39 protein-coding genes, 1 tRNA gene and 1 pseudogene are annotated in these 46,369 nt (G+C 70.9%); 22 read left to right on the top strand and 19 right to left on the bottom strand.

Annotated features, from left to right (window positions below):
• From XM48_RS05490 to XM48_RS05475, 4 genes and pseudogenes are all read right to left on the bottom strand, one after another.
• A pseudogene (locus XM48_RS05490) lies at nucleotides 1–199 on the bottom strand (iron ABC transporter permease); the annotation flags it as partial.
• Nucleotides 196–2,943, bottom strand: coding sequence for an ABC transporter ATP-binding protein/permease (locus XM48_RS05485; protein WP_231580811.1), 2,748 nt, complete (start codon nucleotides 2,941–2,943; stop codon nucleotides 196–198). The gene XM48_RS05485 and the pseudogene XM48_RS05490, both read right to left, overlap by 4 nt.
• Before the next feature lie 53 nt (nucleotides 2,944–2,996).
• Entirely contained in the window at nucleotides 2,997–4,109 is a 1,113-nt protein-coding gene (locus tag XM48_RS05480; protein WP_046454793.1) for an NAD(P)-binding domain-containing protein, read from the bottom strand.
• Nucleotides 4,106–5,032, bottom strand: a complete 927-nt coding sequence (locus XM48_RS05475) for an NADP-dependent oxidoreductase (RefSeq protein WP_046454792.1) — start codon at nucleotides 5,030–5,032, stop codon at nucleotides 4,106–4,108. Before XM48_RS05475 ends, XM48_RS05480 begins: the two co-directional genes overlap by 4 nt.
• Before the next feature lie 172 nt (nucleotides 5,033–5,204).
• Between XM48_RS05475 and XM48_RS05470 the strand changes: the two genes are divergently transcribed.
• The 4 genes from XM48_RS05470 to XM48_RS05455 are packed head-to-tail and all read left to right on the top strand — an operon-like array spanning nucleotide 5,205 to nucleotide 8,150.
• On the top strand, nucleotides 5,205–5,678 hold the full coding sequence (locus XM48_RS05470; protein ID WP_046454791.1) for a carboxymuconolactone decarboxylase family protein: 474 nt from the start codon (nucleotides 5,205–5,207) through the stop codon (nucleotides 5,676–5,678).
• Nucleotides 5,679–5,732: 54 nt separating this feature from the next.
• Entirely contained in the window at nucleotides 5,733–6,332 is a 600-nt protein-coding gene (locus XM48_RS05465; RefSeq protein ID WP_046454790.1) for a helix-turn-helix domain-containing protein, read from the top strand.
• Nucleotides 6,329–7,201, top strand: coding sequence for a DMT family transporter (locus XM48_RS05460; protein ID WP_046454789.1), 873 nt, complete (start codon nucleotides 6,329–6,331; stop codon nucleotides 7,199–7,201). The genes XM48_RS05465 and XM48_RS05460 overlap by 4 nt, the downstream gene beginning before the upstream one ends.
• Nucleotides 7,202–7,253: 52 nt before the next feature.
• A complete protein-coding gene (locus tag XM48_RS05455; protein ID WP_046454800.1) occupies nucleotides 7,254–8,150 on the top strand; it encodes a dihydrodipicolinate synthase family protein in 897 nt (298 codons plus the stop codon).
• 42 nt (nucleotides 8,151–8,192) lie between these two features.
• Here XM48_RS05455 and XM48_RS05450 read toward each other — a convergent pair whose 3' ends face one another.
• A complete protein-coding gene (locus tag XM48_RS05450) occupies nucleotides 8,193–9,344 on the bottom strand; it encodes a ferrochelatase (RefSeq protein WP_369699851.1) in 1,152 nt (383 codons plus the stop codon).
• 172 nt (nucleotides 9,345–9,516) lie between these two features.
• Here XM48_RS05450 and XM48_RS05445 point away from each other — a divergent pair, with 172 nt between their 5' ends.
• Nucleotides 9,517–10,086, top strand: coding sequence for a MarR family winged helix-turn-helix transcriptional regulator (locus tag XM48_RS05445; RefSeq protein ID WP_046454787.1), 570 nt, complete (start codon nucleotides 9,517–9,519; stop codon nucleotides 10,084–10,086).
• A gap of 77 nt (nucleotides 10,087–10,163) precedes the next feature.
• On the opposite strand, the gene XM48_RS05440 is transcribed toward XM48_RS05445, so the two are convergent.
• Nucleotides 10,164–10,235 (bottom strand) — tRNA-Gln (locus XM48_RS05440).
• 168 nt (nucleotides 10,236–10,403) lie between these two features.
• Between XM48_RS05440 and XM48_RS05435 the strand changes: the two genes are divergently transcribed.
• The gene (locus XM48_RS05435) at nucleotides 10,404–10,787 is read left to right on the top strand and encodes a VOC family protein (RefSeq protein WP_046454786.1); all 384 of its coding nucleotides are present in this window, start codon (nucleotides 10,404–10,406) and stop codon (nucleotides 10,785–10,787) included.
• A gap of 114 nt (nucleotides 10,788–10,901) precedes the next feature.
• On the opposite strand, the gene XM48_RS05430 is transcribed toward XM48_RS05435, so the two are convergent.
• Both XM48_RS05430 and XM48_RS05425 read right to left on the bottom strand, forming a co-directional pair.
• Nucleotides 10,902–11,351 (bottom strand): hypothetical protein, encoded by a 450-nt coding sequence (locus tag XM48_RS05430; RefSeq protein WP_046454785.1) that lies wholly within the window; start codon nucleotides 11,349–11,351, stop codon nucleotides 10,902–10,904.
• Between the two features lie 114 nt (nucleotides 11,352–11,465).
• Complete coding sequence (locus XM48_RS05425) at nucleotides 11,466–12,419, bottom strand: Ppx/GppA phosphatase family protein (RefSeq protein WP_046454784.1); 954 nt, start codon at nucleotides 12,417–12,419, stop codon at nucleotides 11,466–11,468.
• A 104-nt stretch (nucleotides 12,420–12,523) separates the two neighbouring features.
• Here XM48_RS05425 and XM48_RS05420 point away from each other — a divergent pair, with 104 nt between their 5' ends.
• Entirely contained in the window at nucleotides 12,524–12,889 is a 366-nt protein-coding gene (locus XM48_RS05420; protein ID WP_046454783.1) for a DoxX family protein, read from the top strand.
• Between the two features lie 46 nt (nucleotides 12,890–12,935).
• Here the strand turns inward: XM48_RS05420 and XM48_RS05415 are convergent, their stop codons facing one another.
• From XM48_RS05415 to XM48_RS05395, 5 genes are all read right to left on the bottom strand, one after another.
• Nucleotides 12,936–13,400, bottom strand: a complete 465-nt coding sequence (locus tag XM48_RS05415; RefSeq protein ID WP_046454782.1) for a hypothetical protein — start codon at nucleotides 13,398–13,400, stop codon at nucleotides 12,936–12,938.
• Between the two features lie 3 nt (nucleotides 13,401–13,403).
• Nucleotides 13,404–14,414, bottom strand: a complete 1,011-nt coding sequence (locus XM48_RS05410) for a glycosyltransferase (protein WP_046454781.1) — start codon at nucleotides 14,412–14,414, stop codon at nucleotides 13,404–13,406.
• Nucleotides 14,411–15,682, bottom strand: a complete 1,272-nt coding sequence (gene wecB / locus XM48_RS05405; protein ID WP_231580810.1) for a non-hydrolyzing UDP-N-acetylglucosamine 2-epimerase — start codon at nucleotides 15,680–15,682, stop codon at nucleotides 14,411–14,413. Before wecB ends, XM48_RS05410 begins: the two co-directional genes overlap by 4 nt.
• 190 nt (nucleotides 15,683–15,872) lie before the next feature.
• Nucleotides 15,873–18,497 carry an RNA helicase gene (locus XM48_RS05400; protein WP_046454780.1) on the bottom strand — a complete coding sequence of 875 codons (2,625 nt, stop codon included), beginning with the start codon at nucleotides 18,495–18,497 and terminating at the stop codon, nucleotides 15,873–15,875.
• Complete coding sequence (locus tag XM48_RS05395; protein ID WP_046454779.1) at nucleotides 18,494–19,816, bottom strand: DUF2130 domain-containing protein; 1,323 nt, start codon at nucleotides 19,814–19,816, stop codon at nucleotides 18,494–18,496. Before XM48_RS05395 ends, XM48_RS05400 begins: the two co-directional genes overlap by 4 nt.
• 100 nt (nucleotides 19,817–19,916) lie before the next feature.
• On the opposite strand from XM48_RS05395, the gene XM48_RS05390 reads away from it, so the two are divergent.
• The 4 genes from XM48_RS05390 (at nucleotide 19,917) to rraA (ending at nucleotide 24,672) form a co-directional block, all read left to right on the top strand.
• A complete protein-coding gene (locus XM48_RS05390; protein ID WP_046454778.1) occupies nucleotides 19,917–20,999 on the top strand; it encodes an NADH:flavin oxidoreductase/NADH oxidase in 1,083 nt (360 codons plus the stop codon).
• Nucleotides 21,000–21,041: 42 nt separating this feature from the next.
• Complete coding sequence (locus tag XM48_RS05385; RefSeq protein ID WP_046454777.1) at nucleotides 21,042–22,232, top strand: winged helix DNA-binding domain-containing protein; 1,191 nt, start codon at nucleotides 21,042–21,044, stop codon at nucleotides 22,230–22,232.
• A gap of 85 nt (nucleotides 22,233–22,317) precedes the next feature.
• Nucleotides 22,318–24,096, top strand: coding sequence for a sodium:proton antiporter (locus XM48_RS05380; protein WP_046454776.1), 1,779 nt, complete (start codon nucleotides 22,318–22,320; stop codon nucleotides 24,094–24,096).
• Nucleotides 24,097–24,195: 99 nt separating this feature from the next.
• Nucleotides 24,196–24,672, top strand: coding sequence for a ribonuclease E activity regulator RraA (gene rraA, locus XM48_RS05375; RefSeq protein WP_046454775.1), 477 nt, complete (start codon nucleotides 24,196–24,198; stop codon nucleotides 24,670–24,672).
• A 253-nt stretch (nucleotides 24,673–24,925) separates the two neighbouring features.
• Here rraA and XM48_RS05370 read toward each other — a convergent pair whose 3' ends face one another.
• Both XM48_RS05370 and XM48_RS05365 read right to left on the bottom strand, forming a co-directional pair.
• On the bottom strand, nucleotides 24,926–25,501 hold the full coding sequence (locus tag XM48_RS05370) for an isochorismatase family protein (protein ID WP_046454774.1): 576 nt from the start codon (nucleotides 25,499–25,501) through the stop codon (nucleotides 24,926–24,928).
• A gap of 71 nt (nucleotides 25,502–25,572) precedes the next feature.
• Nucleotides 25,573–26,061, bottom strand: coding sequence for an Lrp/AsnC family transcriptional regulator (locus XM48_RS05365; RefSeq protein ID WP_046454773.1), 489 nt, complete (start codon nucleotides 26,059–26,061; stop codon nucleotides 25,573–25,575).
• Between the two features lie 214 nt (nucleotides 26,062–26,275).
• On the opposite strand from XM48_RS05365, the gene ald reads away from it, so the two are divergent.
• The 7 genes from ald (at nucleotide 26,276) to XM48_RS05330 (ending at nucleotide 33,503) form a co-directional block, all read left to right on the top strand.
• A complete protein-coding gene (ald, locus tag XM48_RS05360; RefSeq protein WP_046454772.1) occupies nucleotides 26,276–27,397 on the top strand; it encodes an alanine dehydrogenase in 1,122 nt (373 codons plus the stop codon).
• A gap of 106 nt (nucleotides 27,398–27,503) precedes the next feature.
• Nucleotides 27,504–27,998: a hypothetical protein gene (locus tag XM48_RS05355; RefSeq protein WP_046454771.1), complete on the top strand. Its 495-nt coding sequence runs from the start codon at nucleotides 27,504–27,506 to the stop codon at nucleotides 27,996–27,998.
• A 30-nt stretch (nucleotides 27,999–28,028) separates the two neighbouring features.
• Nucleotides 28,029–29,615 (top strand): PucR family transcriptional regulator, encoded by a 1,587-nt coding sequence (locus XM48_RS05350; RefSeq protein ID WP_046454770.1) that lies wholly within the window; start codon nucleotides 28,029–28,031, stop codon nucleotides 29,613–29,615.
• A gap of 205 nt (nucleotides 29,616–29,820) precedes the next feature.
• Nucleotides 29,821–31,278 carry an APC family permease gene (locus XM48_RS05345; protein WP_046454798.1) on the top strand — a complete coding sequence of 486 codons (1,458 nt, stop codon included), beginning with the start codon at nucleotides 29,821–29,823 and terminating at the stop codon, nucleotides 31,276–31,278.
• On the top strand, nucleotides 31,275–31,898 hold the full coding sequence (locus XM48_RS05340) for a hypothetical protein (protein ID WP_046454769.1): 624 nt from the start codon (nucleotides 31,275–31,277) through the stop codon (nucleotides 31,896–31,898). The genes XM48_RS05345 and XM48_RS05340 overlap by 4 nt, the downstream gene beginning before the upstream one ends.
• Nucleotides 31,899–31,919: 21 nt before the next feature.
• On the top strand, nucleotides 31,920–33,035 hold the full coding sequence (locus XM48_RS05335) for a Zn-dependent alcohol dehydrogenase (protein WP_156174935.1): 1,116 nt from the start codon (nucleotides 31,920–31,922) through the stop codon (nucleotides 33,033–33,035).
• Between the two features lie 84 nt (nucleotides 33,036–33,119).
• Nucleotides 33,120–33,503, top strand: coding sequence for a hypothetical protein (locus tag XM48_RS05330; RefSeq protein ID WP_046454768.1), 384 nt, complete (start codon nucleotides 33,120–33,122; stop codon nucleotides 33,501–33,503).
• Between the two features lie 60 nt (nucleotides 33,504–33,563).
• On the opposite strand, the gene XM48_RS05325 is transcribed toward XM48_RS05330, so the two are convergent.
• From XM48_RS05325 to XM48_RS05310, 4 genes are all read right to left on the bottom strand, one after another.
• Nucleotides 33,564–34,844 (bottom strand): aminotransferase class I/II-fold pyridoxal phosphate-dependent enzyme, encoded by a 1,281-nt coding sequence (locus XM48_RS05325; protein WP_084821012.1) that lies wholly within the window; start codon nucleotides 34,842–34,844, stop codon nucleotides 33,564–33,566.
• Nucleotides 34,844–36,046 (bottom strand): hypothetical protein, encoded by a 1,203-nt coding sequence (locus XM48_RS05320; protein WP_046454767.1) that lies wholly within the window; start codon nucleotides 36,044–36,046, stop codon nucleotides 34,844–34,846. Before XM48_RS05320 ends, XM48_RS05325 begins: the two co-directional genes overlap by 1 nt.
• Before the next feature lie 76 nt (nucleotides 36,047–36,122).
• Complete coding sequence (locus tag XM48_RS05315) at nucleotides 36,123–39,812, bottom strand: bifunctional RecB family nuclease/DEAD/DEAH box helicase (protein WP_046454766.1); 3,690 nt, start codon at nucleotides 39,810–39,812, stop codon at nucleotides 36,123–36,125.
• A 90-nt stretch (nucleotides 39,813–39,902) separates the two neighbouring features.
• Entirely contained in the window at nucleotides 39,903–41,192 is a 1,290-nt protein-coding gene (locus XM48_RS05310) for an ATP-binding protein (protein WP_046454765.1), read from the bottom strand.
• Between the two features lie 185 nt (nucleotides 41,193–41,377).
• Between XM48_RS05310 and XM48_RS05305 the strand changes: the two genes are divergently transcribed.
• The 4 genes from XM48_RS05305 to XM48_RS05290 all read left to right on the top strand — a co-directional run.
• Nucleotides 41,378–43,201: a substrate-binding and VWA domain-containing protein gene (locus XM48_RS05305; protein WP_052961315.1), complete on the top strand. Its 1,824-nt coding sequence runs from the start codon at nucleotides 41,378–41,380 to the stop codon at nucleotides 43,199–43,201.
• 9 nt (nucleotides 43,202–43,210) lie between these two features.
• Nucleotides 43,211–44,200 (top strand): hypothetical protein, encoded by a 990-nt coding sequence (locus XM48_RS05300; protein WP_046454764.1) that lies wholly within the window; start codon nucleotides 43,211–43,213, stop codon nucleotides 44,198–44,200.
• A 9-nt stretch (nucleotides 44,201–44,209) separates the two neighbouring features.
• Nucleotides 44,210–45,595, top strand: a complete 1,386-nt coding sequence (locus XM48_RS05295) for a toxic anion resistance protein (RefSeq protein WP_046454763.1) — start codon at nucleotides 44,210–44,212, stop codon at nucleotides 45,593–45,595.
• A 270-nt stretch (nucleotides 45,596–45,865) separates the two neighbouring features.
• Nucleotides 45,866–46,369, top strand: a 504-nt coding sequence (locus XM48_RS05290) for a DEAD/DEAH box helicase (protein ID WP_046454762.1), incomplete at its 3' end; no start/stop codon positions are given.

Genomic DNA, 46,369 nt, shown 5'->3' with positions numbered 1-46,369 from the left:
CGAGCACGGTCGCGGCGGCGAGCGCTGCGAGCCACGGCCAGGCGTCCGCGGGGCTCGGCCCGAAGAGCGCCGAGACCAGGGGCACGAGCAGCACGGCGCCGACGGCGCGCAGCAGGATGCCGAGCACGGTGAGCCCGAGGTGGGCGATGACCGCGCGGCGGCGGTTCGCGGGGAGCAGGCAGAGCAGGGTGCGGATCATCGGGTCTGCTCCGTTCCGGCGGCGACGGGTTCGGGGGTGGGTTCGGTGGTGGACGAGACCCCGGACGAGACCCCGGACGCGGCGTCCCAGAGACTCCGATAGCGGCCGTCCCGAGCGAGGAGTTCGTCGTGCGTGCCGGATTCGGCGATGCGGCCGTGGTCGAGCACGACGATGCGGTCGGCCGAGGCGACGGTGTGCAGCCGGTGGGCGATCACGAGCACGGTGCGGCCCTCGGCCAGCCGGCTCAGCGCCCGCTGCACGAGGTATTCGGATTCGGGGTCGGCGAACGCGGTCGCCTCGTCGAGGATCAGCACGGGAGTGTCCGCCAGGATCGCGCGGGCGATCGTGAGGCGCTGCCGCTCGCCGCCCGACAGCGCGGCGTCGGGGCCGAGCACGGTGCCGTACCCCTCGGGCAGGCGCAGGATCCGATCGTGGATCTGCGCGGCCCGCGCCGCGGCCTCGACCTCGGCATCGCTCGCGTCGGGCTTCGCGAGGGCGAGGTTGTCGCGCACTGTGCCGTTCACGAGCTGGGTCTGCTGGAACACGAAGCCGACGCGGGCGTAGAGCTCGTCGGGGTCGAGCGCGCGGAGGTCGTCGCCGCCGACGCGGATGCGGCCGGACTCCGGGTCGTGGAAGCGCGCGAGCAGGGCGGCGAGGGTCGACTTGCCGGATCCGGACGGGCCGACGAGCGCGGTCACGGTGCCGGGCTCCAGCGACAGGGAGACGTCCTCCAGCACGGGAACGCCCGGCCGGTAGGCGAAGCCGACGCGGTCGAACTCGACGCGGCCGCGCGGTACCCGAGGCGCGCCCTCGGCGGGCTCGCCTGCTTCCTCGGTCTCGAGCTCGGGCTCGTCGAGGGCGACCTGGATCCGTCGCGCGGCGAGCAGGCCGGCCCGCAGGCCGCCGAGCCCGTAGCCGATCCCGAGCAGCCGGGAGCCGAACGTCGTGCCGAGCAGCAGGAACGGCAGCAGCGCGATCGGCTGCATGCTCCCGCCGGTGATCAGCACGGTGCCGAGCGCACAGATGAGCAGCAGGAACGTGGCCGGACGGGTGACGAGGTCGATGAACGCCTTCTGCCCGCTGAGGGGCCGCTGCCAGCGGTCGAGGAACCCGATGTACTCGCCCAGCCGGGCGCGGAAGCCGGTGGCCGCCGCTCCCCCGAACACGCGGATCACCGGCTGGCCCTCCAGGTAGGAGCCCGCCTCGCTGTTCATGCGTTCCGACCAGCGCAGCGCCTCGGCCGTGCGCGGCGCCGATTGCACGACCATGACCGCCATGGCGATCACGTAGACGAGCACCGGCAGGAGGAGCAGGAGCGCGATCCGCCAGTCGACCGCGAACAGGTAGACGAGGACCGCGACGGGCGCGACCACGGCGGCGACCGCGTCGGGCACGGCGTGGGTCACGAGGTAGTGCAGCGCGAGCGTGTCGTCCTGAACGAGCTGCTTGACCCGGCCGGACCCGCGTGCGTCGAACCAGCCGAGCGGCACGCGGGCGAGCTTGCGCAGCAGACGCTGCCGCAGCTCGCGCTCGAAGCGGGCGTCGACCGCGTGGGTCCAGACGAGCAGTGCGGTCGAGAGCACGACGCCCGCGGCCATCAGGCCGATGGCCCACCCTCCGAGGGCCCAGAGCCGCGACGCCTCGGCGCCGCCGAGCAGCAGTCGGGCGAGCTCGACGATCAGCACGAACGGAGCGAGCTGCAGGAGGGTGACGATCCCCTGGGCGACACCGGCGGCGACGAGCTTCGGACGCAGCGGGGCGAGCAGCCGCGATCCCGCGTTCGCCCGCCAGGATCCGCGCGGGGCCGCGGGTGCCGCGGCTGCCGCAGGTGCCTCGGCCGCCTCGGAAGCAGCCGCCTCGCCGGCCGCGGCCGGTGCGGGATCCCGCGCCGGATCCGGTGCGGGATCCGCCGCGATCGCCGCGGCCACCGCTTCGGTCCTCCCGACCGCATCGGCGGCCGACGCTTCCGTCGCGGGCTCCGTTTCGGGCGCGGCCTTGGATCGGTTCGCGCCGAACGCGCGACCGAAGTACCAGTAGGCCTGCGCGTGCGTCTCGCTCTTCGGGAATCCGAACTCGTCGCGCAGGCGACCGCGGAGGTGCTTGAGCGATCCCGACTCGGGCGCGGCCCACGCGTACCAGTCCGACCAGTCGCGCGACTCGATCGCGGCGGCGAGCGAGGTCTCGCCCTGACGCGGGACCCAGTGCACGCGAGCGCGCGGGTGCTCGTGCAGCGGGATCCTCCGGTCGTCGGGGGTGTGCTCCTCGAGGTAGATCTCGATCGGCACCTCGTCGGGCACGGTCCCGAGGATCGCGTTGATCGCGGGGATCGACGCGCTGTCGCCGATGAGCAGGTAGCCGGCGGGCAGTTCGTCCGGCAGGTCGAAGCGCGAGGATCCGAGGGTCGTGACCGACACCCGGGTTCCCGGGGCCGCGGCGGCGGCCCAGGTGCTCGCCGGCCCGGCGGGCTCGTGCAGCACCATGTCGACCGCGAAGGTTCCGGCGGCCTCGTCGACCTCGGAGAGCGTGTAGGCGCGCTGCTGCTCGAACTCGGGCCGCTCGGGGTCGGGGAACCAGAAGCGCAGCCAGGCCGTCGGCGAGACCACCACGTCCTGCAGCAGCGTCGGGGCGCTCATGCGCACCCGCACGAAGTGGGGCACGAGCGGTTGGACCTCGGTGACGATCGCCTCGTGGTCGCGGGCTCCGTACCCGCGCATCATCACTCCGGAGAACCCGCGCTTGGCCATCGCGCACCCTTCTCGGGGCCCACGCCGAACCCCGCAACTTAGCCAAGCCTAACTTACATCTGAGGAATGCGGTTCTCCGACCGCAGCACCGCATCGATCTCCGCCACGGCGTCCCGCCCGGCGCGGTTCGCGCCGACCGTGGACTGCGACGGCCCGTACCCGATCAGGTGCACTCTCGGCTCCGCGACGACACGGGTTCCGCGCACCTCGATCCCGCCCCGCTCGTTGCGCAGTCCGAGCGGGTCCAGATGCGCGATCGAGGGACGGAACCCGGTCGCCCACAGGATCGTGTCGACCGAGGTGAACGAGCCGTCGGCCTCGCGCACACCGTGCGGCTCGATGGCCGTGAACATCGGCCGGCGCACGAGCACGCCGCGATCCCGCGCAGCCCGCGCGTACGGGGTCCAGGCCAGGCCCGTGTACGAGACGACGCTGCGCGACGGGTTGCCCGCCTCGACGTCCGCGGTGACCCGCTCGATCGTCTCGCGCCCCTCGACCTCCGGACTGAAATCGCCGTCGAGGAACACGGGCTCGCGGCGCGTGTACCAGGCGACGCGCGCCACCCGCGAGATCTCCTCGAGCTGCTGCACGGCCGAGATCCCGCCGCCGACCACCGCGACGCTGCGTCCGGCGAACTCGTCGAGCGAGACGTAGTCGCGGGTGTGCAGCTGCCGCCCGAGGAACCGGTTGGCGCCGGGCACCTCCGGCAGCACGGGGTTCCGCCAGGTTCCGGTCGCGTTGATCACCGCCCGCGCTCGCCAGAGCCCGGCACTGCTCTCGATCAGCAGTTCGCCGTCGGGGTCCGTGTCGGCGCGCCGCACCGCGGCCACCGAGACCGGCCGCAGGATCGGCAGCCGCATCTTCGCCTCGAACGCGGCGAAGTACCCGGGCACCGCCTCGCGGCTCGAGGTGGCCGGGTCGACCGCGGTCTGCCGGAACCCGGGCAGGTCGAAGATGCGGTTCACCGTCGCCATCGTGAGGGACGCCCACCGGTGCTGCCAGGCGCCGCCCGGCCGAGCCTCCCCGTCGAGGATCACGAAGCTCCGCGCGGCCTCGGGATCCAGCAGCGCGCTCGCGAAGCCGTGGCGCTGCAGGTGGTAGCCCGCCGAGAGCCCCGCCTGCCCGGCACCGATCACGACGACGGTCGCGCGGCGATCCCGGCTCATCGCTGCGGCAGGATCACGAGCTTTCCGCGCGTGCGTCCGGTGCGACTGGCGCGGAAGGCGTCCCCGACCCCGTCGAGCCCGAAGGTCTCGGCGATCTCGACCCGAAGGGCGCCGCTGCGGGCGAGCTCGGCGAGGCGGGCCGTCTCCGCGCCGTCGACGCGCACCCAGATGATGCGTCCACCGTGCTCCACGACCGAGTCGTCGGCGACGGAGACGTGCGGACCATCGGGGCGGAGCACGGCGAGCGTGGTCTCGAGCTGTCCGCCGACGAAGTCCGCGACGGCATCGACCGGCCCGCCCGCCAGCGCGAGCACCCGCTCCGCGAGCCCCGCGCCGTGCGCGACGGGCTCGGCACCGAGGCTCCGGAGGAACTCGTGGTTGCGCTCCGACGCGGTGCCGATCACCCGCGCACCGCGGGCCACCGCGATCTGCACGGCGAGACTGCCGACGCCGCCCGCGGCCGCGTGCACGAGCAGCACGCGCCCGTCCAGCTCGCCGAGGGCGTCGACGGCGCGCAGCGCCGTTCCGCCGGCGAGCGGCAGACCCGCGGCCTGCTCCCACGACAGTTCGGCGGGCTTGAGGGCGACGGCCTCGGCGGGCACGGCCACCCGCTCCGCGAAGGTCCCGGCCGACACGGTCTCCTTGCGCGCGTACGCCAGCACCTCGTCGCCGACGCGGAACTCCGGCGTATCGGCTCCGACGGCGACGACGACCCCGGCGACGTCCCACCCCGGGATCACCGGGAACCGCGCATCGATCATGCCGTCCAGGTACCCCGCCATGATCTTCCAGTCGACGGGGTTCACGGAGGCCGCGCGCACCTCGATCAGCACCGAACCGGCGAAGAGCTTCGGTTCCGCCACCTCTCGAACCGCGAGCCCTTCGAGCTCAGGACTGTATCGGTCGTAGACGACGGCTCGCATGGCGGCTCTCCTCATGGTTCGCGGATCGATCCGGGCGCCCCGGATCCGAAGCGACAGCGCTTCCCCCGTGTCAACACCCCCCGATCCCCTGCCATTCCGGGGGCTTCGCAGGAATACTGGTGCCCATCGGCCGGTTGCCCCCAGCACCGGCACCGACCGGAAAGGAGTCCACGTGCGCCCCTATCTCGACAAGATCGCCCCCGAGGCGTGGCAGGCCGCTTCGACCTTCTCCGCCTCGATCGCGGACGCCGCGACGCGGCTCGGGCTCACCCCCGCGGAGGCCGAGCTCATCAAAGTACGCGCCTCCCAGCTGAACGGCTGCGCGTTCTGCCTGGATCTGCACTCCCGCGGTGCGCGCGAGGCGGGCGTGCCCCAGCAGAAGCTCGATCTCCTGCCCGCCTGGCGCGAGACCCCGATCTTCGGCGAGCGGGAGGCCGCGCTGCTCGCCGTCGCCGAAGCCGCCACGCGGCTCCCGCTGAGCGAGGACGCGCAGGCGGACCTGGCCGGCGCCCGCAACGTGCTCGGCGACGAGACCTTCGTCGCGGCCGAGTGGGTCGCCTCGGCGATCAACGCGTTCAACCGGATCTCGATCCTGAGCGAGCACCCGGTGCGCCCGCGCGACGACGCGGGCAAGCTCCTCCGCTAGACCGGACCCCGAAGACTCGAACGCAGTGCACGCTGCGCGCACTATGCTGCACTCATGGATACGGGAGCAGAGTCCCTCGCGCGCGCCATCGGCGTGCGCGTGCGGCAGGAGCGCAAGACTCGCGGCTGGACCCTCGAACGCCTGGCCGAGGCCGCGGGCGTCAGCCGCCGCATGGTCGTCAACGTCGAGCAGGGATCCGTCAACCCCAGCGTCGGCACGCTGCTGCGCCTGAGCGACGCCCTCGGCGTCGGCCTGCCCGCGCTCGTCGAACCGCCCGCTCCGCGCGCCGAGCGGATCACCCTCAGCGGCGAGGGCGCCGTGCTCTGGACCGGGCCGAACGGCGGCACGGGCGTGCTGGTCGCCGGCACCGAGCCGCCCCACGTCGTCGAGCTGTGGGACTGGACCCTGATGCCCGGAGAGAGCCACGCGGGCGATGCCCACTCCGCGGGCACCCGCGAGCTGCTGCAGCTGCACGTCGGCGAGCTGCTCGTCGAGATCGACGGCCGCGAGTCCCGGCTGGGCCCGGGCGACGCGCTCAGCTTCTTCGGCGACGCGCCGCACCGCTACGCGAACCCCGGCGACGCGCCCGCGCGCTTCTCGCTGTCCGTCTTCGAGCCCGGCGTGGGCATGCAGCGAGCGGCGGGCACCGCATGACCCGGCGGCTCTCCCCCGCGCGCGTTCCCGCCTGGTCGATGGCGGTCACCGCCATGCTCATGATCCAGGTCTCGAACGCGCTCTCGGTCGGGATCATCGACGTGGTCGGCCCCGCGGGCACCGCCTGGCTGCGCATGTGCTTCGGCGCGGTATTCCTCGTCTGCATCGCGCGCCCGTCGCTGCGCGCGGTCCGGCGGGCGGACATCCCGAAGCTCATCGCCCTCGGCGTCGTCACCGGATTCATGACCGCGTCCTTCCTCGCGGCGGTCGACCGGATCCCCCTCGGCACCGCGGTCGCGATCGAGTTCCTCGGCCCGCTGACCGTGGCCGCGCTGACCGGAAAGCACCGCCGTGCGCTGGTCTGGCCCGGGCTCGCGCTCGTCGGCGTCGTGCTGCTCACCGAGCCGTGGCACGGCCGGATCGACCTCATCGGCGTCGCGTTCGCCCTCACCGCAGCGCTCTGCTGGGCGCTCTACAACGTATTGACGCAGCACGTCGGCGACCGCTTCTCGGGCATCAGCGGCCTCGCGCTCACGATCCCGATCGCCGCGGTCGCGACCGCGCCGTTCGGCATCCCCCAGGTGGTCGGCGGCGAGTTCAGCTGGTGGGTGCTCGCGGCCGCGGCCGGGATCGCGCTCATCACCCCGGTGATCTCGTTCGGGCTCGAGATGCTGGCGTTGCGGCGGATGACGCACAACGCCTTCGGCACGCTGCTCTCGATCGAGCCCGCTTTCGGCGTGCTGACCGGGATCGTGGTGCTCAGTCAGACGCCGAGCCCGATGCAGATCCTCGGCATCGCCCTCGTGGTCCTCGCCGGCGCGGCTGCGCAGCGCGGCGGCGCGAGACCGCCCGCGGCGGGCACGGCCTGATCCTCGCCCCCTCCGCCCGCATCTTCCCTCGAGCATTGGAGCAGTGATGAGCATGTTCAGCGGCCTCAGCGCCTTCCCCCTCACGCCCCTGCGCGACGACGCGCTCGACGAGCGCGCATTCGTCGGGCTGGTCGGGCGCCTGCGCGACGCCGGCGTCGATTCGATCACCGCGCTCGGTTCCACCGGCTCGTACCCGTATCTGGATCGCGCCGAACGCGCCCGCGTCGCTCGGCTCGCCGTCGAGCACGCGGCGGGCACGCCCGTGTTCGTCGGGGTCGGCGATCTGCGCACCTCGCGGGTGCTGCACCACATCGACGACGCCGAGGCCGCCGGGGCGTCCGGCCTGCTGCTCGCGGCGATGAGCTACCAGCGCCTCACGGACGACGACGTGTTCGAGCTGTTCCGCACGGCGACGGAGCACACCGGGCTGCCGGTGATCCTCTACGACAACCCGGGCACCACGCACTTCTCGTTCTCGATCGAGCTCATCGCCCGCATCTCGGCGCTTCCGGGGGTCGCAGCGGTCAAGATCCCGAGCGTTCCGGCCGATCCGGCCGCGGCGCAGGAGCGGGTCGACGCGGTGCGGGGCGCGATCCCCGCGGGCGTCGCCATCGGCGTCTCGGGCGATGCGTCCGCGGCGAACGGCCTGAACGCCGGCTGCGACGCCTGGAACTCGGTGATCGCGGGCACCCTGCCCGCGCCGGCGCTCCAGATCACGCGAGCCGCACAGGAGGGGCGCTCCGTCGACGCGGTCGCGGCCTCCGAGCGCCTCGTCCCGCTCTGGAACCTGTTCACCGAGTTCGGCGGCAGCATCCGCGTGGTCTCGGCCATCGCAGAAATGCTCGGCCTCGTCGGCGAACGCTCGCTGCCGCTGCCGCTGCAGGGCCTCACCGCGCCGCAGCGGACTCGGGTCGCCGAGGTCGTGCGCGGGCTCGGGCTGACGGCGTAGGCCGGGGCGGTCCACCCCGCCCCGGCCGCACGGCGCGGATGCTCAGGGAGCGATGCCCGCGATCGCGGGGCCGGGTTCCACTCCTGCCTTCGCGCAGCATCCGGGCCGGCAGACGTCGAACCACGGGCCGATCGCGGTGGTGTTCGCGCGCTTGCCGACCGGCCGGCCGATCACGCGTTCGCGGACGAGATCCACGAGCGCGTCGACGAACGCGGGATGGATCCCGGGAGTCGCGATGCGTCGCGCCCAGAGCCCGGCTTCCTCGGCGCTCTCGAGCGCTTCCCGGTCCAGATCCCAGAGCACCTCGAGGTGGTCGCTCACGAAGCCGATGGGGACGATGATCACTGCGCTCCGGTCGCGCAGCTCGGCGATCGCGTCGTTGATGTCGGGTTCGAGCCACGGGGTCGACGGAGCACCCGAGCGGGACTGGTAGACGAGCTGCCAGGAGACGCCGGGGGCCGCCTCACGGATCACCTGCTCCGCGACCGCGAGGTGCTGAGCCGCATACCCGCCGCCGACGTCCGAGAACAGCCCGGCGCCGGAGAGTTCGGCGTCGGCCGTCGGAATGCTGTGGGTGGTGAACAGGATCTCGATCCGATCGCGCGAGTGGCCCGCGCGCTCGGCTTCGGCGAGCGCACTCCAGACCCCCTCGATGAAGGGCTGGACGAAACCCGGGTGCGAGAAGAACTGGCGCACCTTGTCGATCTGCAGTTCGCTCTGGACCCCGGCGGACTCGAGCGCATCGGCCCAGTCCTCGCGGTACTGCCGGCAGGAGGAGTAGGAGGAGTAAGCGCTCGTCGGGATCGCGATCATGCGTCGTACGCCGTCGGCGGCCGCCCGGGCGAGCACGTCGTCGAGGTAGGGCGCCCAGTTGCGATTGCCCCAGTAGACCGGCAGCTCGATCCCGGCGTCCCGGAGCGCGTCCCGGAGCGCCGAGCGCAGCTCACGGTTCTGCTCGTTGATCGGGCTCACACCGCCGAAGTGACGGTAGTGGTGCGCGACCTCCTCGAGTCGCTCGTCGGGGATCCCGCGTCCGCGGGTGACGTTGCGCAGGAACGGCATCACATCGTCCTGCCCCTCCGGCCCGCCGAATCCCGAGAGCAGGATCGCATCGTAGGCGACGGGCTCGATCACGTGCTCGGGGCCGGACTGCGCCGCGGGAGTCGCCGAGGCCACCACCGCGCCGGGAGCCAGTACCGCTGCGGTGGCCCGGCTCGGCTTGACCTCGCGTCGTGCTGAATCCTGGATCGTTTCGTTCACGTCGGCTCCTGATGCTCTCGGTGCGCGTCCGAGTTCGATTCGGTCGCACAGCATTTCTTTAGCTTGGCGAGAGATTAACCTAGCACGAGAAACGTAGAATGGACGCATGACCCCGCGAGACCCCCATTCGCCGCAGGACCGGCGCGCCTCGATCGCCCCCGAGCTGGTGGATTTCGGGGATCTGCCGGAGGTCGAGGCGGAACAGGCCTTCGAGGTCATGGCCCAGCTCGAGCGCTGGCAGCGCGCCTCGCGCGAGCTCGCCGAGTCGTCCGCCAAGTACATGCGGCTCAACGAGACCGACATGCGAGCGATCCGGATGATCATGCGCGCACAGCAGCGCAATGAGGTCGTCACCCCGAAGGACATCGCGCGAGAGACCGGTATCTCGAGCGCATCGACGACCAAGCTCGTCGATCGCCTCGTCGACGCCGGCCATCTGACGCGCGCCGCCCACCCGAGCGACCGCCGCACGGTGAGCATCCGAGTCACGGATCGGACGCGCCGCATCGCGCGAGACACGATCGGGCGACAGCACACGCGCAGGCTCGCGGTCGCGGCCGCGATGAGCCCGAATGAGCGCGCGACGGTCATCGCGTTCCTCTCGCGCCTCACCGAGGCGGATGATCCGCAATCGGCGCTGTTCGAGGAGCACCCCGCGCCACCCGAGCGCCCGTGACCCACGAAGCCGGTCGAGTCGGAGGCGTCATTCGTCGAGAACGAGAAAACCCCCGCCGGAGCGGGGGTTTTGCTTTGCTGGGATACCAGGACTCGAACCTAGAATGACGGTACCAGAAACCGTAGTGTTGCCAATTACACCATATCCCAATGGCGAGATTCCGAAGCCCGGAGGACTGCGGCACCGAGAGACAACTCTACATCGAACCTCGGCAAAGTTCAAAACGTGGTCGCCCGGGCGCGCCTCGACGCGGGATACTGGAGCGGCACGAGCTCGGAGCGCCCGCTCCCCCGCTCGCACGACCAGAGGAGCCACTCGTGATCGATCGCTTCGGCAACGTCATGATCTACGTCACCGACCCCCGCGCCGTCGCCGACTTCTGGGTCGGCACCGTCGGCTTCACCGAACTCTCGTCGCAGGAGCTGGACGGCAAGACGCTCTCGGTCGAGATCGCGCACACCCCCGACTCGGAGGCGGCGCTCACCCTGTTCGACCGCGCCGTGGTCGCCCAGATGTCGCCCGAGCTCGACCTCGCGACCCCGTCGATCCTGTTCGCGAGCCGCGACGTGCGCGCCATGCGCGATGCGCTCGAAGCGCAGGGCGCCACCGTCGGCCCGATCGCCGAGCACGGCGGGCAGACCACGTTCAACTTCGCGGACCCCGAGGGCCACTACTTCGCCGTTCGGGAGATCGCCGACTAGCGCAAGACCGCCGACTGACACGAGTCACCGACAGGTGTCGGTGCGGGCGAGGAAGGGGCCGCCGCTCAGCATGAGCAGCGCCCCCCTCCCGCATCGGGGTGCCGCCGCAGCGCCTCAGATCAGGTCGTCGACGGCGATCTGACGGATCCCCTCGCTGTGCAGCACGAACTGCGCGCGGATCGTCGGCCCGCCGTCGGCGGTCGCCGCCGAGAAGGCGCGCGCCCAGCTGAGGTCGGCGTTCGAGAACTTCGCCGGCCCGCGGCGTTCCCACACCAGCACGAGCGATTCCGCACCGACCATCTTGGCGATCTCGCCGATGCGATCCCACAGCACATCGATGATCGGGTCGTCGGCGCGTCCTTCGATCTCGGAGGGGTCGTCGGGGCTGATCGGGTAGTCGTCCATCGGCATGAGCGGACCGACGATGCGCCGCGTGCCGTCGAGGAAGATCAGCCAGAACTGCCGCTGGTTGGCTTCGCGGAGCAGGAGGCCCAGGACCTCCTGAAGGGCGTGGTCGGTGGCGAGGACGCGTTCCGGGTCGAGCCGGGAGTCTGAAGTTCTCATGCCTTCGACTCTGCCGCCCGGTCGGCGGGTGCGGGGCACGATCCGGGAATCTGTGGATGGATCGCGCTTGTGGAGGGCGATACCCCTCCGTTTCAGCTCCGCCTCAGCCCCGCCTCAGCTCTCGACGGGATCGGCTCCGGGGCTATCGAGCGAATCGATGTACCGCAGCACGATCCCCTCGCGCAGCGCCCACGGCGAGATCGTGAGGGTGTCGACCTCGAAGACCTTCATGGCCGTGCGCAGCACGACCGCCCCCGCCATGATCTGGTAGCCGCGCTCGGGCGTGATCCCGGGCAGATACTCGCGCACCGAGCCCGGCATCTCGCGCAGCGACGGCTCCCACTCGCGCAGACCGACGTAGTGCAGGGGCGCCAGGTCGCCCGTGATCGGGTCGGACGGGCCACCGATCAGGCGCGCGAGCGAACGGATCGTCTTCGAGGTGCCGACGACGCGCTTGGGGCGCGGCCGCTCCGAGAAGAGTTCCTCCCGCACCCGGGTGAACTCGGCCCGGGCGTGGGCGCGCAGCAGCGAGACGGCCTCCCGCGGCGGCGGATCCTCGGCCAGAAAATTGATCGTGGATCGCCCGGCGCCGAGCGGCAGCGACACCTGCACGTCGGGGTACTCGTCGGCGCCCTGCGCGATCTCGAACGAGCCGCCGCCGATGTCGAACAGCAGGATCTCGCCCGCCGACCAGCCCAACCATCGCCGCACGGCGAGCATCGTGATCCGGGCCTCGTCCTCGCCGGTCAGCACCCGCAGCCGGATCCCCGTCTCGCGCTCGATCCGGGCGAGCACCTCCTCGCCGTTCGCCGCCTCGCGGATCGCCGAGGTGGCGGTGGCGATCAGATCGTCGACGCCGATCTCGGCGACCGTGTCGCGCGCCTCGCGGATCGCGTCGACGATGCGGACGACGCCCTCTTCGACGATGGCGCCGTCGGAATCGAGGTAGCGCATGAGGCGCAGCACCGAGCGCTGCGAGTGATACGGCACGGGGCTCGCGCCCGGGTGCGCGTCCACCACCAGCAGGTGGACGGTGTTTGATCCGACGTCGATCACTCCGAGGCGCATGTCGAAAGCATAGTGCCGCCGCCGTCCGGAATAGCGCGGGGCGGTTCCGGGTTGCACCCGCGGTGCCGATGCGCGCGCATCGCACGGTTCTCGAAAGGACTCCCATGCAGATCGCCCTCTGGATCGTCTCCGGCCTGCTCGCCGCGCTCTTCCTCATGGCCGGCATCGCGAAGATGTCGACGCCGAAGGAGAAGCTGGCCGAGAAGATGGCCTGGGTGAACGACTACTCCCCCACGGGTGTGAAGCTCGTCGGGCTCGCCGAGGCGCTCGGCGGCATCGGCCTGATCCTGCCGCAGCTCACCGGGATCCTGCCCGTGCTCACGCCCCTCGCCGCGACCGGACTCGCGATCGTGATGGTGCTCGCCATCGTCTGGCACGTGCGCCACGACGACGCCAAGGCGATCGGCATGAACATCGTGCTGCTCGCGGCCTCGCTGTTCGTCGCCGTGTTCCGCTTCATCGGGCTCTGATCGGGCGACCCGGCCGACCCGGACGCCCTCGGGCGATCCTCGCGCGCTACCGCGCGGGTGCGCCCGAGGGGCCGCCGATCTCGCCCATCTCCCCGGGCGGAGCGGAGTCGTCCGCGTCGCTCAGCGCCTCGCGCTTGGTCTTCACCCAGGACCGGACCCCGAACAGCTGCCGGAACAGCGCTCGGTAGACCACCGGGTAGATGATCCAGGAGTAGATCAGGTAGCCGTGCGCGATCAGCAGGTCGACGAGGATGTCTCGCACTCGGCGCCCGTGGCGCGCGTGCAGCACGCCGATGATGCCGGGCACCGCCGTGAACAGGTAGAACAGCACGGCCATGATGATGGTCCAGTGCGGTCGCACCTGCCCGGTGATGAGGAACACGATGCTGAGCACCACCGAGAGCCCCACCCACGCCTGCACGATCGGCGTCGCGAGGTACCAGAGCTGGCTCAGCTTGGCCATGATCCCGTGCGATCTGTCGCGCAGCACCGCCCCGGCGAGGTCGATCACCTGCTAACCGCCCTGCGCCCACCGTGTGCGCTGCCGGTAGAGCATGCGCAGCGAGTTGAGCCCCTGCTGCGAGACGGTGATGCTGCGGGCCTGCTCTCCGCGCCAACCGGCGTGCAGGAGACGGAGCCCGATGTCCTGATCCTCGGTGAGGCGGCCCGCCCGCCAGGGGCCGAGGCGTCCGCGGTCGTCGCGCACGGCCACGCTGTCGAGCGCCGCGAGCCGGTTGAACTGGCCGTTCCCGCCCATGTTCGCCGTGCCCCACGCCATCCGCCCGCGCTGCAGCAGGTTGCCGAACACCCCGAACTCGACGTCCTGAGCCCAGGTGAGCGGGGTCGTCCGGTTGTAGATGCGCACGAGCGACTGCACACCGCCCACCTCGGGATCGCGGAAGTGCCAGCTCACGCGTCCGGCACGCGGATCCAGGCGCCCGTCGGCATCGACGATCGTGAAGATCACTCGCTCGACCGGCCAATCCGCCCACCGGCCGGTCCGCAGCACCCGCTCGTGCAGGTGCCGCCAGGCCGCGTTCAGCGCCTCCGATTTCCCCTCGCGGGCCTCGGGCGGCACGCGCGTCAGCACGGTGAGCTCGGGCAGGTCGAGTCCCGCGAGGATCTCCCCCGTACGGTCGTCGGATCCGTCGTCGATCACGAGGATCACCCGATTGCGCACCTCCACATCGGCCAACCGTCCCACGGAGTCCGCGATCGTCACCTCCTCGTTGAGCGCGGGCACGACGAACACCCAGAGGAAATCCGACTCGTCGAGCTCCGGCAGGTCCCGATCGTCGTCGCGCTCGCGCCGCCCCTCGCTGCGGGATCGGTTGCCGAGGACCAGCGTCGACAGCACCGAGACCAGGATCAGCGCCAGCGCGACGACGAAGACGGGCTGGCACCACGGGGGCGAGCCGTCGAACAGGTGCGCCATGGCGTAGGCCGTGCGGTCGATCTCGTCCTGCAGCGAGGCGGGTGCGACGACCACCGGCAGGAGCAGCGCCGGGCCGACCCCGCCGCTCACGCGCCGCCCTCGATCGGATCCGGGAGTCCGAGGCGGCGGCGCACGCCCGCGCGCACGTCCCGCTCACGCGCGCTCATCGCTCCGGGATCATCGCTGAACACCGCGTCGAGGATCCGCGCGATCCGTTCCGACGCGGTGCCGTCGCCGTAGGGGTTCCGCCGGGATCCGCGCTCGGCGCGCATCGCCGGATTCTCGATCAGTGCGCTTCCCTCCGCCAGGATCCGCTCGGGATCCGTGCCGACGAGCACGAGCGTCCCCGCCTCGACGCCCTCGCCCCGCTCCGTCGTGTCCCGCGTGACGAGCACGGGGGTGCCCAGCGCCGGCGCCTCCTCCTGCACTCCGCCGGAGTCCGTCAGCGCGAACAGCGCCCGATCCATGAGGTGCGCGAATGCGACGTAGCCGCGCGGCTCGACGAGCCGCGCGTTGGGCAGCTCCGCGAGCGCGGCCTGCAACGGGCGGCGGGCGACGGGATTCGGGTGCAGGGGCACCACGAAGCGGACCTCGGGGAACCGCTCGGCGAGCGCGCGCACGCCCGCGGCGATGCGGTCGAGACCGCTCCCCCAGTTCTCGCGGCGGTGCGCGGTGACGAGCACGAACGGGGCGTCGGGATCCGCGGTGAGCTCCTCGAGGCCCGGCCCGAAGTCGAGCGGCTGCCGCGTCGCCCACTCGAGCATGTCGATGGAGGTGTTGCCCGTCACGACGATCCGGTCGTCGTCGATCTGCTCGGCCAGCAGGTTCTCGCGATTCGTCCCGGTCGGCGCGAAGTGCAGGCCCGCGATGCGCGAGATGAGCTGACGGTTGCCCTCCTCGGGGAACGGCGACAGCAGGTTCGAGGTGCGCAGCCCCGCCTCGACGTGCACGACCGGGAGCTGCAGGTTGAACGCGGCGAGCGCCGCCGCTGCCGCTGAGCTCGTATCGCCGTGCACGAGGCAGGCGAGCGCCCCGTCCGGGCCGCGTCGGCCGTCGGAGCGGTTGCGCTCGGGCACGGCCTGCACCCGCCAGATCCGGTCGATCCCCGTGATCACCCGGGCGACCATCTCGTTGAGCGTGGGCCGCCGGTCCTCGCCCGAGTCGGGATCGCGCACGGGATCCGCGACGCGCAGGTCGGCGTCGATCCGCTTCCCCTGCGCCTCGAACAGCTCGCGCACCATCTCGGTGTGCTGCCCGGTCGAGATGACGACCGGGCGGATCCGGCCGCCGTCGTCGAGCGCCCGGATCACCGGGATCATCTTGATGGCTTCCGGCCGCGTCCCGACGATGACGAGCACGCGCTGCAGTCTCTCTTCGACCATCGGTCCCCCCGGATCCGCCCGCGGCGGTCGGATCCGCGGTTGGAGATATCTTCACGCGTCCGTGCTGCGCTGCCAAGGGGTGCAGGGAATCTCGCAGCAGGTGCATAGGATCGCGTCAGGACGCGCAATGCGCCGTTCGCGGTGCGGAGGCGCGCGCTGCGCGGGGTCAGACTCCAGACAGCGGTCCGACGCGCTCCACACGGATCACCGGTTCGCCCTCGGACTCGGATTCGCCGAGGTCGACGACGCCCTCGATGCCCCAGTCGCGGTCGCCCGCGGGGTCGAGCAGCACCTGGCGGAACCGCCAGACCCCCTCGCCCACGGCCTCGGATCCGCGGTCGATCTGCAGCAGGTTCGCGGCGCGCGCGTCGGCGTCGACCCCGATCTCCTCGTACTCGGTGAAGTACCCGTCGAGCGCATCGCGCCAGCGATCCTCGCCGAAGCCGCCGGGCCCGTCGAGCTCCGCGAGCTCGTCGTAGCGTTCGAAGGCGGCGGCCTGGACCCGGCGGAACAGCGCACCGCGGATCATGACCAGGAAGGCCCGCTCGTTGCCGAGCAGCGATCGCATGGCAGGAGGCGCGACGGGGCCCTCCGCGGAGGCGCGCTCCGCGGCCTCGTGAGCCGCCGCGTCCGGGTGCGCGAGCTCCTCCCACTCGTCGATCAGGCTCGAATCCACCTGGCGGACGAGCTCGCCGAGCCAGTCGATCAGTTCGTCGAGCTCCTCGGTCTTCGACTGCTCGGGCACCGTCCGTTCGATGGCGCGGAACGCGTCGGAGAGATAGCGCAGCACGCCGCCCTCGGCCCGGCCCAGCCCGTAGAAGGAGACCAGGTCGCGGAATCCGAAGCCGCGCTCGATCATGTCCCGCACCACGGTCTTGGGGCTCAGCCGGTAGTCGCGCGCCCACGGCACCTCGGCCGTATAGGCCTCGTACGCCTCGTCGAGCAGCTCCTTGAGCGGCTGCGGGTGCGTGATCTGCTCGAGCCGCTCCATCCGCTCGTCGTACTCGATGCCCTCGGCCTTCATCGCCGCGACCGCTTCGCCGCGGGCGCGGTGCTCCTGCGCGCGCAGGATCTGCCGCGGATCCTCGAGCGTCGCCTCGATGATCGAGATGACGTCGAGCGAATAGGTGGCCGAATCGGGATCCAGCAGCTCGATGGCGGCGAGCGCGAACGGCGACAGCGGCTGGTTCAGGGCGAAGTTCGCCTGCAGGTCGATGGTGAGGCCGAGGAGGCGCCGGGTCTCGCCTGTGGCCGGGTCGACGTGCTCGCGCACCTCGACGATGCCGCCGTTTCGGAGGGTGCGGAAGATCTCGAGCGCGGTGCGCGCGTGCGCGAACTGGGCGGCCCGCGGCTCATGGCTGTCGAAGATCAGCATCTGCATCGTGTTGAGGGCCTCGCCCTCCCATTCCTCGCCGCGGCCGATGACGCCGAGCACCATCGAGTGCGTGACCCGCATGCGGCTGACGAGCGGTTCGGGTTCGGACGCGATGAGCTTGTCGAGGGTCTGCTCGCTCCACGCGACGAAGCCCTGCGGCGGCGCCTTCTTCTTGACCGGCTTCGCCTTCTTGCCGCCCTTGCCGTCGGCCGCCTTCGCCGCGGCCTTCGCGACCGCGCGGGCGTTCTCGATCTCGTGCTCGGGCGCGAGCGCGATCACGTCGCCCTCGGTGTCGTAGCCGGCGCGACCGGCGCGACCGGCGATCTGGTGGAACTCGCGGGCCGAGAGGCGGCGCATCTTCTCGCCGTCGAACTTGGTCAGCGCGGTGAGCACGACCGTGCGGATCGGCACGTTGATGCCGACTCCGAGCGTGTCGGTTCCGCAGATGATGCGGAGCAGGCCGCGCTGCGCGAGCTGTTCGACGAGGCGCCGGTAGCGCGGCAGCATGCCCGCGTGGTGCACGCCGATGCCCGAGCGGACGAGCCGCGAGAGCGTCGTGCCGAACCCGGTCGAGAACCGGAAGTCGCCGATCGCGGCGGCGATCTCGTCGCGCCCCGCGCGATCCACGATCCTGATCGAGGCGAGCGCCTGCGCCTGCTCGACCGCGTGCGACTGATTGAAGTGCACGAGGTAGGCGGGGGTCTCGCGATCGGCGATGAGCTGCTCGACGACCTCGTGCACGGGCGCGACCTCGTAGCTGAAGCTCAGCGGAACGGGGCGTTCGACGCCGGTGACCAGCGCGGTATCGCGATCGGTCGCCTCGCTCAGGTCCGCGGCGAGCGCGGTGACGTCGCCGAGCGTCGCCGACATCAGCAGGAACTGCGCGTCGTGCATGAGCAGCAGCGGCACCTGCCAGGCCCAGCCGCGGTCGGGGTCGGCGTAGTAGTGGAACTCGTCCATCACCACCTGGGTGATGCCGCCGGCCTCCGGGTTGTCGACGTCGCGGTCGCGGATCGCGAGGTTCGCGAGGATCTCGGCCGTGCAGCACAGGATCGGGGCGTCGGCGTTGATGGCGGTGTCGCCGGTGACCATTCCGACGTTCTCGGCGCCGAAGATGCCGACGAGGTCGAAGAACTTCTCGCTCACGAGCGCCTTGATCGGGGCGGTGTAGACGGTCCGCCGGCCCTCGGCGACGGCGATGAAGTGCGCGCCGATCGCGACGAGCGACTTGCCGGTACCGGTGGGGGTCGCGAGGATCACGTTGCTGCCGAGGGTGATGCCGAGCACGGCCTCCTCCTGGGCGGGGTAGAGGCTGAGGCCGCGCTCCTCGAGCGCCCACTCTTCGAACGCCGCGAACGCCTCCTCGGCGTCGCCGCCGTTCTCGCGCACCGCGGCGAGGGCCTGCTGCAGGCTCATGTGTCGGAATTCTCCTTTTGGTCCGGTGCGGACGGCACCGCCGCGGACGTCGACTGCTCGAGCTCGGCGAATCTCGCCTGCATGGTCGGGTTGCCCCGCGTGAGCCTCTTGATGGTAACGCCCTGCGCCTTGTCGTTCGCGAGGCGCAGGTTGTTCTCGGACTTCAGCAGGTTGTCCTTGACCTTCTGCATCTCGGCGATCGAGGTGTCGATGCGCTTGATCGCCTCCTGGAACTGCCGCGAGGCGAGGTCGTAGTTGCGCCCGAACGCGTCCTTGAAGGTCTCGAGGTGCTCCTCGAAGTGGGTGATGTCGATGTTCTGCGCGCGCACCTGCTCGAGTTCGGCCTTGTACTGCAGCGCGTTCAGCGCGGCGTTGCGCAGCAGCGTGATGAGCGGGAGGAAGAACTGCGGCCGGATCACGTACATCTTGGGGTAGAGATGCGAGACGTCGACGATACCGGCGTTGTAGAGCTCGCTCTCGGGCTCGAGCAGCGAGACGAGCACCGCGTACTCGCAGCCCTTCTCGCGGCGATCCTTGTCGAGCTCCTTCAGGAAGTCGGTGTTCTTGTGCTTCGTGGCGGTCTCGTCGGCCTCGTTCTTCATCTCGAACATGATCGAGACGACCTCGATGCCCGTCGCGTCGAAGTCGCGGAAGATGTAGTCGCCCTTGCTGCCGGTGCGGGCGTCGTTGTCCTTCTCGAAGTAGGCGTTCGGGAACGCCATCGCCCGGAACTGGTTGAAGGTGTTCTCGCAGTGGAGCTCGAGCGTCTCGCCGATCATCTTGGTCGAGAGCCGCGCCTTCAGGTCGCGCAGCCGCTCGATCTGGTCATCGCGGTCCTTCAGCTGCACCGCGAATCGTTCCTGCATCGACTTCTCGGCGAGCTCCTTCTCGAGCGCGGCCCGGTCCAGTCCGTTGCGCAGTTCGTCGCGCTGCTTCTCGACCGCGCCGACGGCCTCGCTCACCGCGAGCTTCTGCGCGAGTTCGGCCCCCGACACCCTGGCCCGCAGCTCGGTCAGTTCCTTTTCGAGCGCAGCGCGCGCCTCGGACACCGCGAGCTGCCGCGCGGCCTCACCGGCGTCGACTTTCGCCCGCAGCGCCTGGATCTCGGCGTCCTTCGCCGCTTCGGCCCGCTGCAGGTCGCCCGCTGCGCGCTCCCCGGCGAGTTCGAGGGCGTTCGCCTTGTCCTGCTCGGCGAGTTCGAGCCGCTCGAGCAGCTGCCGCTCGAACTCGGCGTCGCGCACCTGCTTGAGGATCTCGGCGTACCCGGCCTCGTCGACCGTGAACGCCTTGCCGCAGTGCGGGCACTTGATCTCGTGCATCGCGCCGATCCTTTCTCGCGGGTGCCATCGGGCGGGACGCGTCCAGCCTGGCAGATCCCTCCGCCATCGGACACTCGGGACCGGAGTACGCTCGCTGACCATGGCCGATCCCCTGCTCTTCCGTCCCCTCCGCCTGCGCGACACCGAGGTGCGCAACCGCCTCTGGGTCTCCCCCATGTGCCAGTACTCCGCCGATGCGCAGGACGGCATGCCGACCGACTGGCACCTCGCGCACCTCGGCGGGCTGGCGCGCGGCGGAGCCGGGATGGTAATCATGGAGGCGACCGGCGTGGTGCCCGAGGGCCGCATCTCGCCGTTCTGCCTCGGACTCTGGAACGACGCGCAAGAGGCCGCGTTTGCGCGCCTCGCCGAGATCGTGCACGGGTACGGTGCGAAGCTCGCCGTGCAGCTCGGCCACGCGGGGCGCAAGGCCTCGACCCACCCCTGGATGCCCGGCGGTCCCGAGGGCTCGGTTCCGGTGAGCGCGGGCGGCTGGCCGACCGTCGCGCCGTCCGCCGTCGCCTTCGACGACCTCGCGGAACCCCGGGCGCTCGACTCCGACGAGCTGCCCGGCCTGGTGCGCGCGTTCGTCGACGCGGCCTCGCGGGCGGTGCGCGCCGGACTCGACGCCGTCGAGATCCACGCGGCGCACGGGTACCTGCTGCACCAGTTCCTCTCGCCGCTCTCGAACTTCCGCACCGACGCGTACGGCGGATCGCTCGAGAACCGGGCGCGCCTGCTGCGCGAGGTGGTCGGCGCCGTCCGCGCCGAGCACCCCGAGCTCCCGGTCCTGGTGCGGATCTCGGCGACCGACTGGATCCCCGGCGGCTTCGAGCTGCACGAGGCGCAGCAGGTCGCCGTGTGGATCGCCGAGGACGGAGCCGATCTCGTCGACTGCTCCACGGGCGGCAACGCGCCGAGCGCACCGATCCCGGTCGGCCCCTCGTACCAGGTGCACTGCGCCGCAGCCGTGCGCGAAGGAGGGATCCCGACGGGAGCGGTCGGCCTCATCACCGAGGCGGCGCAGGCCGAGGGGATCCTCGCGACCGGTCAGGCGGACGTGGTGCTGCTCGGACGCGCACTGCTGCGGGATCCGCACCTGCCGCTGCGCTGGGCGCACGAACTGCGCGCCCCGGGCGCGGACGCGCTCGTCCCCCGGCAGTACTGGCGGGCCCGCTTCTGACTGTCCCTCCCCGATGTCGGTGGGCGCCCCTAGAGTGATGCCATGACCGACCCCGCGCTCTCCGCAGGCACCGCCGACCTCATCGGCTGGCGCATGCGCGCGCTCGGCCTCTGGGCGTCACTGCCCGGCGCCGCTGCCGCCGGGCAGTCCGACGGCGCCGAACGCGTCCACGCGGTCGCGCAGGGCCTGCTCGCGCTCCAGGGACAGGACTGGCACGCCTCGCGCTGGGCGCTCGGGCTCCGAGCGCCGGGCACCTCCGACGCCGACGTGCGCGAGGCCTTCGCCCGCGGCCTCGTCGTGCGTTCCTGGCCCATGCGCGGCACCATCCACGTCGTGCCCGCCGAAGACATCGGCTGGATGCAGCAGGCGACCAATCATCGCGTGCTGCCCGGTGCGGCCAAACGTCGAACGGTCCTCGGCCTCGACGACACCTCGCTCGCGCGCATGACCGACGTCGCCGTCACCGCGCTCACGGGCGGCAAGTCGCTCTCGCGCGACGAACTCGCCGAGGCCTGGGCCGGGGCGGGCATCGAGGTGCAGAGCGCCTGGCGCTACCACGTGGTCTGGTGGCTCTGCCAGAACGGCCTGCTCGTGCAGGGCCCGAGCGCCGACGGCGGCGAGCCGCGACTCGTGCTCGCCGAAGAATGGATCCGCGCGCCGCGCGCGCTCGACGGCGATGAGGCGCTGGCCGAGCTGGCGGCGCGGTTCGCCCGCGGTCGAGGCCCGGTGCAGGATCGCGACTTCGCCTGGTGGACCGGCCTCCCCGTCACCGTCGCCCGCCGGGGCATCGCCGCGGCGGCGGCCGAGCAGCGGCTCGCGCCCGTCGAGGTCGACGGCGTCCGCCACTGGGCGGAGCCCGCGCTGCTCGACGGTCCGAGCTCGATTCTCACGGGCGAGGCCGCAGCCGCGGCGGGCGTGCCCGAGGTGCTGCTGCTGCCCGGCTTCGACGAGCACCTGCTCGGCTACACCGAGCGCGCGTCCGTGCTCGCCCCCGAGCACTTCGAGCGCATCGTCCCCGGCCGCAACGGCATGTTCCGAGCGACGGTGGTCGAGCGGGGTCGCGTGCGCGGCATCTGGCTCAAGACGGCACGAGCGAAGGCGACCCGCATCGACGCGGAGCTCTTCCCCGGCGGTGGCAGGCTCGGTGCACGCGCGCTCCGGCCGCACGCCGCGGCCTGGGGCGCGTTCCAGGGCGTCACCGCAGAGATCGGCTCGGTCGTCACGGTCCGCTGACCGGGCGGTCGCTCGGTGAACCACGGCCTGACGATCGGCAGCGCTGTCCGGGTTCCCTCAGCGCACCCGTCGGTACGCTGAGTGCATGGAACTCGCGCTGCTCGCCGTGCTCGGCCTGGTCATCGTCGTCGGAGTCTCCATGCTGTCCGGCCGCATCGGCGTCGCCGCGCCCCTGCTCCTCGTCGTGCTCGGCATCGGTATCGGTTACGTGCCCGGCGTCCCGCCGGTGAACCTCGATCCCGAGATCATCCTGCTCGGTGTGCTGCCGCCGCTGCTCTACTCGGCCGCCGTCAACGTGCCGATCCTCGATCTGCGGCGCAACGTCGGCCCCATCGCGGGGCTCTCCGTGGTGCTCGTGATCGTGTCGTCCGTGGCCATCGGCGCGCTGCTGCACCTCGTCGTGCCCCAGATCCCGCTCGCCGCGGCGATCGCCCTCGGCGCGGTGGTCGCACCCACCGACGCCGTCGCGGCGACCTCGATCGGCAAACGCCTCGGTATGCCCCCGCGCCTCGTCACGATCCTCGAGGGCGAGAGCCTCGTCAACGACGCCACCTCGCTCGTGCTGCTCCGCACCGCCATCGCGGCGGTCGCCGGCAGCTTCGTCTTCTGGGAGGCCGTCGGCCAGTTCGCCTTCGCCGTCGCGGTCGCCGTGGTGATCGGTCTGCTCATCGGCGTGCTCACCGTCTGGTTGCGCTCCAAGCTCGTCAACCCGGTCTACGACACCATCGTCTCGTTCACCGTTCCGTTCATCTCGTTCGTGCCCACCGAGGCCGTCGGCGCCTCGGGCGTGCTCGCCGTCGTGATCACGGGCCTCTACTCGGGGCACCACGCGGCGAAGAAGTTCAGCGCCACCTCCCGCATCAACGAGCGGCTCAACTGGCGCACCGTGCAGTTCATCCTCGAGAACGGCGTGTTCCTGGTGATGGGTCTGCAGCTGCACACCCTTGTCGACAAGGTCGGCGACAGCGAGGTCACGATCGTGCACATCGGACTGATCTCGATCGGCGTCGTCGCGATCCTCATCCTCTGCCGCATGATCTTCATGATCCCGCTCGTGAAGTCCCTCGCCCGCGCGCTGCCGCGCTACGAGGCCCGGGCCACCGGGATGCGCAGGCTCGTCTCGCGGGCCCGCAACATCGAGGTGCCCGAGGAGAAGAGCGAGCGCTACGCGGCGAAGCTGCAGCGGGTCGAGCGCATGGCCCGGCGCACGGCAGCGGACCTGGAGCACGCGCAGACGCAGAGCTTCGGCTGGCGCGGCGCCTTCATCCTCGGCTGGAGCGGTATGCGGGGCGTGGTCACGCTCGCCGCCGCCCAGTCGATCCCCACCACCGTGCCCTACCGTCCTCAGCTCGTGCTCATCGCGTTCCTCGTCGCCACGATCACGCTGCTCCTGCACGGGCTGAGCCTGCCCTGGGTGATCCGCCGGCTGCGCCCCGCAGGCCCCACGGCCGACGAGCGCTCCGACGAACTCGTCTCGCTCGGCCAGGACCTCGTGGAGGAGGCGACGACCGCGCTCGACGGGATCATCGAACGCGAGCGCGCGCTCGCCGAGGCCGACCCGTCGCACCGCGTCCCGTCCGAGGCCGTCGCCAAGCGCGTGCGCGCGAGCGCGCAGAACGCGCTCGCACCGCTCGCCTTCGCCGTCGCCGCCGAGCAGCGTTCCGGCGAGCCCGACGCCAAGCCGAGCGAGATGGAGCGGGAAGCCTACGACTACCTGCGGCTCGCCCGCCTCGTGCTCGAGGCCCAGCGCGACGCGCTGCTCGAGGAGCGCGCGATCGGGCAGTACAGCTCGCAGGCGCTGCACACGGCCGAGCTCGCGCTCGACGCCCACGAGTCCCGGCTCACCCCGCCGCAGCACCACTGATCCCGGGCCCGCCCGCTACGCTGAGTCCCGGCGCACCGCAGCAGCGCACCGCGCCCGGAACCGCGACCGCGGATCCGCACGCGACGAAGGAGCGCACCCATGGCCGCATTCAGCACCGCAGACCTGGTCGACGAGCTCGGCGACGCCGTGCAGTCCGTCTCGCTCCAGTTCCAGAACATCGGCGGTCACCCGCGATTCAGCGGTCCCATCCGCACCGTGCGCTGCCACCGCGACAACGCGCTGCTCAAGGCGATCCTCTCGACGCCCGGCGATGGCGCCGTGCTCGTGGTCGACGGCGGAGGTTCGCTGGAATCCGCGCTGGTGGGCGACCTCATCGCCGCGCTCGGCGTCGAGCACGGCTGGGCCGGGATCATCGTCAACGGGGTGATCCGCGATCGCGTCGCCATCGGCGAGCTGCCCATCGGCCTGAAGGCGCTCGGCAGCAACCCCCGCAAGTCGAGCAAGACCGGCGCGGGCGAGGCCGACGTCGTGGTGTCGTTCGGCGGTGCGACCTTCCGACCGGGCGCGACCGTGTGGAGCGACGAGGACGGGATCCTCACCGACGGCGAGGTCTGACGGGCGGGCGTCAGGCCGGCGGGCCTTCGGACGCATTCTCGACCGCTGGACGTCTTGCCGACGAGTGGACATCCTGCCGACGTTCGGATGTCCTACCGACGAGTGGACGTCTCGTCGACGATCGGACGTCCTCTGGGCGCGAAATCAGGCGTCCAATCGTCGGCTGGACGTCCACTCGTGCCGGCGTCAACGGTTTCGATGCCTACCGCAAGCCCGCGCCGCACGGTCCGGTGATCCGGTGATCCGGTGATCTCTAGGGGGCGATCCCCACGCCCGCCGCGGCGAGCTCCTTGAGCGCCGCTGCGGAGGTCTCGGGCGCGACGCCCGCGATGAGCTCGGTCCGCACGGCGACCGCGAGACCCGCGGCCCGCGCGTCGAGCGCCGAAGCCCGCACGCAGTAGTCGGTCGCGATGCCGACCACGTCGAGCGCGTCGATCCCCGCTTCCGAGAGCACGTCGATCAGGCGCTCCCCGCGCGTGGTCACGCCCTCGAACGCCGAGTAGGCCGGCTCCCCCATGCCCTTGCGCACGTGCACGTCGATCCGGCCCAGGTCGAGCGCGTCGTGGTATTCCGCACCCTCGGTGCCAGCGACGCAGTGCCGCGGCCAGGTATCGGTGAAGTCGGGCTGCTCGCCGTCCGCCGCGAAGTGCCCGCCGTTCGACCCGTCGGCGTCGTGCCAGTCGCGCGATGCGATCACGAGCACGTAGTCGGGCTCGCTCCGCAGCAGCTCGGTGACGCCGGAAGCCACCGCGGCACCGCCCGCGACCCCCAGTGCGCCGCCCTCGGTGAAGTCCTTCTGGACGTCGACGATCAGCAGTCCGCGAGCCATGCGGCATCCCCTCGCTCGGTATCGCCCGGATCCGCGCGTTCGCGCGCCGGACTCACCGCGAGCGTAGCGGGTTACTCCTCGAACCGCACCGGGTTCGCGTGGTGCGCGAACACGATGCTGGTGCGCGTGCTCGAAACGGCCGGGTGCACCGACAGGTGGTCCATGACGAATTCGCGCACGTGATCGGCGTCGCGCGCGGCGAGGTGGATGATGAAGTCCTCGACGCCGCCGAGGAAGAACAGCTGCATCACCTCGGGCAGCGACTGCAGCTCGTCGCTGAACTCCTGGATGCGCTGGCGGGCGCCCGACCGGATGGTCACGCTGACCATCACCTGCAGGTGCATGCCCATGGCCGCGGGGTCCACGCGCGCCGAGAAGCCGGTGATGATCCCGCGGGACCCGAGGCTGCGCACGCGCGCCACGCAGGTCGACGCGGCGATGCCCACCCGGTCCGCCAATTCGGCGTTGGTGATGCGTCCGTTCAGCTGCAGCTCTTCGACGATCCGTCGGTCGACCTCGTCGAGAGCCACTTCAGAACGCAGATTCTTCGCCCGATCCATGCAGACTCCACTCGAAACAGTTGCTGGTACTGCAATCATTGACGATTTTCGCGAAAATTTCCACCGAAAGCCGCGAGATTCGAATATGCTTCCATGCGAGTGGTGACCCGCGCAGCGACGAGCGGCGACGGTCGGCAGCGTGTCCGACCGGCTCCGAGGCCCGGTGCGGCGCGGATCACTCGCTGTCCCAACGCTGTCATCACAGGAGCACAACATGCGCGTCGGTATTCCCACCGAGATCAAGAACAACGAGAACCGTGTCGCCATCACCCAGGCCGGCGTCTTCGAGCTGAAGCGTCGCGGCCACGAGGTGCTGGTCCAGGCGGGTGCCGGTCTCGGCTCCGCCATCACCGACGCCGAGTACGTCGCGGCCGGTGCCACGATCGTCGAGACCGCCGAGCAGGTCTGGGCCGACTCCGACATGATCCTCAAGGTCAAGGAGCCCATCGCCGCCGAGTACGACAAGATGCGCAAGGGTCAGGTGCTCTTCACCTACCTGCACCTTGCAGCGGACAAGACCCTCACCGAGAAGGTCCTCGAGTCGGGCACCACCGCCATCGCCTACGAGACCGTGCAGGCCGGCCGTGCGCTGCCGCTGCTCGCTCCGATGTCCGAGGTCGCCGGTCGTCTCTCGGTCCAGGTCGGCGCGCACTCGCTGATGAAGGCCAACGGCGGCCGCGGCATGCTGCTCGGCGGCGTCACCGCGACCCGTCGCGGCAAGGTCGTCGTCATCGGCGGCGGCGCTGCGGGCGAGCAGGCCGCACGCATGGCCTTCGGCCTCGGCGCCGACGTCACCGTCATCGACATCGCCCTCCCCCGCCTCAAGCAGCTCGAGGACGAGTTCAACGGTCGCATCCAGACCCGCACCTCGAACGCGCACAACATCACCGAGGCGCTCAAGGAAGCCGATCTCGTCATCGGCTCCGTGCTGATCCCGGGCGAGAAGGCGCCGAAGCTCGTCACCGACGAGATGGTCGCGCAGATGAAGCAGGGCTCCGTGCTCGTCGACATCGCGATCGACCAGGGCGGCTGCTTCGAGAACTCGCACCCGACCACGCACGACGATCCCACCTTCCCGGTGCACAACTCGATCTACTACTGCGTGGCGAACATGCCGGGCGCGGTCCCCGAGACCTCGACCGCTGCGCTCACCAACGCCACCCTCCCCTACGTCGTCGCGCTCGCCGACAAGGGCTGGGTCGCCGCGCTCAAGGCCGACGAGTCGCTCGCCAAGGGCCTCAACGCCCACGACGGCGTCCTGACCTTCAAGGGCGTCTCGGACGCGTTCCCGGAGCTCGCCTTCTCGAGCGTCGAGGACGTGCTCGCGAACGCCTAAGCGTTCACGCACTGCGCAGACGGGGCCCGTTCCGAGAGGAGCGGGCCCCGCTGCTATTCTCGGTCCGCCACACTCCGCCCCGCGCGGCCCACTCCGAAGGAACCCCATGGATCTGAAGTTCAGCTTCGCCGACCGGCAGCCGGCCGCGCACGACCACGACGCCGACGGGGCGGCGATGCCGCCCGGAAGCCGCGCGCTGCCGTTCAGCACGGCTCCCTCGGCGACCAGCTCGGAACTGATCCTGCGCGTGTCGCGCACGGGCGGATCCGACACCGACGCTCCCGTGGTCGGCGAGGCGCTCTCCGGCGACGGTGTGAGCTACGGGCGCTCCGAGGTCCGCCTGCGCGGTGCCGCGAGCGACATCGAGGCCCTGGCAGCGACCGTGCGCTCGGCCACGGCACGCGTCGTCGCTGAGCTCGGCGATCCGCTGTCCGCCTCCATCACCCGCCTCGAGTTCGCGCTCGGCGGCACGGAGGCCTCCGTCGCCGCACTGCTCGCGCTCGACCCGGGGTCCGGCCCCGGCGAACTCGCCCGCGCCTCGGAATCGTTCCAGATGCGCACGGGTCTGGCCGCCGGCACTCCGGTCGTGCAAGCGGGCTGACCCGCCGTCCGGGGCGCGTAGCATGACTGCGTGTCCCTCACCCTGCGCAAGCTCCTGCAGAACCCGTCCCTCCACCTCAAGGTCGTGGTGGGAGGCGGCGACAGCCAGGACGCGCTCGACCGTTCGCTCGATCGCGAGTTCGAGTGGTTGCACGCGACCGATCTGATCGACCCGACGCCCTTCCTCGGCCCGGCGGAGGTGATCCTCACGCTCGGGTGGCAGTTCCCCGTGGTCGAGGCCGCGGATTCCTCGATCCCGGAGGTGCGCGTCGCTCCGGAGCGGCTCGACCGGATCTACCACGACTACGCGGCGCTCGTCGCCGCGCACGGCCTCATCGGCATCGGCTTCGGCAGCGACGTCGTGCACCGCGGGATCCCGCACCAGCTCGCGACGGCCTGCCGACGGCACGGACTGATCCTGTTCGAGGTGCCCTACGAGATCTCGTTCATGGACCTGCTGCAGGAAGCCGCGCGCGTGCTGCAGCGCGATCAGACCGAGCGCTACACGCGATCCCTGCGCGCGCAGAAGGCCATCGCGACGGCTGCGACCCGCCGCGACGGCCTCACCGCGACGCTGCGGGAGACCGCGCGCCAGCTCGGCTGCGGTGTCGCCCTCTACGATCCGCTCGGCCGCGCGGTCACCGTGGTGGAGGCGCCCGAGGGGCCCCGCGCCGAGAGCTCGGATCTCGCCCCCTTCGTGCTGGAGGGGCTGGAGAGCCGCCAGCGTTTCCGCTCGGTCCAGGTGACGCCCGAGGTCGAGGCCGTGCTGCAGATGCTCGGCGAGACCGACGACCCCAGCGGCATGCTGGTGCTCACGCTGAGTCGCGGCTTCGACGATCTGTCGCGCAACGTCCTGACGAGCGTGCTCGCCCTCGTGAGCGTCTCGCTGGAGCAGAACCAGGCGCTCGCCGGCCTGCACCGGACGCTCCGCGAAGCACTGCTGCAGCTCCTCCTCTCGGGCAACGTCGACGTCACCCGTCACATCGTCGAGAGCGTCTGGGGTCCACTGCCCCAACCGCCCCTCGTCGCCCTCATCGGGATCCCGCAGCACTTCGACACGGTGCGACTGATGCCCGCGCTCGAATCGCTGCATCTCTCGGGCGAGATCCCCCTCTTCTTCGCGCAGTACCGGAGCGACGTCGCGATTCTCGCGCCGGCGGCCGACGCGGACCGCCTGCTCGCGCTGCTCCAGCCGTTCGGCCTGGTGCTCGGCCGCTCGCAGGCCGAGCACTGGGACGCGCTGCCGCTGTCGCTCGAGGAGGCGAAGAAGGCGGCGGAGTTCGGGCTCCGCCGCGGCACCCCGCAGGTCACCGCGTTCCCCGACATCTGGCGCGAGGGTATCGCGGACCTCATCGACACCTCCGACGCAGCCCTCATCGCCGGCCGGATGTTCGGTCCGCTGATCGAGCACGACCGCGCGCAGGGCTCGGAACTTCTGCGCACGCTGCGGGTATGGCTCGAGGCGCACGGTCGGCAGCTCCCCGCCGCACGCGAGCTCGGCGTCCATCGGCACACGCTGCTCAACCGGCTCGAGCAGATCGCTGCGCTCACCGGGTCCGACCTCGACGACTTCGAGGTCCGCGCCGAGCTCACGCTCGCGCTGCGGTACCTGCACTGATTCGACAGTTCGTACATCAGGGATCCCTGTCGGGACATTTCGTCAGAGGAATGCGTCCCGGAGCTTCCGCACTCTGTCGCACTGCGCGGTCGATTCCGACGCACTGTCGAGTGCGGGCCAGTGCCGCTCTGCTGCAAGCTTGAGTTCGCCGCGCACGGGGCAGTCGCCCGCTTCGCCGCCGGCGAATTGCAAAGGAGCAATGGGCATGACCAAACTCAAGCGAAGCCTCGGCTTCACCGCGGCCTACGCCGCCTCGACCGGACTCGTCGTCTCGGGCACCGCGATGGTATCGCTCGGCAACGGCTTCGGAACCGGTGGCCTCGCGTTCGCGATCCCCGCATTCATCGGCCTCGTGATCATCCTGATGGTCGCGATCTCCTACGGCGAGCTCGCCTCGATGCTGCCCGGCGGCGGCATGGTCGGCGAATACACGATGCCCGCGCTCGGCCGGCTCATGGCGATCATCGCCGTGCTCGGCGGCTACATGGTCCTCGTCTCGGCCGACGGCGGCACGCAGCTCATGGTCGCCGGCAACGCGTTCCAATCGCTCACCGGCGTGCCCGCACCGGCGTTCTCGTTCCTGCTGCTCGCGATCCTCTTCGCTCTGAACATCGCCGGGGTCAACTTCTACGCCCGCGTCCAGATCCCCATCGTGGTCACCAAGATGAGCATCCTGGCGATCATGGGCTTCTGCGGGATCTTCGGCCTCGGCACGGGGACGCCGGTCGACAACCCGTTCCTCGCCACCGACTGGGGCACCCTCGCGTCGATGGGCGCGGTCGCGATCTGGCTCTACATCGGCATGGAGTTCGTCGCTCCCCTCGCCGAGGAGATCAAGAACCCCTGGAAGAACATCCCGCTCGCCATGGTGGCGGGGGTCATCACCATCTTCATCGTCGATCTGCTGTTCGGGTGGGGCGCCACCCGCTACGCGGACCTCGCCGAGATGGCCTCGTCCTCGATCCCGCAGGTGGTCGGCGCGACCGCGATCTTCGGCGGCGCCGGCGGCCTCATCATGACCCTCGGGACCATCGCCGCGTCGTTCTCGACGGGCAACTCCTACCTCGCGGCGATCCCCCGCATGCTGTACGGCCTGGCCAACGAGGGGCTGCTGCCGAAGTGGTTCGGCAAGGTCTCCCGCCGGACCCGTGTGCCCTGGGCCGGCATGATCGTGACCGCCGCGTGCATGGCCTCCGTGCTGGCCTACTCGATGTTCTCCTCCGGCGGCATCGACCTGATCCTCACGCTCGTCAGCATCGCCTGCACCACCTGGCTGCTGAGCTACATCATCGCCCAGGTCGACGTGATCGTGCTGCGCCGCAAGTATCCGAACGCCAAGCGTCCGTTCAAGACCCCCTTCTACCCCCTGCCCCAGGTGCTCGGCATCGCATCCTGCATCTATCTGATCGTGTTCATCGTGCCCGACTTCGATCAGCGCATCGTGATCTGGAGCGTCGCTGGAATCCTGATCGCCGCGATCGCCCTGTTCGGCATCGTCTGGCTCAAGGCGAACCGCCTCCCGCTGTTCACGCCGACCGACCTCACCCACACCCAGTCGAACATCATCGTCCGCTCGGAGAGCATGGACCACGAGTACGACGACGCGGCGGACTCGACGGGAGATCCCGCCGATGCCGAACCCGAAGGGGCGGACCTGCGATGAGCGGCTTCGGAGGACGCATCTCGGTCGTACCCGTCCAGGGGCGCCGCGAGCGCAAGCATCCGCTGGCGGGCGAGGGGCCCATCGTCGACCGCGCGCGCCGAGGCCTGCGGTTCACCGCCGAGCAGTTCGGAACTGTACTGCGCGCGGACCGCACCACCGTTGAGGTCCGCACCGACGACGGGATCGATCTCGTGCTGAGCTACGACCCCGGCAATTTCATCTTCTCGCGGGTCTACGCCTTCACGGTCTCCACGCGGCTCCCCGAATCGGCGCTCGCGCCGAGCGGGGTGAAGCTCAGCCATCGCGGGACGCCGCGCGGAGGGGCGTTCATCCCGGACCGCGGCGCGACCGCCCAGCCGTCGCGGGACCTCGATCGGCTCAACGACGCGGCGTCACCGCACCTCGCCCGAATCGACCTGGTGCACGCGCGGATCTCGGGCTCGGGCAGCCGCACCCTGACCCTCAGCCCGATGGGCGGGGCCTTCGTCTGGGTGCTGATCCCGCCGGTCTTCAAGGCGACCGCTTTCCCGCCCGGCGAGCCCGCTCGCATCCTCGACCTCATCCGCGCGATCCGGGCGCAAGCGCCCGCCGCGTCCCAGTCCCCATCATCCGCTGCCTGAGCAGCCAGGAAGGAATCAGGTATGTCAACGATCGATGTGAGGGCCGCCGTCTTCGTCGCCCCGAACGAGCCCCTCGAGATGCGGGAACTCAGTCTGCCTGCAGCACCCGGCGCGAACGAGGTGCTCGTGCGGCTCGCCGCCTCGGGCGTCTGCCACAGCGACCTGCACGCGCTCGACGGCGAGTGGGATACCCCGGTGCCGATCGTGCTCGGGCACGAGGGCGCCGGTGAGGTCCTCGCCGTCGGGTCCGAGGTGACCGACCTCGAGATCGGCGATCACGTGATCCTTTCGTGGACCCCGTCCTGCCAGAAGTGCGAGTTCTGCGTGTCCGGTCGTCCGGTGCTCTGCCAGCTCGCCAACGAGACCGCCTACCAGCACGTGTTCTTCGATGGGAAGCCGCGGTTGAGCGACGGTGAGGAGAGCGTCAAGAGCTTCCTCGCGGTCGGTTCGTTCGGCGACCACGCGATGGTCCCGGCGTCTGCAGCGATCCGGATCCGCAAGGATGCGCCGCTCGCCCAGGCTGCGCTGGTGGGTTGCGCGGTCACCACCGGGATCGGCGCCGTCACCAACACGGCGCAGGTCGAGCCCGGATCGACGGTGCTGGTCGTCGGCTGCGGTGGAGTCGGCCTGAACGTCGTCCAGGGCGCCAGGCTCGCCGGCGCCAAGCAGATCATCGTGGCCGACGTCAGCGCCGAGAAGCTGGAGCTCGGCCGCCGCTTCGGCGCGACGCACACCGTCAACAGCCGCGAGGTCGACCTGGTCGAGACGGTGCGCGAACTGACCGGCGGACGAGGAGTGGACTACGCGTTCGAAGCCATCGGCCTCCCCTTCACCATCGAAGCCTGCTACGAGGCGATCCGCCGCGGAGGCACCGCCGTCGTCGTCGGACAGGTCGCCGACGGCGTGAAGATCTCGATCGATCCCTTCGTGATGAGCGATCAGGAGAAGCGCCTGATCGGTTCGAACTACGGGTCGAGCCGGCAGTCGATCGACTTCCCCAAGATCATCGATCTCTACATGGAGGGCAAGGTCGACCTCGACTCGATGGTGACCGACCGCATCCCGCTCGACGGCGTCAACGACGCGTTCGCGCGCATGCGCGCCGGGCAGGGCATCCGCACCGTCATCGAGTACTAAGCGGACGAGTGGTCAAGAACCCCCTGCGCGAGCCGATAGTGTGCTCCGCAGGGGGTTCTGCATCCGAGACGAAGGAGTCCGACCATGGCCAGCGCGACCGACCTGTTCCTGTCCGGTGACCACGAGCACGCGAAGCAGCTGGTGCACGCCGCGCTCATCGCCCAGGGCTTCGAGGTGTCGCTCACGCCGACGCGCGGGTTCCACGCGCGACGCGGCAGCCAGGCGCTCACCGTGCTGTTCGGCGGACTCGCCGGCGGCAAGTTCCAGATCACGTTCCTCATCGAGTTCATGGTGACCGAGCAGGGCCTGCTCGTCGCGCGGATCTCGCGCAACATGACGGGCGGCGCGCTCAAGGGCGGCGCCATCGGTGCGGTGAAGACCTCGAACGCGTTCGACGAGACGGTCGCCCGCCTGCAGGAGACGCTGATGCGCGACGGCGCGTTCGTCTCCCGCCTCGACCACCAGTAGCTTGGAGCTCCACCTCGACGCACGAATCGGGCGACGCGCGCGACGCGGTCCCGGCAGGAGTCAGTCCGGGGTTCCCTGGAACCGCAGGATCCGGCTGAGCGCCTCCTCGACCGCGGCCTCGCCCGCCGCGTAGGACAGCCGCACCGTGCGCCTCCCGTGCACGGGGTCGAAGTCGACGCCGGGCACGACCGCGACGTCCGCGCCGTCGAGCAGCGCCCGAGCGTAGCCGAGCGAGTCGCCGAACCGTTCGAGCTGCGGTCCGAGGTCGGCGTAGAAGTAGAACGCACCGTCCGACGGGGCCGATTCGCCCCACCGCAGCGCCGATTCGGCGTCGAGGATCAGTGCGCGGGCGCGGGCGAACCCCGCGACGACGGCGTCGCGCTCGGCGTAGCGTTCCTCGGAGAACGCGCCGAGCGCGAGCTCCTGCGCCGGCGCCGGCGGCGAGAGCGCGAAGTTCGAGGCGAGCGCCTCCATCGGGGCGATGAGCGACTCGGGCAGCACGGCCCAGCCGAGCCGCCACCCGGTCATGCCCCAGTACTTCGAGAAGGAGTTGATGGCGATCGCCTCGGGGTCGAGCTCGACCGCGCTGACGCCACGGGCATCGGGGCTGCCCGCCTCGGCGTAGGTGATGCCGTGGTAGATCTCGTCGCTGATGAGACGCACCCGCTGTTCCGCGCACCACTCGACGAGCGCCGAGAGCTCCGCCCGGCTGAGCATGGATCCGGTCGGGTTGGCCGGCGAAGCCACGATGAGGCCCGCGAGCGGCCCATGGGCCTCGACCGCGGCGTCGAGCAGCGCGGGGGTCGGCTGATACCGGGTTTCGGACCCGGTCGGGATCTCGATCACGTCGACCCCGAGCGAACGCAGGATGTTCCGGTACGCCGGGTAGCCGGGGCTCGCGAGCGCGACCCGATCGCCGGGATCGAACGCGGCGAGGAACACCAGCTGGAACGCGCCGGAGGATCCGGTGGTGACCGCGACCCGCGCGGGGTCGATCGACACGCCGTACCAGTTCGCATAGTGCTCGGCGATCGCCTCACGCAGCGGCGCGGTGCCGAGCGGGCTCGTGTAGCCCGCGGGCTTCAGCATGCCGGGTGCGGGGCGGGCGCTGGGCTCGCCCGCGCACAGCGAGACGATGTCGCGGCCCTCAGCACGCCGCCGCTCGACCTCGCCGGTGATCTGCATGACCTCGAAGGCGGGGATCACCGAGCGTCGGGAAGCGCCGAGACCGTGCGGAGCATCGGCTGCGCTCGACGGCGGCTCAGCGGCCTCGCCCTGCGCTCCTGCGGGGTGGGGCGGCAGGCTGGGAGGCGGGGTCTTGAAGGGTCCTCGGGCGGCCATCAGCGGCTCCTCTCGGGTGACGACGCGGTCGGATTCCGGTGCGCGGACGCACCGCTCGGCACGGCTGCGCCCACGTGCCGGACGAAGATGATGAGCCAGGCGAAGATGACGCCCGCCACGACGAGTTCGAACGCCGCGAGGTTGTAGTAGCCGAGCGGCCAGAACAGCAGCGCCGCGAAGACGATCGCCGCGAGCACCACGTCCGAGAACAGCAGGAACACCCGGGTGAACCCATCGAGCAACCAGCGCAGACCGATGAGGATCGCACCGAAGACGACCGCCATTCCGGTGGCGAAGGTGTTGTGGACGATGAGGTTGAGGTTCACCGGCACGATCCCGACGCCCGCGAGGCAGATCCCGATGATCTGGAATCCCCACGCGACCGCGCGCACGTTGCGGGTGCGACTGGGCGGGGCCGCCGCGGCCCAGGCCTCGAGGTCGATGAGCAGCGTGAACGCGAACGCGGCGAGCAGGAGCCCGCCGAGGAAGAGCGTGAGATTGAACACGAGCCCGCTGACGTCGGTGCCCGCTCCGAGCTCGCTGAAGTGGAAGTGCCACCACTTGGCGTCGGAGGTGGTGAGCATCGCCACCACGATGCCTCCGGTCAGGAACATCGACAGCAGCATCGAGAGCTCGGCGGTCGTGATCTTGGCCGCAGAGACGGTGACGAGGTACGCCGTACCCGCGGCGACGATGACGGACGCGACGGTCGAGGTGAGCTGATCGAGCTGCACCCCGAAGAAGCCCTGCGACAGCACCGCGAACACCATGCCGATGCCGATCACGGCGATGCCGCCGTGCACGAGCGCGACGGCGGCGATCCCGACGAAGCGCTGCGCCCGGGCCGCCCGGGGAGACCAGGAGGCGGGGGCACGCATCGGTGCGCGCAGCTGCTCGGCGACCGAGCTCGCGATCGCCACCAGTCCGGCGAGCAGCGTGCCGATCGACCCCGTCGAGATGCTCCCCCAGAGCGGGTGGGTGCCCGGGCCGAACACGACGAGCCCGACGAGGATCGCTGCGGCTGCGGCCAGGGTCGCCGCTCCCAGGGCTCGGGCCTCGACCCGCGCCTGGTGCGAGTCGGCACCGCCGCTCGCGTCGCCCGGGTAGAGCAGTTCGAGGGTCGTATCGATCGCGCGCGGGATGCGTGCGCGAAGCCGGGCACGGCGCTGCGCCGTGCCCGTGTCTCGCGCGTTCCCGTTCATGCGTCCCATCCTGGCACGCACCGACCGGCGACGGCGATGCCCGCCGACGCCCCGGAACGGCCTCCGGCCTCCCGGGTCATGGCCGACCGTCGGGGGTCGAGCCGCGCTCCTCGAGCCGCAGGTACCCGCTCAGCGCTGCGACGCCTTCGGCGCTCATCGGCAGTCCCTCGCCGAGCCGGCTGGAGCTCACCAGGTGGGTGGCCCATTTCGCGCGGCTGATGGCGACGTTGAGGCGGTTTCGCAGCAGCAGGAACTCGAGCCCTCGGGGGACGTCGTCAGGGCTCGACGCGGCGAGGGTCACGACGGCGAGCAGGGCCTCCTGCCCCTGGAAGCGGTCGACGGTGCCGACGCGCACCTCGGCGCACCCGATGTCAGCGAGACGCTCCGCGACGCATTCCACCTGAGCGTTGTATGCCGCGACCACGATGATGTCGTCGGGAGTGAGCGCGCGCTCCCCCGTTCCGGTGTCGCAGCGCCCGTGTTCGAGCGCGTCGCGCACGATGCAGGCGACCACCTCGGCTTCCTCGACCGAGTGCGTGGTGTTCGCGGAGTGCTCGACCTCGTGCCGGACCAGGCCGGGCCCGCCGATCCCGCTCGCGCGCACCGCGGCCGTGCTCGGATGCGCGCGCAGCCGACCTCCGTACGCGAGCTCGGAGACCACCTCGGTGAGCTCCGGGCGCATGCGCCGGGTCTCGGCGAGGAAGTACCCCAGGTCTTCTGGCATGGTCTCGTGATCGCCGAGCAGCCAGCCGAGGGCGGAGGTATCGACCGGTTCGGGGTGCGTGCCCTGGGACACCTGCGGCAGCTGCTGCGGGTCGCCGAGCAGGAGCAATCGTTTGGCGCCGACCGATGCCGCGATGGTCGGGGCGAGCGAGAACTGCCCGGCCTCGTCGATCACGAGCAGGTCGAGTTCGTGGCGCGCGACGCGGGTCGGGTTGCTGAAGTCCCAGGCCGTGCCGCCGAGCACGCAGCCCAGGCCGGCCGCCTCGTGCTCGCGGAGGAACAGCCGATGGGTGTTGCGTCCGAGCGCCCGGAACGCCGGCTCCGCGGCGTCGTCGGCCCGACCGCTCTGCGGGACCTTGCCGACCTGTTCCGAGGCCAGTCCCGCGGCGACGACGCCCTCGAGGACGTGCTCGACCACCCGGTGGGACTGCGCGACGACGCCGATCCGCCAGCCGTCCTCCTCGACCAGTCGACGGATGACGCGTGCGGCGAGGTAGGTCTTTCCGGTGCCCGGTGGACCCTGGACCGCGAGGTAGGAGCGGTCGAGCTCCCGCAGGGTCGCCGTGACGGCTCCGATCGTGCGGGCCTCATCGTCGCCGCCGGCGACGAGCGCGAGCTCGCTCGCCGGATCGACGATCGGAGCACCGGCACCGAGCACGGGCGCCGTTCGCCGGATCAGGTCGACGACCGGATCCCGCGGGAGCTCCCCGCGGTCGAGCGCGGACGCGAACGCGCGTCCCCAGGCTTCGATCGCGCCCTTCTGCTGACCGGCGTGCGGCGGCGGACCGGGCACGAGCGCGACGGGAAGCACGTCGAAGGGCGTCGCGTCGCGCGGCAGCAGCTCCTCCACGAGCACCTCATCGCCGTCGCGTTCGACCACCGTGACCCGGGAGGCGCTGCGGGCACCGGGTTCGACGCCGCGGGTCGCGAACGGCGCGGGTGCCTCGTAGAGCAGATAGGCCTGACCGCCCGGCCGGAGCGAGCTGCCCGGCGCGAGCGCACCGCGCAACCGGACCCGCCGCCGCAGTGCGCGCGCCCGCGGTTCGTCCGGCACGTGCCAGTCGTCGGAGACCCGGCTGAGCAGGTCGTCGACGACGAGCACATCGCGGGTGTCCGCCCAGTCCTCGAGGGGGTCGACAAGTCGTGCGTAGTGCGCCCACCAGAACGATTTCTGTTCGCGCTGGTGGTAGTCGATCGCGCTCGAGGCGAGCGCCGCGGTCTTGGCGATCGCGGGATCGGAGATCTGCTCGGCGTGCCGCCCGAGCGCCTCGGCGACCGGGCTCAGCCGGAGCTCGGGCTCATCCTCGTCCGCCGGGAGCGCCTCGGGGAACGGATCGACGCCGTGCTCCTGCGCGATCCCACGGAGCCAGTCGCGCAGCCGCAGGGTGGATACGCAGTCGTAGCGGTTGTAGTCCGCGATCGCGGCGAGCCGGCGCTCGCCCTCCGCGCGCTCCGCGGGGTCGGTCGAGCGGAGCTGCTCACTCGCCTCGGCGAACTCGGTGACGGACTGCGCGCCGCTCGTCACGCCGTCGGCGTCGCGCAGCTCATCGCCCATGTAGAGCGGTTCCAGCTTCTTGATCGAGTAGGAGCGGGTGCCGATGCGCAGCGCCTTGCGCACGATCGGGTAGAGATCTATCAGCACGTGCTCGCGCAGCAGGTCGTCGACCTCGGCTTCGCCCACCCCGTGGCGAGCCGCGATGCTCAGCAGGTGGGTGCGCTCGTACGCCGCGTAGTGGTAGATCCGCATGCCCGGGAAGTCGATCCGGCGCTGGCGCACCAGTTCGAGGAACCGCAGCAGGGTGCGCTTCTCGGCGTCGAGATCGTGGGCCCAGAGCGGCAGGAACCGCTCCTGCTCGTCGACCGAGCCGAAGAGGTAGTCGATCCCCCAGCGGGCATCGCTCGCGTCCCCGGGTTCGCGGTACATCGGGTCGCCCTCGAAGTCGAAGAACAGGTCGCCGGAGTTCGGTCGCGGGATCGCCGCGAGCGCGGCGGCATCGATGACTCGGAACGGCGGGAGCTCGCCCGCCCGGGCGTCGAGCTGCACGCGGGCCTGCGCCGCGAGCCGTTCGAGCACGTGCAGGCCGATGCCGGGCACCCGCTCGGACTCGGCGACTCCGCCGACCGCCCGGAATCCTTCGGCGGGCGGTTCCACGGTGCCGTCGAGCTCGGCGACCGCGTCGATCCGGTCGAAGCCGGCCGCGACCAGGCGGTTGCGCTGGGCCGCGGTGATCCCGGCGATGAGCAGGGGGTCGCGGGTGCGCTCGACCTCGGGCAGGCACACCTCGCATCGGCCGCATGCCGCGACGCCCTCGGCGCCCCAGGCGACGGGAGCCGCCGACTCGCGCGCGCCATCGTCGCCGACCGCCGCGTAGCGGTCGAGCAGGATCCGATGCATGCGAGCGCGCCGCGCCCGGAACACGGGAGCGATGTCGGCGAGGCGATGCCTCGAATGCGCGCCGTCGCCGAGGATCAGCGTCGCCTCGGGAGCGACGGGGATCCCGGTTCGCTCGAGCTGCTCGGCATAGGCCGCCAGCTGCATGAGCGCGGTCGCCTTCGCGCGCCGCGCGAGCTTCGTGTCCTGCACCTCGTAGCCGTCCGCGACGGTGAGGCGCAGGAAGTCGGCGAAGCCGACGAAACCGATGGCGGGCTCACCGGCGTCGGGATCGGCGGCGCGCTGGGCCGGGTCGAAGAAGGTCGCCTGGAACACCAGGGGCGCGCGCGCCGCGAGCGCCGCGGTCGTCTGCTCGGCGACGTCGAGCAGCTGGGCCTCGCCCATGCTCTCGGGTCGGGGGATCTCGACCACCCCTGCCGCCCCCGTTCCGAGTTCACCGCAGTAGGCCTCGAGGGTTCGTTCCTCGTGCTGGTCGCCGAGACGGGCCGCCCGCGCGAGCATCGGATCGTCGTCCGGCGGAACCTCGACCGCGCGTCCCAGCTTCGCGTCGACCCGCCGCAGGAACGCGAACTCGCAGGCGCTGGCCGCGGTCAGGTCGGTCGCGCTCGTGACCAGGCGGGTTCCCCCGTCAGCACCGCGCTGCACGAACATGCGTTCTCCCTCCGCGTCGCCTCCCGGCGATCGCCGAGGTCCATCCGACGCTATCGGTGCCCGCCGACATTGGTCGGTGTCGACGCCCGCTCAGAGCCGGGCCAGGGTCTCGATGTCCTTTGAGAACGCCGACTGCTCCTCCTCGGAGACGGTCGCGCGGGTGACCTCGAGCGCCGCACGGTAGTCGGCGGTGTCGAGCTGGGTGCGGTCGGTTTCGAGCACCGCGCCCTCGGCGCGCAGCACCCGGGCCAGCGCCTCCTGCGACGCGCGGCGGGCCGCGTACTCGATGTCCGCGGGGGTCAGGCCGTCGCTCTCCGCGACGAGGACGCCGAAGTCGATCGATTCCGAGATCTCGCCGGGCACGTACCGGCGCCAGATCGCCTCGCGCGCCTCCGCGTCGGGAAGCCCGATCGGCAGCACGTAGTCGAATCGGCCGTGGCGCAGGAACGCGGCGTCGAGCGCCCGCACGAAGTTGGTCGCGCAGATGAGCAGCTGGCCCTCGCGATCCCGGAAATCGGCGACGATCTTGAGCAGCTCGTTCGTGACGCCCTGCGTCGGCGACGGCGGATCGCCTCGGCGCTGCGACGCGATCTCCTCGACCTCGTCGATGAACACGACCGCGTGCTCCAACTGCTCGATCCGCTCGAAGACGTTGCGCAGCGACGCCGCCATCCCGCTGCCCGCATCGCCGAGACGCGACGGGAAGACCTCGACGAAGGGCCAGTCGAGGCGGGAGGCGACCGCCTTCGCGAAGGTGGTCTTGCCCGTTCCCGGAGGTCCGAACAGCATCACCGCGTGCGGCGGGACGACCCCGTACCGATCGGCGAGGTCGGGTTCGGCGAGGGGCGCCACGAGGCGCTCCTCGAGCAGCTGCTTCTCGTGCCGCATGCCCGCCACGTTCTCCCAGAGATGGCGCGGCAGCACCCGTCCGCCGACGTCCTTCAGCAGGTCGAGCTCGCGGCGCTGCACCGGCATCTGCCGCTCGAGGTAGCGCAGCCCGTAGCGCAGCTGGAAGCCGTTCGAGGTGAGCAGCCCCAGTCGTCCGCCCTCGGGCATGAGCACCGAGAGCGTGGACAGGCCGAGCGGCGCCATCTTGCGCTCGAGCGCGTCGAGCAGCGCTCCCGACACGTTCTCGGATCGGGCGTCCTCGGAGATCCCGAAGAAGACGACCCACCCCTGAGCGTGGGCGGCCCGCCCCACGGCGGCCGCCACGATCCGGTCGCCCCGCACCGCGACCACCGCGTGGTCCTCGCGGCAGGACGCCGTGACCTCCGCGAGCGAGTACACCGGCTGGTCGACCGTCGAGCGCACCTCCCACCAGAGGCGCACGACCCCGTCGAGGTCGTCGTCGTGGAATTCGCGAATGCGGATGCGTGTCATGCTTCATCTTCTCAGACCGACCCCTCCTGTGACGCGACGTGTCGCGCATCCGCGCGATCGCAGGGCGGAACGCTCAGCGCGAACGGTGGAACGCATCGCGCGGACCGGCGCCCCGACGTGCAAGACTGGAAGCAGTTCAGGTCACGCCCGACCCCAGGACGCGAAGCCCGAAGGTGCCAACGACGATGCTCGACACTCTCCACAGACGCCGGTTCACGACGGCCCTGGCGCTCGGCGCCGCGCTGACGCTCGCCCTCGCGGGCTGCAGTGCGTCCGGGACCGGATCGAACACCGCGGGCGGCGCCTCCGACGACGGCTGCACCTCCGTCGTGGTCGCGACCTCGTCCGAGAAGGTCAACCTCATGGAGGCCCTCGGCGAGCAGTTCAAGAAGTCGTCCGAGCACCAGGGGCTCAAGACGTGCGCCACCGTGCGCCCCGTCAACGTCGCCTCCGGCAAGGCCGCGCAGTACCTCTCGGACTCGACGAAGGAGTGGAAGCTCGGCGCCGACACCGCGCCGAGCGTCTGGTCCCCCGCTTCGACCGTCTGGACCGACCGCGTCGCCTCCATCTCGGGCGAGCAGGTCGTGGCCGGCGCCGAGAGCTTCGCGAAGACCCCCGTCGTGTTCGGGGTCCCCGAGTCGATGGCGCGCGCGCTCGACTACCCGGCCAAGCCCGTCAGCATCGCCCAGATCAAGGGGCTCATCGAGAACCCCGAGGGCTGGGGCGCCCTCGGCAAGTCGATCTGGGGCTCCTTCAAGATCGCGAAGACCAACCCCAACACCTCGACCACCGGCCTCTCGATGCTCCTGATGCAGAGCTACGCGGCCGCCGGCAAGGCGAAGGATCTGACCACGGCCGATGTGCAGAAGGCCGAAGCGTTCAACAAGGCCTTCGAGTCGGGCGCGATCCACTACGGCGACACCACGGGCAAGGTGCTGCAGAACCTCGCCGACAAGACCTCGGGCAAGGGTTCTTCCTACGTCAGCGCGATCGCGCTGGAGGAGACCTCGCTCTACAACTACAACATCGGCAACCCCGACTCGCACACCGTCCAGCCCGGCGAGACCCTCACGCCGCCGTCCGAGAAGCTCGTCGCGGTGTACCCCGCCGAGGGATCGATGTGGAGCGACAACCCGGCGGTCGTGCTGAACGCCGCCTGGGTGACGCCCGAGCAGAAGAGCGCCTCGCAGGCGTTCGTGAAGTTCCTGCGCACGCCCGAGGCGCAGAAGCTGCTGCCGAAGTACGGCTTCCGCCCGCTCGACGATTCGGTCGACGTCAGCCAGTACCTGAACGACAAGGTCGGCATCGATCCGAAGCGCCCGGCGATCACGCTCCCCCAGCCCGCACCCGAGGTCGTCTCGGCCGCGCTCGACCAGTGGACCGCGATCCGCAAGCCGTCGGCGATCCTGCAGCTGATCGACATCTCGGGCTCGATGGACGAGAGCATCGGCGGGGGCAAGACCCGCCTCGACGGCGCGCTCGCCGGCTCGACCACGACGCTCGGCCAGGTGCGCCCCACCGACGAGATCGGCGTCTGGGCGTTCACCACCGGCCTCGAGTCCAAGATCGACGGGAAGAACGTGCCCGGCGTCGCCGTCGTGCGCCCGTTCGGCCCGCTCGGCGGCGACAAGGAGGGCCTGAAGAAGGAGATCGACGACCTCGCGCAGAGCCAGCGCGCGGGCACTCCGCTGTACGACGCCCTGTCGTCGGCCTACGACTACATGAAGCAGCACGCGGAGGAGGGCCGGATCAACGCGATCGTCGTGCTCTCCGACGGCGAGGACACCGATTCGAGCACCACGCTGAACTCCCTGATCCAGCGCATCAACGCGGACCAGAAGGAGGGCGGCAACCGCAAGCCGGTGCGGATCTTCGCCATCGCCTACTCGAACGCGGCCGACAAATCCTCGCTCGAACGGCTCGCGAAGGCCTCCGGCGGGCAGGTGTTCGACGCGAGCGACCCGACGAAGATCACCGAGACCTTCCAGTCGGTGATGAACAACTTCTAGGCGGTCACGGTGAGCACAATCGAACAGATCATCCAGGTCTGCGGCGACCGGACCGTCTGCCTGGTCGACGGCGCCTCGATATCGGACCCGGATTCGCTGGCCTCGGTGCTGCCGAGCGGCGCGCGGGTCCTGGTGATCCCCGCCCCGGATCAGGCCCAGAGCGTCTCCTCCGGGACCGTCGCGAACGAGTTCAAGGCCGCGACCGGCGCCCAGACGGTCGTCGTCATCGAGGACCGCGCGAAGGACCGCTTCGGGGTCGCCTCGAACGGGGACGCGAACAAGATCGCGACCGAGCTGAACTCGCAGAATCTGCCCGACGGCGGCGAGGCCGTCGCCAACATCGCGAGCACGCTCGTCTCCGCGGGACCCGCGCCCTCCGGCGGCCAGGGCGATGGCGGAGCCCCCTGGATCGTGGGCGCCGGCGTCCTGGTCCTGGTGGCGGTCGGCGCGGCGGTCACGACGCTGCTGATCCGCCGCTCCCGCAACGCGAAGCGCGCGGTCGGAGCCTCGCGCAAGCTCGAGAAGCAGCTCGAAGCCGCCCTGCACGGCGAGAACGGCGAGTTCGTCCGCGATGCGATCGACGAGATCCGCCGCCTGGCGGGGGCATATCCCGAGCTCGGTCCCCGTCTGAACGGGCTGTCCGAGCACCTATCCGAGCTGTTCGTCCGGGTGCGCAGCCGAGGAACGGACCAGCAGCTCCGGCTGCTGCTCGTCCAGTACCGAGACACCCTCTCCAAGCTCGTGAAGGCCCTCGCCGACGACTACTACGGCGATGTGCAGCGCAACCCCCAGTACTGGAGCAACCCGCAGGGTCGACTGGCCGAGGTGCAGCGCGCCGTCGATTCCGTCGACCTGCAGGCCGTCGAGAACATCCGGCAGGTCAACGAGTCGCGGGACCTCGAATTCAAGGTCGCCCTCGACTCCCTCATCAAGGCCGTCAACGATGCGAAGCTGTCCGACGTGTACAGCGATCGCGATCCGAGCAACCCGCAGAGCTAAGGACCCGACATGACCGATTCCACCGGCACCGAACCCACCATCTCCGTCGACTTCGCGCAGCTGCTCGAGCCCGCGGACACCCGCGCCGCCGAGGTCCCCGGCTCCGCCCTCGAGGCCGCCGTCGCCGAAGCGCCCGCGAGCGACATCGAGTCCGCGGCGAAGACGCCCGCCGACGCGGTGTTCAAGTTCCGCAGCCTGCTCACCGAGCAGCAGCTCGCCGACCTGCAGCGCGGCGCACCGGCGCTCGCGCAGAAGTTCGTCGCCGACGTGAACCAGATCGTCACCTTCGGCGGCCCGGTGATGCAGAAGTTGAACAGCGCCTCCGTGCAGCTGCTCGACGCCCAGCGCAACATCCGCGTGCCCGAGGCCGATGCCATCGTCAACGACATGCTCCGCACCATGGACGGCTTCGAGAAGAAGTGGCGCTCGCAGAAGCTCGAGGACGCGGCGAACGCGATCGTCGGCTGGTTCAAGAAGGGCAAGTACACCCTCAGCACCATGATCCGCGAGTCGAAGCCGATCTCCGACAAGATCGACCTCGCCGAGGTCAAGCTGCAGGAGATGGAGAACGCGCTCGCCGACAACATCGCCCGCGGTCAGCTGCTCCACGCGCAGACCCTCGAGCACATGGACGACGTGGTCGCGGTGCTCGCCGCGCTCGAGCAGGTCATCGAGGTGCTCCGCACCGAGTTCGACGAGGCCGATACCGCGCTCCGGATGGCCGAGACCGCCGGCACCGAGTCGACGACCTACCAGGGCAAGGCCATCTCGGTGAGCGAGCTGCGCGAGATCCAGAGCAACCTCTCGCTCGTGCTCTCGGAGACCGAGAAGACCTGGGCCGACTGGCGCTCGCAGTTCTTCCTCGGCTTCGCCCACGCCCCCGCGACCCGCAACCTGGTCGTCACGACCTTCGCGCTGCGCCGCCGCCTCGCGACGTTCCGCACCATGGGTCTCCCCTCCGCACGTCAGTCGCTCGCCCTCTGGCAGCAGGCGGCGTTCGCCCGCGAGGGCGCCGAGATGGGCGCCTCGATCCAGGAGGGCACCAACAAGCTCATCCAGGGCGCGTTCGCCGAGACCGCGAAGTCGGTCGAAGCGGTCGCGAACGCCTCGCAGATGCCCGTCATCACCGAGGAGACCATCTGGGCCGTGATCGACTCGGTGAAGGCGCAGTGCGCCGCGATCGTCGAAGCGGATCGCGCGGGACGCGCCCTGCGCGCGCGCAACATCCAGGCGCTCGAGCGCGGCGAGTCGGTCATCGAGGACGCCGTCGTCGCTTCGCAGCGCGCGGTGGCGAACGGGTCCCGGGGCGATGCGGCGGGATCGGTCACGCGCGGTTCCGGCGCCGGATCCACGACGGACCCGGGTGCCGACCTCCTGGGCAAGCTCACGAGCTGAGCCGACGTGCCCGGGAGCGCCCCTCGGGCCGCTCCCGGGCACGTCGGGTAGACTGGGCGAAGAGGTCGCGCCGATCCCAGCATCGGCGGGCCCCACGTCGCTGAATTTCAGAGCTCGCGCATCGCGAATGCGCCAGGGCCGACCGACTCTTCCGCGGCGAACGGATGCGCGAACCCGCGCACTCGCCGAATCGGCCACGCCCAGCGACTCGATCCGATCACGGATCCTGCGGACGCGCGCCGGACCGACACGAAAGCAGCACTCGCTCACGTGACCACCGACCAGACCACTCCCTCGTTCATCGACCTCGGCGTGCCCGCCCCCATCGCGCACGCGCTCGACAAGAACGGCAAGACCACCCCCTTCCCCATCCAGCGCGACACACTCCCCGACACGCTCGCGGGCCGCGACGTGCTCGGCCGCGGCCGCACGGGTTCGGGCAAGACCATCGCGTTCGGCATCCCGCTCGTCGCGAACCTCGCCGATGACGCCGCGAAGAAGCGCAAGCCGAGCCGCCCGCGCGCCATCGTGCTCGCCCCCACCCGCGAGCTCGTCACGCAGATCGCCGAGACCGTCAAGATGCTCGCCGACCCCGTCGGCGTCAAGGTCACCACGATCTTCGGCGGGATCCCCCAGCGACGCCAGGAGGCCGCTCTGGAGGCCGGCGTCGACATCGTCGTCGCCGCGCCCGGCCGCCTCGACGACCTCATGAAGCAGGGCCTCGTCGATCTCGGCGGCGTCGAGATCACGGTGCTCGACGAGGCCGACCACATG

It is taken from the genome of Leucobacter sp. Ag1, assembly GCF_000980875.1.
Classification (GTDB): Bacteria; Actinomycetota; Actinomycetes; order Actinomycetales; family Microbacteriaceae; genus Leucobacter; species Leucobacter iarius.
The sequence above is the reverse complement of the archived record's forward strand: the minus strand, read 5'-3'. Positions and strand labels throughout refer to the sequence as shown.

Coding starts and splice junctions, on each gene's coding strand:
- XM48_RS05485 (WP_231580811.1), bottom strand. CDS start 2,943: ATGGCCAAGCGCGGGTTCTCCGGAGTGATGATGCGCGGGTACGGAGCC.
- XM48_RS05480 (WP_046454793.1), bottom strand. CDS start 4,109: ATGAGCCGGGATCGCCGCGCGACCGTCGTCGTGATCGGTGCCGGGCAG.
- XM48_RS05475 (WP_046454792.1), bottom strand. CDS start 5,032: ATGCGAGCCGTCGTCTACGACCGATACAGTCCTGAGCTCGAAGGGCTC.
- XM48_RS05465 (WP_046454790.1), top strand. CDS start 5,733: ATGGATACGGGAGCAGAGTCCCTCGCGCGCGCCATCGGCGTGCGCGTG.
- XM48_RS05460 (WP_046454789.1), top strand. CDS start 6,329: ATGACCCGGCGGCTCTCCCCCGCGCGCGTTCCCGCCTGGTCGATGGCG.
- XM48_RS05455 (WP_046454800.1), top strand. CDS start 7,254: ATGTTCAGCGGCCTCAGCGCCTTCCCCCTCACGCCCCTGCGCGACGAC.
- XM48_RS05445 (WP_046454787.1), top strand. CDS start 9,517: ATGACCCCGCGAGACCCCCATTCGCCGCAGGACCGGCGCGCCTCGATC.
- XM48_RS05430 (WP_046454785.1), bottom strand. CDS start 11,351: ATGAGAACTTCAGACTCCCGGCTCGACCCGGAACGCGTCCTCGCCACC.
- XM48_RS05425 (WP_046454784.1), bottom strand. CDS start 12,419: ATGCGCCTCGGAGTGATCGACGTCGGATCAAACACCGTCCACCTGCTG.
- XM48_RS05420 (WP_046454783.1), top strand. CDS start 12,524: ATGCAGATCGCCCTCTGGATCGTCTCCGGCCTGCTCGCCGCGCTCTTC.
- XM48_RS05400 (WP_046454780.1), bottom strand. CDS start 18,497: ATGAGCCTGCAGCAGGCCCTCGCCGCGGTGCGCGAGAACGGCGGCGAC.
- XM48_RS05395 (WP_046454779.1), bottom strand. CDS start 19,816: ATGCACGAGATCAAGTGCCCGCACTGCGGCAAGGCGTTCACGGTCGAC.
- XM48_RS05390 (WP_046454778.1), top strand. CDS start 19,917: ATGGCCGATCCCCTGCTCTTCCGTCCCCTCCGCCTGCGCGACACCGAG.
- XM48_RS05385 (WP_046454777.1), top strand. CDS start 21,042: ATGACCGACCCCGCGCTCTCCGCAGGCACCGCCGACCTCATCGGCTGG.
- XM48_RS05380 (WP_046454776.1), top strand. CDS start 22,318: ATGGAACTCGCGCTGCTCGCCGTGCTCGGCCTGGTCATCGTCGTCGGA.
- rraA (WP_046454775.1), top strand. CDS start 24,196: ATGGCCGCATTCAGCACCGCAGACCTGGTCGACGAGCTCGGCGACGCC.
- XM48_RS05370 (WP_046454774.1), bottom strand. CDS start 25,501: ATGGCTCGCGGACTGCTGATCGTCGACGTCCAGAAGGACTTCACCGAG.
- XM48_RS05365 (WP_046454773.1), bottom strand. CDS start 26,061: ATGGATCGGGCGAAGAATCTGCGTTCTGAAGTGGCTCTCGACGAGGTC.
- ald (WP_046454772.1), top strand. CDS start 26,276: ATGCGCGTCGGTATTCCCACCGAGATCAAGAACAACGAGAACCGTGTC.
- XM48_RS05355 (WP_046454771.1), top strand. CDS start 27,504: ATGGATCTGAAGTTCAGCTTCGCCGACCGGCAGCCGGCCGCGCACGAC.
- XM48_RS05345 (WP_046454798.1), top strand. CDS start 29,821: ATGACCAAACTCAAGCGAAGCCTCGGCTTCACCGCGGCCTACGCCGCC.
- XM48_RS05340 (WP_046454769.1), top strand. CDS start 31,275: ATGAGCGGCTTCGGAGGACGCATCTCGGTCGTACCCGTCCAGGGGCGC.
- XM48_RS05335 (WP_156174935.1), top strand. CDS start 31,920: ATGTCAACGATCGATGTGAGGGCCGCCGTCTTCGTCGCCCCGAACGAG.
- XM48_RS05330 (WP_046454768.1), top strand. CDS start 33,120: ATGGCCAGCGCGACCGACCTGTTCCTGTCCGGTGACCACGAGCACGCG.
- XM48_RS05325 (WP_084821012.1), bottom strand. CDS start 34,844: ATGGCCGCCCGAGGACCCTTCAAGACCCCGCCTCCCAGCCTGCCGCCC.
- XM48_RS05320 (WP_046454767.1), bottom strand. CDS start 36,046: ATGAACGGGAACGCGCGAGACACGGGCACGGCGCAGCGCCGTGCCCGG.
- XM48_RS05315 (WP_046454766.1), bottom strand. CDS start 39,812: ATGTTCGTGCAGCGCGGTGCTGACGGGGGAACCCGCCTGGTCACGAGC.
- XM48_RS05310 (WP_046454765.1), bottom strand. CDS start 41,192: ATGACACGCATCCGCATTCGCGAATTCCACGACGACGACCTCGACGGG.
- XM48_RS05305 (WP_052961315.1), top strand. CDS start 41,378: ATGCTCGACACTCTCCACAGACGCCGGTTCACGACGGCCCTGGCGCTC.
- XM48_RS05295 (WP_046454763.1), top strand. CDS start 44,210: ATGACCGATTCCACCGGCACCGAACCCACCATCTCCGTCGACTTCGCG.